Origin of the sequence: Streptomyces sp. NPDC047081 (assembly GCF_040643775.1) — a bacterium.
GTDB lineage: Bacteria > Actinomycetota > Actinomycetes > Streptomycetales > Streptomycetaceae > Streptomyces.
In genome coordinates this window covers 57,672-114,766 of sequence record NZ_JBEYUY010000006.1, presented here as the reverse complement: position 1 = coordinate 114,766, position 57,095 = coordinate 57,672, and the positions used below count along the sequence as shown (strand labels likewise).

General features: G+C 70.3%; 54 protein-coding genes and 1 pseudogene (1 of these 55 only partly in view). 41 read left to right on the top strand and 14 right to left on the bottom strand.

Annotation, left to right across the window (positions count from 1 at the left end; genetic code table 11):
• On the bottom strand, positions 1-251 hold the 5' portion of the coding sequence (locus ABZ848_RS13380) for a choice-of-anchor D domain-containing protein (protein ID WP_360830123.1). 4,171 nt of this gene lie to the left of the window's left edge; only the first 251 of its 4,422 coding nucleotides appear in the window; the start codon lies at positions 249-251; its stop codon lies off the left edge, out of view.
• A 276-nt stretch (positions 252-527) separates the two neighbouring features.
• On the opposite strand from ABZ848_RS13380, the gene ABZ848_RS13375 reads away from it, so the two are divergent.
• The 6 genes from ABZ848_RS13375 (at position 528) to ABZ848_RS13350 (ending at position 8,306) form a co-directional block, all read left to right on the top strand.
• Positions 528-2,129 carry a cellulose synthase catalytic subunit gene (locus tag ABZ848_RS13375; protein WP_360830120.1) on the top strand — a complete coding sequence of 534 codons (1,602 nt, stop codon included), beginning with the start codon at positions 528-530 and terminating at the stop codon, positions 2,127-2,129.
• Positions 2,126-3,175 (top strand): glycosyl hydrolase, encoded by a 1,050-nt coding sequence (locus tag ABZ848_RS13370; protein WP_360830118.1) that lies wholly within the window; start codon positions 2,126-2,128, stop codon positions 3,173-3,175. The genes ABZ848_RS13375 and ABZ848_RS13370 overlap by 4 nt, the downstream gene beginning before the upstream one ends.
• Positions 3,172-5,046, top strand: coding sequence for a glycosyltransferase family 39 protein (locus tag ABZ848_RS13365; RefSeq protein WP_360830115.1), 1,875 nt, complete (start codon positions 3,172-3,174; stop codon positions 5,044-5,046). Before ABZ848_RS13370 ends, ABZ848_RS13365 begins: the two co-directional genes overlap by 4 nt.
• A complete protein-coding gene (locus ABZ848_RS13360) occupies positions 5,043-6,878 on the top strand; it encodes a glycosyltransferase family 39 protein (RefSeq protein ID WP_360830112.1) in 1,836 nt (611 codons plus the stop codon). The genes ABZ848_RS13365 and ABZ848_RS13360 overlap by 4 nt, the downstream gene beginning before the upstream one ends.
• A gap of 70 nt (positions 6,879-6,948) precedes the next feature.
• A complete protein-coding gene (locus ABZ848_RS13355; RefSeq protein WP_360830109.1) occupies positions 6,949-7,704 on the top strand; it encodes a polyprenol monophosphomannose synthase in 756 nt (251 codons plus the stop codon).
• Positions 7,705-7,712: 8 nt separating this feature from the next.
• Positions 7,713-8,306, top strand: a complete 594-nt coding sequence (locus ABZ848_RS13350) for a GtrA family protein (RefSeq protein ID WP_360830106.1) — start codon at positions 7,713-7,715, stop codon at positions 8,304-8,306.
• On the opposite strand, the gene ABZ848_RS13345 is transcribed toward ABZ848_RS13350, so the two are convergent.
• On the bottom strand, positions 8,243-10,234 hold the full coding sequence (locus ABZ848_RS13345) for a glycosyl hydrolase family 28-related protein (RefSeq protein WP_360830103.1): 1,992 nt from the start codon (positions 10,232-10,234) through the stop codon (positions 8,243-8,245). The genes ABZ848_RS13350 and ABZ848_RS13345 overlap by 64 nt on opposite strands.
• 82 nt (positions 10,235-10,316) lie before the next feature.
• Complete coding sequence (locus ABZ848_RS13340) at positions 10,317-11,198, bottom strand: hypothetical protein (protein WP_360830100.1); 882 nt, start codon at positions 11,196-11,198, stop codon at positions 10,317-10,319.
• Between the two features lie 261 nt (positions 11,199-11,459).
• Here ABZ848_RS13340 and rplM point away from each other — a divergent pair, with 261 nt between their 5' ends.
• The 3 genes from rplM (at position 11,460) to glmM (ending at position 13,981) form a co-directional block, all read left to right on the top strand.
• Entirely contained in the window at positions 11,460-11,903 is a 444-nt protein-coding gene (gene rplM / locus ABZ848_RS13335; protein WP_360830097.1) for a 50S ribosomal protein L13, read from the top strand.
• 42 nt (positions 11,904-11,945) lie between these two features.
• Positions 11,946-12,467, top strand: a complete 522-nt coding sequence (rpsI, locus tag ABZ848_RS13330; RefSeq protein WP_242772426.1) for a 30S ribosomal protein S9 — start codon at positions 11,946-11,948, stop codon at positions 12,465-12,467.
• Between the two features lie 155 nt (positions 12,468-12,622).
• Positions 12,623-13,981: a phosphoglucosamine mutase gene (gene glmM / locus ABZ848_RS13325; protein WP_360830092.1), complete on the top strand. Its 1,359-nt coding sequence runs from the start codon at positions 12,623-12,625 to the stop codon at positions 13,979-13,981.
• Here the strand turns inward: glmM and ABZ848_RS13320 are convergent.
• Together ABZ848_RS13320 and coaA are read right to left on the bottom strand one after the other, a co-directional pair.
• Positions 13,978-14,910: a DUF389 domain-containing protein gene (locus tag ABZ848_RS13320; RefSeq protein WP_360830089.1), complete on the bottom strand. Its 933-nt coding sequence runs from the start codon at positions 14,908-14,910 to the stop codon at positions 13,978-13,980. The two genes, glmM and ABZ848_RS13320, sit on opposite strands and share 4 nt — an antisense overlap.
• A 23-nt stretch (positions 14,911-14,933) precedes the next feature.
• Positions 14,934-15,923 carry a type I pantothenate kinase gene (gene coaA / locus ABZ848_RS13315; protein WP_360830086.1) on the bottom strand — a complete coding sequence of 330 codons (990 nt, stop codon included), beginning with the start codon at positions 15,921-15,923 and terminating at the stop codon, positions 14,934-14,936.
• Between the two features lie 155 nt (positions 15,924-16,078).
• On the opposite strand from coaA, the gene glmS reads away from it, so the two are divergent.
• Entirely contained in the window at positions 16,079-17,926 is a 1,848-nt protein-coding gene (gene glmS, locus ABZ848_RS13310; protein WP_360830084.1) for a glutamine--fructose-6-phosphate transaminase (isomerizing), read from the top strand.
• Here the strand turns inward: glmS and ABZ848_RS13305 are convergent.
• Entirely contained in the window at positions 17,887-18,102 is a 216-nt protein-coding gene (locus tag ABZ848_RS13305) for a DUF397 domain-containing protein (protein WP_360830081.1), read from the bottom strand. The genes glmS and ABZ848_RS13305 overlap by 40 nt on opposite strands.
• An 8-nt stretch (positions 18,103-18,110) precedes the next feature.
• A pseudogene (locus tag ABZ848_RS13300) lies at positions 18,111-18,786 on the bottom strand (Scr1 family TA system antitoxin-like transcriptional regulator).
• Positions 18,787-18,903: 117 nt separating this feature from the next.
• Here ABZ848_RS13300 and ABZ848_RS13295 point away from each other — a divergent pair.
• The 5 genes from ABZ848_RS13295 to ABZ848_RS13275 all read left to right on the top strand — a co-directional run bounded on the left by ABZ848_RS13295 (position 18,904) and on the right by ABZ848_RS13275 (position 22,888).
• Complete coding sequence (locus ABZ848_RS13295) at positions 18,904-19,323, top strand: ATP-binding protein (protein ID WP_360830079.1); 420 nt, start codon at positions 18,904-18,906, stop codon at positions 19,321-19,323.
• Positions 19,324-20,035: 712 nt separating this feature from the next.
• The gene (locus tag ABZ848_RS13290) at positions 20,036-20,308 is read left to right on the top strand and encodes a hypothetical protein (RefSeq protein WP_360830076.1); all 273 of its coding nucleotides are present in this window, start codon (positions 20,036-20,038) and stop codon (positions 20,306-20,308) included.
• A 3-nt stretch (positions 20,309-20,311) separates the two neighbouring features.
• Positions 20,312-20,767 carry a hypothetical protein gene (locus tag ABZ848_RS13285; RefSeq protein ID WP_360830073.1) on the top strand — a complete coding sequence of 152 codons (456 nt, stop codon included), beginning with the start codon at positions 20,312-20,314 and terminating at the stop codon, positions 20,765-20,767.
• Positions 20,764-21,135, top strand: a complete 372-nt coding sequence (locus tag ABZ848_RS13280) for a holo-ACP synthase (RefSeq protein ID WP_360830070.1) — start codon at positions 20,764-20,766, stop codon at positions 21,133-21,135. Before ABZ848_RS13285 ends, ABZ848_RS13280 begins: the two co-directional genes overlap by 4 nt.
• 16 nt (positions 21,136-21,151) lie before the next feature.
• Positions 21,152-22,888: an NAD(P)H-hydrate dehydratase gene (locus ABZ848_RS13275; protein ID WP_360830067.1), complete on the top strand. Its 1,737-nt coding sequence runs from the start codon at positions 21,152-21,154 to the stop codon at positions 22,886-22,888.
• Between the two features lie 81 nt (positions 22,889-22,969).
• On the opposite strand, the gene ABZ848_RS13270 is transcribed toward ABZ848_RS13275, so the two are convergent.
• Positions 22,970-23,344, bottom strand: a complete 375-nt coding sequence (locus tag ABZ848_RS13270) for a VOC family protein (RefSeq protein ID WP_360830064.1) — start codon at positions 23,342-23,344, stop codon at positions 22,970-22,972.
• 235 nt (positions 23,345-23,579) lie between these two features.
• Between ABZ848_RS13270 and ABZ848_RS13265 the strand changes: the two genes are divergently transcribed.
• The 5 genes from ABZ848_RS13265 to ABZ848_RS13245 all read left to right on the top strand — a co-directional run bounded on the left by ABZ848_RS13265 (position 23,580) and on the right by ABZ848_RS13245 (position 28,054).
• A complete protein-coding gene (locus tag ABZ848_RS13265; protein ID WP_360830062.1) occupies positions 23,580-24,437 on the top strand; it encodes a L,D-transpeptidase family protein in 858 nt (285 codons plus the stop codon).
• Positions 24,438-24,692: 255 nt separating this feature from the next.
• Positions 24,693-25,862, top strand: coding sequence for an alanine racemase (alr, locus tag ABZ848_RS13260; RefSeq protein ID WP_360830059.1), 1,170 nt, complete (start codon positions 24,693-24,695; stop codon positions 25,860-25,862).
• Positions 25,863-26,002: 140 nt separating this feature from the next.
• Positions 26,003-27,244: an alpha/beta hydrolase gene (locus tag ABZ848_RS13255; protein ID WP_360830056.1), complete on the top strand. Its 1,242-nt coding sequence runs from the start codon at positions 26,003-26,005 to the stop codon at positions 27,242-27,244.
• Positions 27,210-27,722, top strand: a complete 513-nt coding sequence (gene tsaE, locus ABZ848_RS13250) for a tRNA (adenosine(37)-N6)-threonylcarbamoyltransferase complex ATPase subunit type 1 TsaE (RefSeq protein ID WP_360830054.1) — start codon at positions 27,210-27,212, stop codon at positions 27,720-27,722. Before ABZ848_RS13255 ends, tsaE begins: the two co-directional genes overlap by 35 nt.
• Before the next feature lie 161 nt (positions 27,723-27,883).
• Complete coding sequence (locus tag ABZ848_RS13245) at positions 27,884-28,054, top strand: hypothetical protein (RefSeq protein WP_360830051.1); 171 nt, start codon at positions 27,884-27,886, stop codon at positions 28,052-28,054.
• Here ABZ848_RS13245 and ABZ848_RS13240 read toward each other — a convergent pair.
• Positions 28,051-28,602 (bottom strand): hypothetical protein, encoded by a 552-nt coding sequence (locus tag ABZ848_RS13240; RefSeq protein ID WP_360830048.1) that lies wholly within the window; start codon positions 28,600-28,602, stop codon positions 28,051-28,053. The genes ABZ848_RS13245 and ABZ848_RS13240 overlap by 4 nt on opposite strands.
• Positions 28,603-28,716: 114 nt before the next feature.
• Between ABZ848_RS13240 and tsaB the strand changes: the two genes are divergently transcribed.
• From tsaB to ABZ848_RS13205, 7 genes are all read left to right on the top strand, one after another.
• The gene (gene tsaB / locus ABZ848_RS13235; RefSeq protein WP_360830045.1) at positions 28,717-29,373 is read left to right on the top strand and encodes a tRNA (adenosine(37)-N6)-threonylcarbamoyltransferase complex dimerization subunit type 1 TsaB; all 657 of its coding nucleotides are present in this window, start codon (positions 28,717-28,719) and stop codon (positions 29,371-29,373) included.
• Entirely contained in the window at positions 29,370-29,876 is a 507-nt protein-coding gene (gene rimI, locus ABZ848_RS13230; protein ID WP_360830042.1) for a ribosomal protein S18-alanine N-acetyltransferase, read from the top strand. Before tsaB ends, rimI begins: the two co-directional genes overlap by 4 nt.
• Positions 29,869-30,954, top strand: coding sequence for a tRNA (adenosine(37)-N6)-threonylcarbamoyltransferase complex transferase subunit TsaD (gene tsaD, locus ABZ848_RS13225; protein WP_360830039.1), 1,086 nt, complete (start codon positions 29,869-29,871; stop codon positions 30,952-30,954). Before rimI ends, tsaD begins: the two co-directional genes overlap by 8 nt.
• Entirely contained in the window at positions 30,951-31,208 is a 258-nt protein-coding gene (locus ABZ848_RS13220) for a hypothetical protein (protein WP_360830036.1), read from the top strand. Before tsaD ends, ABZ848_RS13220 begins: the two co-directional genes overlap by 4 nt.
• A gap of 238 nt (positions 31,209-31,446) precedes the next feature.
• Positions 31,447-32,208: a hypothetical protein gene (locus ABZ848_RS13215; RefSeq protein WP_360830033.1), complete on the top strand. Its 762-nt coding sequence runs from the start codon at positions 31,447-31,449 to the stop codon at positions 32,206-32,208.
• A gap of 17 nt (positions 32,209-32,225) precedes the next feature.
• The gene (locus ABZ848_RS13210; RefSeq protein ID WP_360830030.1) at positions 32,226-32,510 is read left to right on the top strand and encodes a hypothetical protein; all 285 of its coding nucleotides are present in this window, start codon (positions 32,226-32,228) and stop codon (positions 32,508-32,510) included.
• A gap of 15 nt (positions 32,511-32,525) precedes the next feature.
• Positions 32,526-32,852, top strand: coding sequence for a hypothetical protein (locus tag ABZ848_RS13205; protein ID WP_360830027.1), 327 nt, complete (start codon positions 32,526-32,528; stop codon positions 32,850-32,852).
• Between the two features lie 10 nt (positions 32,853-32,862).
• Here ABZ848_RS13205 and ABZ848_RS13200 read toward each other — a convergent pair whose 3' ends face one another.
• Positions 32,863-33,351, bottom strand: coding sequence for a hypothetical protein (locus ABZ848_RS13200; protein WP_360830024.1), 489 nt, complete (start codon positions 33,349-33,351; stop codon positions 32,863-32,865).
• A gap of 27 nt (positions 33,352-33,378) precedes the next feature.
• A complete protein-coding gene (locus ABZ848_RS13195) occupies positions 33,379-35,682 on the bottom strand; it encodes a glycoside hydrolase family 3 N-terminal domain-containing protein (protein WP_360830021.1) in 2,304 nt (767 codons plus the stop codon).
• 143 nt (positions 35,683-35,825) lie between these two features.
• On the opposite strand from ABZ848_RS13195, the gene ABZ848_RS13190 reads away from it, so the two are divergent.
• The 10 genes from ABZ848_RS13190 to ABZ848_RS13145 all read left to right on the top strand — a co-directional run bounded on the left by ABZ848_RS13190 (position 35,826) and on the right by ABZ848_RS13145 (position 50,171).
• Positions 35,826-36,890, top strand: a complete 1,065-nt coding sequence (locus tag ABZ848_RS13190; protein ID WP_360830018.1) for a LacI family DNA-binding transcriptional regulator — start codon at positions 35,826-35,828, stop codon at positions 36,888-36,890.
• A gap of 88 nt (positions 36,891-36,978) precedes the next feature.
• Entirely contained in the window at positions 36,979-38,316 is a 1,338-nt protein-coding gene (locus tag ABZ848_RS13185) for an endo-1,4-beta-xylanase (protein WP_360830015.1), read from the top strand.
• Positions 38,317-38,410: 94 nt separating this feature from the next.
• On the top strand, positions 38,411-39,484 hold the full coding sequence (locus ABZ848_RS13180) for an LCP family protein (RefSeq protein WP_360830012.1): 1,074 nt from the start codon (positions 38,411-38,413) through the stop codon (positions 39,482-39,484).
• A gap of 78 nt (positions 39,485-39,562) precedes the next feature.
• Positions 39,563-40,966, top strand: coding sequence for an FG-GAP-like repeat-containing protein (locus ABZ848_RS13175; RefSeq protein ID WP_360830009.1), 1,404 nt, complete (start codon positions 39,563-39,565; stop codon positions 40,964-40,966).
• Positions 40,967-41,461: 495 nt separating this feature from the next.
• Positions 41,462-44,419 (top strand): hypothetical protein, encoded by a 2,958-nt coding sequence (locus ABZ848_RS13170; RefSeq protein WP_360830006.1) that lies wholly within the window; start codon positions 41,462-41,464, stop codon positions 44,417-44,419.
• Positions 44,420-44,684: 265 nt separating this feature from the next.
• Positions 44,685-45,536, top strand: a complete 852-nt coding sequence (locus ABZ848_RS13165) for a hypothetical protein (protein ID WP_360830003.1) — start codon at positions 44,685-44,687, stop codon at positions 45,534-45,536.
• A 59-nt stretch (positions 45,537-45,595) separates the two neighbouring features.
• Positions 45,596-46,174: a Uma2 family endonuclease gene (locus tag ABZ848_RS13160; RefSeq protein ID WP_360830935.1), complete on the top strand. Its 579-nt coding sequence runs from the start codon at positions 45,596-45,598 to the stop codon at positions 46,172-46,174.
• A gap of 138 nt (positions 46,175-46,312) precedes the next feature.
• On the top strand, positions 46,313-46,669 hold the full coding sequence (locus ABZ848_RS13155; RefSeq protein WP_360830001.1) for a YciI family protein: 357 nt from the start codon (positions 46,313-46,315) through the stop codon (positions 46,667-46,669).
• A gap of 136 nt (positions 46,670-46,805) precedes the next feature.
• Positions 46,806-48,032, top strand: coding sequence for a sigma-70 family RNA polymerase sigma factor (locus tag ABZ848_RS13150; RefSeq protein WP_360830932.1), 1,227 nt, complete (start codon positions 46,806-46,808; stop codon positions 48,030-48,032).
• Between the two features lie 114 nt (positions 48,033-48,146).
• Positions 48,147-50,171 (top strand): cell wall-binding repeat-containing protein, encoded by a 2,025-nt coding sequence (locus tag ABZ848_RS13145; protein ID WP_360829998.1) that lies wholly within the window; start codon positions 48,147-48,149, stop codon positions 50,169-50,171.
• 10 nt (positions 50,172-50,181) lie between these two features.
• Here ABZ848_RS13145 and ABZ848_RS13140 read toward each other — a convergent pair whose 3' ends face one another.
• Positions 50,182-51,342, bottom strand: coding sequence for a methyltransferase domain-containing protein (locus ABZ848_RS13140; protein WP_360829995.1), 1,161 nt, complete (start codon positions 51,340-51,342; stop codon positions 50,182-50,184).
• Positions 51,343-51,432: 90 nt separating this feature from the next.
• Between ABZ848_RS13140 and ABZ848_RS13135 the strand changes: the two genes are divergently transcribed.
• The 4 genes from ABZ848_RS13135 to groL all read left to right on the top strand — a co-directional run bounded on the left by ABZ848_RS13135 (position 51,433) and on the right by groL (position 55,355).
• A complete protein-coding gene (locus ABZ848_RS13135) occupies positions 51,433-52,365 on the top strand; it encodes a polysaccharide deacetylase family protein (RefSeq protein WP_360829992.1) in 933 nt (310 codons plus the stop codon).
• Positions 52,362-53,087, top strand: coding sequence for a polysaccharide deacetylase family protein (locus ABZ848_RS13130; protein ID WP_360829989.1), 726 nt, complete (start codon positions 52,362-52,364; stop codon positions 53,085-53,087). Before ABZ848_RS13135 ends, ABZ848_RS13130 begins: the two co-directional genes overlap by 4 nt.
• A 214-nt stretch (positions 53,088-53,301) precedes the next feature.
• Entirely contained in the window at positions 53,302-53,610 is a 309-nt protein-coding gene (gene groES / locus ABZ848_RS13125; RefSeq protein WP_055493212.1) for a co-chaperone GroES, read from the top strand.
• Positions 53,611-53,729: 119 nt separating this feature from the next.
• Positions 53,730-55,355 (top strand): chaperonin GroEL, encoded by a 1,626-nt coding sequence (groL, locus tag ABZ848_RS13120; RefSeq protein WP_360829985.1) that lies wholly within the window; start codon positions 53,730-53,732, stop codon positions 55,353-55,355.
• 80 nt (positions 55,356-55,435) lie between these two features.
• Here groL and ABZ848_RS13115 read toward each other — a convergent pair whose 3' ends face one another.
• Both ABZ848_RS13115 and ABZ848_RS13110 read right to left on the bottom strand, forming a co-directional pair.
• Positions 55,436-56,143 (bottom strand): ester cyclase, encoded by a 708-nt coding sequence (locus ABZ848_RS13115; RefSeq protein WP_360829982.1) that lies wholly within the window; start codon positions 56,141-56,143, stop codon positions 55,436-55,438.
• Positions 56,144-56,244: 101 nt separating this feature from the next.
• A complete protein-coding gene (locus ABZ848_RS13110; RefSeq protein ID WP_360829979.1) occupies positions 56,245-57,018 on the bottom strand; it encodes an SDR family oxidoreductase in 774 nt (257 codons plus the stop codon).
• Positions 57,019-57,095: the final 77 nt, after the last annotated feature.

Here is a 57,095-nt window from a genome sequence, read left to right as displayed (position 1 = left end):
TTGGTGGCGAAGAGCTGGCCGAAAGCCGACGACTGGACGACCGCGGGGGAGAGCGAGGACTCGTCCTGGTCCCAGTTGGTGCGCAGGTTGTCGACACCCTGGGTGCTCTGGTCGGCCTGGGCCGAGGAGGCCACCAGACTGACGGTCGTGCCGATCAGTGCGGCGGTGGCCACGGCCACCGTCGCGAGCAGCCATCTGCGCCGCCGGTTGCGGTGGCGGCCACCGCGTGCGGGCATAGTGAACCCGGGCAAATCGGGACCCTCCCCCTGATATCCGCACCCGGAACGGACACAGGCACGGCACAAACGTGAAGACTGAGTGGTTGTTCATACCATCAGTTGGCTGATTTGTGCAGTGGAGCACCTCTGCTACCCCTGTGACACGTGATGAAACCCTCACTTAACAAGGTTGTTGAGTCACAAAGGAAAAACCCAGTTATGCTTTCGCGGTCCGGCTGAAAGTTCGATTTTTAGGGGCAGCCGGCTTCTGGGTGGGTTCACAGGGTCGTCCAGGCCCTGGGGGGGTTCATGAGTAGTGCAGTGAACGCTGCCGCGCGCGCCGACCGCCCTCGCAGGCGCAGGCGAGTGGCCGAAAACCATGGGCTGTTGCCGCAGCCGCCGGACGACTCCGAGAAGTACTCGTACACGCGCCGTCACCTGTGGGTCCTGACGCTGGGCTCGCTGGTCAGCTTCGCCTGTCTCGCGGTGAGCCAGTTCCTGTTCACGGCGTCCAGCCCATGGTTCTGGCTGACCATGCCGCTGCTCGCCTTCGTGGTCGCGGACTACCTGATCTCGCTGTACCTGGACGGGCTCAGCAAGGACTTCGACATCAAGGCGCACAAGCGGCTGGTGCGCGACTGGCGGCCCGCGGTCTACCCCAGCGTGGACGTCTTCCTGCCGGTGTGCGGTGAGCCGCTGGAGGTGCTGCACAACACCTGGGTCAACGTGAACCGGCTCAAGGGCACCTACCGCGGCGTCGTCAAGGTGTACGTGCTGGACGACGCCGACGACCCGGAGGTCGGCGCCATGGCGCGGGACTTCGGCTTCCGCTACGTGGTGCGGGCGAACCGCGGCTGGTTCAAGAAGGCCGGCAACCTCCACCACGCCTTCGGGATCACCGACGGCGACCACATCCTCATCCTCGACGCCGACTTCGCGCCGCGCGCCGACCTGCTCGACGAACTGCTGCCGCACATGGACGCCGACGAGCGGATCGGGATCGTGCAGTCGCCGCAGTTCTTCCGGATCACCGACCGGCAGAACTGGATCGAGCGCGGCGCGGGAGCGGTGCAGGAGCAGTTCTACCGGTCCGTGCAGACCTCCCGCGAGGACAAGGACGGCTCGATCTGCGTCGGCTCGTGCGCGGTGTACCGGCGCGCGGCCCTCGCCCAGATCGGCGGCATCACGCTGATCGAGCACTCCGAGGACATGTACACCGGTTTCGACCTGCGGGCGCTGGGCTGGAAGCTGCGCTACGTGCCCGTCGCGGTCTCGGCCGGTGTGTGCCCGGACACCGCTGGTGCCTTCCACAACCAGCAGTACCGCTGGTGCATGGGCTCGCTGGAGCTGCTCACCAGCAAGCGGTTCTGGGAGCTGGACCTGAAGTTCCAGACCCGCCTGTGCTACATCTCGGGCTTCCTCTACTACCTGCAGACCGCCCTGGCGACCTTCCTCACGCCGATCATCCCGCTGTCGCTGATGATCCTGCGCCCCGATCTCCTGCGGGCCGAGGCGGCGATGTGGGTGCTGCCAAGCGTGGCGTACGTGACGCTGGTTCTGCCCTTCTGGCACCGCGCCCCCTACCGGCTCGAGGCCTGGGCGGTGCGGCTGATGTACGGCTGGTCGCACGTCTTCGCCGTGTGGGACGTGCTGCGCGGCCGTCCCATGGGCTGGAAGCCGACCGGATCACAGGGCGCCAAGAAGAACGGCATGCGCCGCTGGTGGATCGGCATGGTCGGCTGGACCGGCGGCACCGCGGTGCTCTGGGTGGTCATCGCCGCCTATCGGATGCTCACCGAGTACCCGCCGGACTTCGCCCTGATGCTCTCCGCAGGCCTCTTCTACGCGATCGTCGTCGGTCGCGCCCTCGTCCAGCCGCGCGCACGCGCAGTGCAGGAAGCGACCGCATGATTCACCATCCACGCACCGCACGAGCCCTTCGGCCCGTGCGGATGCTCGCCGCCGCGTTGCTCACAAGCGCTCTCCTGGCGGGCTGCACCACGTTCTCCGACAAGGGGCGTGACGACTACGAGCGTGCCCAGGGCGAGCAGCCGGGTGCCGCGAGCCCCGGCGAGGCCTCCGAGTCCGCGAAGCCCGAGCCTCCGTACGACGTACGGCCGCTGCTGCAGCCAGCCAAGAAGTATCTCGGGGTGGCCGCCGACGGCGCCCCGGCCAAGATGAGCTCCGTCCAGGACTTCGCGAAGCGCGGTGGCAAGAAGCCCAACCTGATCGAGTTCTACTCGGCCTGGGGCGACCAGTACGAGACCCAGCTGGTGCAGAAGACCTGGGACTACGGTGCCCTGGCCTTCATAGCCTGGGAGCCCTTTGACGCCACCCTCAAGGACATCGCCTCCGGCAAGGAGGACGACTACATCCGTTCCTACGCGAAGTCCGTCAAGGAGCTGAACCTGCCGGTGGCGATCAGCTTCGCGCACGAGATGAACGGCTTCTGGTACCCCTGGGGCACCAAGAAGGCCACGGCCGCGCAGTTCACCGCCGCGTACAAGCACATCCACGACCTCTTCGACGACGAAGGCGCCACCCAGGTCATCTGGGTGTGGAGCCCGAACGTCGTCAACCCGATGCCCAAGGTGAAGCTCAAGCCGTACTGGCCGGGCGACGACTACGTGGACTGGGTCGGGGTCATCGGCTACTACGCGGCCACCGGACCGTCGACGTACAAGACGCTCTACGGACCGACGATGAGCCAGACCCGGTCCTTCACCAAGAAGCCGTTCATCATCGCGGAGACGGCGGCGCAGGCCGGTGAGCGCAAGCCCGCCGACATCAAGGACCTCTTCGAGGGGACCGCGGAGCGCGCCGACGTCGTCGGGCTGGTCTGGTTCAACTTCGACAAGGAGACCGACTGGCGCATCAACAGCGGGCCGCTGTCCGAGAAGGCCTTCCGGGAACAGGCCGCGGGCACGCGTTTCGGATTCGATGTGACCAAGCCATGACCGACCGGCACACGCCCGTATGGGCGGACGACCCCGGTCTGCGGGGCGAGGCGCACGACCCGTCGTACGGGGGCGAGCGGGTGCGGTGGCCCGGTGCCCAGTCCCAGGACCCGTCGTGGTCGTACGAGCAGCAGTACGCCTACCAGGCGTACCCCGCGGCGCAGCAGGGCGAGGTGACCGACACCGGCAGCTGGCGTTTCGACGGCCGCACCTCCTCCTACACCGACCAGCAGACCTACGACACCTTCGCGCCCTACGACCCGTACGCCACGTACACCGCGGCGGAGCCGGAGCCGGCGGTGGCCCCCGCGCCGGTGGCTCCCGAGCCCGAGCCGGAGCGGCCCGGCTATGTGCTGCCGCCCGTCCCGGAGTCCTCCTGGGCCGTGGACACCGGGCGCAGCCGGCTGCTCGGGCGGCTGGTGCTGCTGTGCGTCCTGCTCATCCAGGCGGGACTGTCGCTGCGGCTGCGCGGCACCGCGTTCGAGGACGAGGCGCTGTACGTCCTCGCGGGTCACTACGAGATCGGCAACATCCTGCACGGCACCCCCGTGCCGGGCGACTTCGAGGGCTACTTCTCCGGCTATCCCAAGCTGTACCCGGTGCTCGCCGCGATGGTCGACAGCGTGGCCGGGCTCGCCGGGGTGCGCATCGTCAGCCTGGTGTTCATGCTCGGCGCGACGAGCCTGCTGTACGCGATGACCCGCCGGATGTTCGACGTCCGGGCGGCGATCGGCGCGGCGGCCCTCTTCTCGGTCATCCAGTCCACCGTGTTCCTCGGCAACTTCGCCACCTTCGACGCGGCGGCGATCTTCTTCCTGGCGCTGTCCGCGTGGATCGTGGTGCGCACCGGCCGTGCGCCGATCGTGGCGGTCGTGCTCGCGGCGCCCCCGGCGGTCCTCGCCTTCGCCACCAAGTACGCGGCGGGCCTGTACCTGCCCACCCTGCTGGTCCTCGCGGTGCTGACCGCCTACCGCCACCGCGGCTTTCGCGCGCTGGCGCGCGGAGTGCTGCTCGGCGGGGCGATGGGCGTCCTGCTGGGAGCCGGGTATCTCTTCGCCGGATCGCTCGGCGGTATCAGCCAGACCACCACCAACCGCGCCAAGGGGGCCGACACCGCGGCGCAGCTCCTGGAGCACAGCGCCCAGTGGGGTGGGCTGATGTTCCTCACGGCGGTGGGCGGCTCGATCGCCTACGCGATCCGTCCGCACATGGGGGAGATGCCCTGGCTCGAACAGGTGGGCCCCGGCCGGTTCCGCCGGATCGCGCTCGGCGTGCTGCTCACCGGCGCTGCGCTGCTCGCCCCGGCCTACCAGATCCATCTGCACACCGAGGTCTCGCTCTTCAAGCACGTGGGCTTCGGCCTGCTGTTCGCCGGCCCGATGGCGGGCCTGGGCATCTCACGCCTCGTCGGCCCGCACTTCCGGCACCCGCAGCTCGGGATCATGCTGTACGTCCTGACGCTCGTGTTCGGCATGGTGCAGGCGCAGCAGAACTACAGCTTCCCGGACTCCCGCGAGATGACGGCCGTCCTGCGCCCCATGGTCGACCGCAAGGGCAGCTATCTGGCCGAGGAGCACGAGGTCCCCGCCTACTACCTGCGGGACGTCACGGGCTACGGGCAGTGGCAGAGCACGTTCGGCATGGACTACACGGACAAGAAGGGCAAGCGGTACTCGGGCCCCGAGGCCTACGCCGCCGCCGTCAAGGACGCGAAGTTCGACGTCATCGTGTTGCGCGGGACGGTCACGCCCGACGTCGACACGGCCGTGACGGACGCGCTGCGCGGCAACCCTCACTACCGCCTGGCCGCCGTCACGCGATTCACCACCAGCAAGGGCGACGGCGCGTACCGGATTTGGGTGAAGAGATGAGTTTCGACGCCTCCGCCCGGTACGACGGCGGGTATGCCGACGGTTCCCCGGGACACGACCTGTATCCGGACCAGGACGCCTATGGCGGACAGTGGGCGGGGGCCGGCCAGGACGGCTACACCGTTCCGAGGCAGGGCGGCTCTGCGGGGCCGGGGACCTACGCGGAGTCCGGGCAGTACTCCGGGCCGGAGCTGTACGCGGGCGCCGACGGGTACGCCGGCGCCGGGACGGCCCCCGCGCCGGTGACCGTCACGGAGCCCGAGGTTCCGCAGGCAGCCGTGGCCGAGAGCGGCGAGGAGACGTCGGCGGACGCGAAGGGCGGGCGCATCGCGGCCGTCGTAACGTTCCTGCTGCCCACCGCACTGGCCTTCGCCCTGATCCTGCGCCACTTCGGGGACCGCGAGCTGTGGCGGGACGAACACGCCACCTGGTGGGCGGCCAGCCTGTCGTTGCGCGACCTCAGCATGCTGATCCGCACCGTCGACGTGGTGTTCACGCCGTACTACGTGTTCATGCACGGCTGGGTCGCGTTGGCCGGTGACTCCCCGAGCGCGCTGCGGGTCCCGGGCGCGGTGGCCATGGCGGCGTCGGCCGGACTGCTCGCCCTGCTCGGCAGGCGGCTGTTCACGACGCAGGTGGGTGTCCTCGCGGGGCTGGCCCTGGCCGTCCTGCCGCTGACCACGCGGTACGGGCAGGAGATCCGGCCGTACCCCTTCGCGGTCGCCGTGGTGCTCCTGTCGACGCTGCTGCTCGCGCGGGCGCTGGACCAGCCGTCGTTCAAGGTGTGGGTCGCCTACATGCTGTCGGTGCCGCTGATCGGCTGGAGTCATCTGGCCTCGCTCGCGGTGCTCGGCGCCCACCTGGTGATGGTCGTGCAGAAGCGGCGGGCGGGCGACAAGATCGTCGGCTGGGCCTACACCGCGGCACTGATCCTCGGCATGTGCTTCGTCATGCCGATGGCCGTGTCGGGCTCGGGGCAGAGCGCCCAGATCGCGTGGAACAACCCCGGCTTCCAGGACCTGGTGAACTTCCCCGAGAACCTCTTCGGTTCCTGGGCGGTGGCCGTGCCCGTGATGGCGCTGGGCCTGGTCGGGCTCTGCTTCGCGGGCCGGGCGGCGCTGCCGCTGGCCGTGTGGATCGTGCTGCCGCCGGTGGCGACCTATCTGACCGCGGCCCAGCTGCACCTCTTCCTGCCGCGCTATCTGCTGTTCACCGCGCCTGCGTGGGTCCTGCTCACGGCCGTCGCCGTGGGACGCCTGGCCGGTCCGGTGGCCGGGGCCGCGGCCGGCTCCGGCGGCGCGGTGCGGCGCGGGTTCGGCTGGGTGCTGGCGGCCGCCGCGGTCGCGGGACTGGCCTTCCAGTCGCTGCCCGGTATCCGCGATGCCCGGCACAACGCGCCGGGCGAGCCGGACTTCCGCGGTGCCGCGCAGGTCATCGAGGCCCAGCAGCGCAAGGGCGACGGCATCGTCTTCAGCGGCGTGCTGCAGGAACGCCGGGCCATGGCCTACGAACTGCGCGAGGACGCCGGTCGGCCACGGGACGTGCTGATGTACCGCACGCCGCAGGAGCGGGGGTCGTTCGACGCGGCCGAGTGTCCGCGGCCGGCGAGCTGCCTGGCGAAGAGCGAGCGGCTCTGGCTGGTGGCCACGACCCCCGACGGACAGCCGTTCAGCGGGATGCCGAAAGCCACGGCGACCGCGATCCAGAAGGACTTCCGGATCGTGAAGACCCGGAAGCTCGACTACCTCCGGTTGGTGCTCCTCCAAAGGACACGGGCGGCGACGGACGGAACGTCCGACGACGACGCCGCCAGTCGCAAGGTGCACCTCTGAGCCGGATTCTCCGGACCGCCGGAAGAGCCTCTTCCGGCGGCAGCAAGTCACATTTGGGGAGGGAAAGAAAATGACGTACGACCTGGGGGGTGCTCGCGTCACCGTGGTGATGCCCACCTACAACGAGGCGGCGAACCTGCCGCGGATGGCGGAGGCCGTGCTGTCGCTCGGGCTGCCCGGGCTCCACCTGAAGATCGTCGACGACTCCAGCCCGGACGGTACCGGGCGGATCGCCGAGGAGCTCGCCGAGAAGTTCAACTGGGACGGGCAGTACCGCATGAGCGTGCTGCACCGTACCGAGAAGGACGGGCTCGGGCGGGCCTACGTCGCCGGGATGAGCGCCGCGCTCGACGAGGGGGCCGAGTACGTCGTGCAGATGGACGCCGACGGCAGCCACCCGGTGGAAGCGGTCCCACGGATGCTCGGCACGGCCGTCGCGTCCGGCGTGGGGCTGGTCGTGGGCAGCCGGTACGTCGAAGGCGGCTCGCTGGACGAGGAGTGGGGCAGGCACCGCGTCCTGCTGTCCCGGTTCGCCAACCGGTACGCCCGGACCGTGCTCGGCACCAAGATCCGGGACATCACCGCCGGTTTCAACCTGTGGTCGGCGGCGACGCTGCGTGACATCGATCTCGCCACGCTCGACAGCGCCGGCTACAGCTTCCAGGTCGAGCTGAAGTTCAAGGCCGTCCGCGCCGGGCACAGTGCCGTCGAGATCCCGATCCGCTTCGAGGAGCGGACCGAGGGCGTGTCCAAGATGAACCTCTCGACCCAGATCGAGTCGGCGGTGATGCCGGTGCGACTGCGGCTGCGGAACCGACGGGGCTGAGCGCGGCGATGGGCGGACGGCACGCGCTTCCCTCACGGACGGGGAAGCTGTACGGCGAGATCGCGAAGTTCGGCCTGGTGGGGGCCTCCGGATTCGTGGTCAACCTCGCGGTCTTCAACCTCATCCGGAGCGTCACCGACCTGCAGCCCGTGAGGGCGAGCGTCGTGGCGACCGCCGTCGCGATCATGACCAACTACCTGGGCCTGCGGTACTTCACCTACCGGGACCGCGACCAGGAGGACCGGCACAGCCGGAGGCGAGAGCTGACCCTCTTCCTCTTCTTCAGCGCGGTCGGCCTGGTCATCGAGAACGGGGTCCTCTACCTGGCCACCTACAGCCTCGGCTGGGAGGGCGCGCTCGCCAACAACGTCAGCAAGTTCTTCGGCATCGGCATCGCGACCCTGTTCCGCTTCTGGTCGTACCGGACGTGGGTCTTCAGCGCGGCCAGCTCGGGCGAGCCCGGTCCGGAACCGTCGCCTTCTGGTCCCTGGCGGGCAGGTCCGACGGAACCGCTCGCGGTCTTCGACGCTCCACGCTCCTACGCCGGTTCGACGATCAGCCAGGCCACGGTGGAGGTGTCGCCGGCGGCTCCCTTGACGTAGAACTTGCCTGTCGTGCGGCTCGACACGAAGGCGATGCCTGCCGGGGTGCCACCGGGTTCCTGCACGGTGAGGAAGATGCGGCTGGTGGCGGTGACGGCGGTGGTCGCCACCTCGACCGGGGTGGCGCCCTGGAGGGTCACGACGCCCATCTTGGCGTTGGTGCCCTCCGCGATCCTGAGCCCCTTGCCGGGGGTGGCCGCCACGATGTCCGCCTTCTTGGTGCCGATCTGGGCGGCGCCCACACGGCCCCAGTCGGTGTCCCGGCCGGTGGAGCCGCCGGTGCCGAACTCCTGGGTGCCGTCGACGCCGACGGCGAAGCGGTTCACGGAGTCGCCCGCGACCTGGGACTGGAAGGCCCGCGCGGACGTGTCGGGGCCCGTGACGGCGTAGCCCTGCCCGGCGGCCTGCGTCTGGACCAGGTTCACGCCCGGGCTGGCCGAGGCGTTGACCACCATGCCGGGGGTGGTGAGCGTCACCCGGCCCGAGGCGCGGCCGACGGTGAGCGGGGTGTCGAGGGCGGTGCCGTTGTCGGCGTACCGGACCAGGGCGAAGTCGGAGCCCTGGTTGGAGCCCGACTCCGCGGCGGCCGTGGCCCGCAGCGCCCAGCGGACGTTCGCGCCCCGGCTCCAGAACTCCACGTCCCGGACCGTGCCGGCCGCTCCGGACAGCCGGTGCACATCGGACTTGTCCCAGACGATGCCCGCGTCGGTGTGCGTGCCGGCGACGACACCGCTGTGCCGGACCACGACCGCGCCCTCGTCGTGGAAGGGGCCCGCGGCGCCGACGTACTCACCGCCGACGACCGAGACGACGCTCGCGGAGTTCAGTGCGGACGTGGTGATTCCGTACGACGGGGAGTAGTCGCCGGTGTTGTCGTCGTCGCGGCCCGTCGAGGTGGAGCAGCCGGTCAGGACCACGCCCTCGGCGGCGCTGCCGGTGATGCTGAAGCCCGAGTAACCGGTGCCCGACTTCCCGTCCCGCTTGGCCAGGCAGCCCAGGAACTGGACGAACCGGCCGCCCGCGGAGGTGGAGACGTGGAAGCCGTCCTGGCCGTTGCGGTCGGTGTTGCAGCCGACCAGGACGAGTGAGTAGTTGATGCCGGTGATGGCGTAGCCGTGCTGGGCGTTCCACTCGGCGCGGCAGTCGACCATGGTCACGGCGTTCGGGTTGAGGATGTCGTAGCCATTGCCGCTGTTGCCCTGGGCGTAGCACTGGAACAGGTCGGCGTCGACCAGGCCTCCACCGGTGCCCGCCGAGTCACCCCAGGTGAAGCCGTGGCCGTTGTTGTCCACGCTGTGCACCTGGTTGAACTGCAGACCGGCCGCGTTCTGGGCGTTGACACCGTGCCCGGTGAAACGCCAGATCGTCACCTTGTCCATCCCGAGGTCCTTGACGCCGGGATGGATGCGGACGCCGTCGATCGCCGCCCCCGTGGAGTCCTTCTGGTCGCGTCCGTCGAGGGCGAGCCCGTACAGGCGGGGACCGCCGCGGTAGGCGGAGTCGGTATAGGTGCCGTTGACCGGGGCCGGGTCGATGACGATCAGGGCCTCGCCGGTGAAGTTGCCGATGCCGGGGCGTATGAAGGAGTCCGCCATGTTCGTGCGCACCGGGAAGTGCGGGTTCCAGTCGCCGCGCAGTGTCACGCCCAGGGTCAGCTTCAGGGGGCCGGCGAGGCGGTACTTGCCCGGCGGAAAGTACACGGTGCCGCCCTGGCCCGCCGCGTCGATCGCCTTCTGGATCGCGGGCCGGTCGTCGGTCGAGTCGTCGCCGAGGGCGCCGAATGCCGCGTCCATGACATTGAGCCAGCCGGTCCCGGCAGCGGCGGCGGCCGCGTCGCCCGCGGTGGCCACGGTGGCGGCGAGCGCGGTACCGCCGATCCCCGCGGCGGTCGCGAGCAGGTGACGTCTGGATCTGTGCTGCTCGGGCATGGACGTGTCCCCCCCAGGAACCGTGTCGACGGTCGATGACCGGATGATCAGGGGGGAGCGTCTCACACGCCCGAGCGCACGGTTACTGCTCCGCGGCCGCCGACGCCTGAACCCTGCCCCGCCGGTCGATCTGGTTGAACGTGAACAGCTGCAGGTTGTTGCCGGTCGTGAAGACGGTCGAGGACTTGTCCGTGACGTCCTTGCCGTTCTCGAAGCCGACCGTCGTGAAGTAGGCGTAGCGGCCGTAGGAGTTCGCCGTGGTGAGGCAGGTCGCGGCGTTGCAGAAGTCCTTCACGCCCTTGCCGGCCAGCGCCCTGACGAAGCCCTTCTTGTCGGCCTCGGTCCTGGCCTTGGCCGCCTGGGCCTGGGTGTCGAAGACCGCGACGCCGATCGTCGCCGCGACACCGCCCTGGCTGTACGTGGCGCGCAGCAGGCGGGTGCAGCCATTGGCGGTGAGGACCTTGGGGAGGGTGCCCTGGGCGACCGAGGCGCAGTTCTTCGTGTCGGACGTGGCACCCTTCTTGTAGGTGACCGAGTCCTGGGTCAGCTGGGCGCCCGGGAAGAAGGTGTCCACGCTGAGCGGGGCGGTGTCCTTGGCCTTGCTGGCGATGAACTCCTTCGGGTCCAGCGGCGGCGGGGCGCTGGTCGGCGCGAAGGAGGGCGCCGTCGCCGTGGAGCCGGGGACGGAGCCGCTCGCCGGCAGGTTCGACGGGCTGCCCGAGGCGTCGTTGTTCCCGTTCGCCGAGACGACGGCCATGGCGACGGCGGTGCCTATCGCGATCGTCGCCACCACGCCGCCGCCTATGAACAGCAGCCGGCGCCTCTTGTTGCGCGTCTCGGACGCCTCGGCCAGCGCGGCCCAGTCCGGGGTCTGACCGTCGCCGCCGCTGGTCCACGGCTGCTGGGATTGCGGTTTCCAGGGATCCCACTGGGACTGAGGTCCCCCCTGCTGCCCAAAGCTCATGGGGCGCATCTTAGACGGGGGGCGGATGGTGCGGCCGAGGGTCGCCGTTTTGACCCGTCCGGGGGCCTCCCGGTATTCTGCCTAGTCGTTGTGTATTGGCCTGCTCGTTCTCAGACGAGAGGCCCGTACCTAGGTTCCCTGGAGCAGTTACCAGTGGGCGGCATACGGGCAGTGTCCCGGCCATTGTCGTCCCCAGCTGCACGATCGCTTCAGTGATGCCATGTGTCACCATCCATCCACTGAAGAAGAAAAGGCTGCGAAGTGCGTACGTACAGCCCTAAGCCCGGCGATGTGACTCGCCAGTGGCACGTCATCGACGCGCAGGACATCGTCCTGGGCCGTCTCGCCACCACCGCCGCGTCCCTTCTGCGGGGCAAGCACAAGCCGATCTACGCCCCCCACGTCGACACCGGCGACTTCGTCATCATCATCAACGCCGACAAGGTCCACCTGTCCGGCAACAAGCGGACCCAGAAGATGGCCTACCGCCACTCCGGCTACCCGGGCGGTCTGCGCTCGGTCCGCTACGACGAGCTCCTCGACAAGAACCCCGAGAAGGCCATCGAGAAGGCCGTCAAGGGCATGCTCCCCAAGAACACCCTGGGCCGTCAGATGCTCACCAAGCTGAAGGTCTACTCGGGCGACCAGCACCCGCACGCTGCTCAGCAGCCGGTGCCGTTCGAGATCACCCAGGTCGCGCAGTAAGTCCGGCCACCCCCTAAGACTGAAGAGAATCTGAGGAGAATCGTGGCCGAGACCACCGTCGAGACGCCCGTCGAGGGCGAAGAGATCGTCGACATCGACAGCTACACCACCGAGTCCGAGGTCCCCGTCGAGGGCGAGTACACCTCGGAGTCGCTCGCGTCCCGCTTCGGCGACCCGCAGCCGGCCGCCGGCCTGGGCCGTCGCAAGAACGCCATTGCCCGCGTCCGGATCGTCCCGGGCACCGGCAAGTGGAAGATCAACGGTCGCACCCTCGAGGACTACTTCCCGAACAAGGTGCACCAGCAGGAAGTCAACGAGCCCTTCAAGGTGCTCGAGCTCGAAGGCCGTTACGACGTCATCGCCCGCATCGCGGGTGGCGGTGTCTCCGGTCAGGCCGGTGCGCTCCGTCTCGGTGTCGCCCGCGCGCTGAACGAGGCCGACGTCGACAACAACCGCGGCCCGCTCAAGAAGGCCGGCTTCCTCCGCCGCGACGACCGTGCGGTCGAGCGCAAGAAGGCCGGTCTGAAGAAGGCCCGCAAGGCCCCGCAGTACAGCAAGCGTTAATACGCAGCTGCCTGTACGTCCGAACGCCCCGGCGGCACGCCACAGTGCCGTCGGGGCGTTCGTTTATCACGGCCTTGGGCGTATAACGGCACAAGGCGCTCAAAGGCTCGTGTGATCGGCTGACCGCCGTGACTCATGCTTCTTCAGGAGGACAAGTGGGACGACTCTTCGGCACGGACGGCGTGCGCGGCGTCGCCAACGCGGACCTGACGGCCGAGATGGCGCTCGGTCTGTCGGTCGCGGCGGCGCATGTGCTGGCCGAGGCGGGCACGTTCGAGGGCCACCGGGCGACGGCGGTCGTCGGACGTGATCCCCGTGCGTCCGGGGAGTTCCTGGAGGCGGCCGTGGTCGCGGGCCTCGCGAGCGCAGGCGTCGACGTCCTGCGCGTCGGCGTGCTGCCGACCCCGGCCGTGGCGTATCTCACCGGCGCGCTCGGCGCCGACCTGGGCGTCATGCTCTCCGCGAGCCACAACGCCATGCCCGACAACGGCGTCAAGTTCTTCGCCCGCGGCGGCCACAAACTGGCCGACGAGCTGGAGGACAGGATCGAGGCGGTGTACGAGTCCCACCGCCACGGCGAGCCGTGGGAGCGGCCGACCGGGGCGGGCGTGGGGCGCGTGCGGTCGTACGACGAGGGGTTCGACCAGTACGTCGCCCACCTCATCGCCGTACTCCCGAACCGGCTGGACGGGCTGAAGATCGTTCTCGACGAGGCGCACGGGGCCGCGGCGCGGGTCTCGCCGGAGGCGTTCTCGCGGGCCGGCGCCGAGGTGATCACGATCGGGGCCGAGCCGGACGGGCTCAACATCAACGACGGGTGCGGGTCGACGCATCTCGACAAGCTGAAGGCGGCCGTGGTCGAGCACGGGGCCGCGCTCGGGATCGCGCACGACGGTGACGCGGACCGGTGCCTCGCCGTGGACCACACCGGCGCCGAGGTCGACGGTGACCAGATTCTTGCCGTGCTGGCGCTGGCGATGCGGGAGCGGTCGGTGCTGCGGTCGGACACCGTGGTCGCGACCGTCATGTCCAACCTGGGCTTCAAACTGGCCCTGGAGCGCGAGGGACTGACGCTCATTCAGACCGCGGTCGGCGACCGCTATGTGCTGGAGGAGATGAAGGAGCACGGGTACGCGCTCGGCGGCGAGCAGTCCGGGCACGTGATCATCCTGGACCACGCCACGACCGGCGACGGGACGCTGACGGGGCTGATGCTGGCCGCGCGGGTCGCACAGACCGGGCGGACGCTGCGGGACCTCGCCGGTGTCATGGAGCGGCTGCCGCAGGTGCTGATCAACGTGCCCGACGTGGACAGGTCCCGGGTGAGGACCTCCGCGGAGCTCGCCGCCGCCGTCGCCGAGGCCGAGCGCGAACTCGGCTCCACCGGCCGGGTGTTGCTGCGGCCCTCCGGAACCGAGCCGCTGGTACGGGTCATGGTCGAGGCCGCGGATATCGACCAGGCCCGGACCGTGGCCGGCCGCCTGGCCGACGTCGTGAAGTCGGCGCTCGGCTAGGAGACCGCCCTGCGCTGCCTGGCCCAGAGGTACTTCTGGGCCAGCAGCGTGAGCGTGCCCGCCAGGACGATGCCCAGCAGGTTCAGCAGGAGCTGCTCCGTGGAGCCCCAGGCCTGCCGGTACTCGCTGTAGGCGAAGGCCACCGCCGCGTTCGCCGCTGCCGGGACCGTGGTCACCGAGATCGCCACGCCCACCAGGAGGCCCGACTTCGCGGACGTGAGCGAGAGGGTGCCGGCGATGCCCGCCAGGACCGCGACCACGAACGAGAACGCGTCCGGGCGGTAGATGAAGTTGGTGTTGGGGCGCTCGGCCTCCAGCCGGACCCTGGTGAAGAGGTTCACCGCGTCCATGAAGTACGTGAAGCCGACCGTCGCCAGCATCGCCACCGCGAAGCCCACCAGCAGGGCGGTCAGGGAGCGCAGGGCGAGGCGCGGGTGGCGCTGGACCACCGCCGTGCAGATACCGGCCAGCGGACCGAACTCCGGGCCCACCGCCATCGCGCCGACGATCAGGATCGCGTTGTCGAGGACCACACCGCAGGCCGCGATCATCGTGGCGATCGTGATGAAGGCGACGTAGGTGACGGAGAGCGTCGACTCCTCGTGCGTCGCGTCGGCGAGGTGCTCCCACAGGACCGCGTCCGCACCCTCGCCGGGCGCCTCGGCCTCCGCCTTGTCCGCCCGCTTGGACAGCGACAGGTCGATGTTCTCGACGGCGATCGAGCCGGTCCGGTCCAGCTCCAACTCCCGCAGCGCGCCGATGAGTTCGTCACCGGCCTCGCGCGCCACGTCACAAGTTACGACGTCCCCGGCGGGGTTGCGGGCGGCGCCGGGCAGCACGACGAGGTGGGCGGTGCCGACCGTCTTCTCGATCAGGCGGACCACGTCGTCGGTCCGGTCGGCCGGGGTGATCAGGCGCAGGTGCAGCATGACGCCCTTTTTAACAGGCGGCTTCAGAGCTTGCGCAGGCGCAGCCGCTGGACCTTGTGGTCCGGGCCCTTGCGGACGACCAGGGTGGCCCGGCCGCGGGTGGGGGCGATGTTCTCCACCAGGTTGGGCTTGTTGATGTTGCGCCACTGGGTGCGGGCGTAGTCGAGGGCCTCGTCCTCGGAGACCTGGGTCCACTTGCGGAAGTACGAGGACGGGTCCTGGAACGCCGTCTGGCGCAGCTTCTTGAAGCGGTTGAGGTACCAGCTCTCCACGTCGTCCGCGCTGGCGTCGACGTACACGCTGAAGTCGAAGTAGTCGGCGAGGCCGACGCGGGTGCGGCCGTCCTTGCCGGGGAGGGCGGGCTGCAGGACGTTCAGGCCCTCGACGATCAGGATGTCCGGGCGGCGGACGACGAGCTTCTCGCCGGGGACGATGTCGTAGATGAGGTGGGAGTAGACGGGCGCCGTCACCTCGTCCTTGCCGGCCTTGATGTCGGCGACGAAACGGGTCAGGGCCCGGCGGTCGTACGACTCCGGGAAGCCCTTGCGGGACATCAGGCCGCGGGCCTGGAGCTCCTTGGTGGGGAGGAGGAAGCCGTCGGTGGTGACCCGCTCCACGCGCGGGTGCTCGGGCCAGCGGGAGAGGAGCGCCTGGAGGAGGCGGGCGACCGTCGACTTTCCGCAGGCCACCGAGCCGGCGATGCCTATCACGAACGGGGTGCCGGACTGGGAGCCCTGTTCGCCGAGGAAGGTGTTCAGCGCGCCTCTGAGGCCGTCGGTGGCGCCGACGTACAGATTGAGGAGGCGGGAGAGCGGGAGGTAGATGTCCCGCACCTCGTCGAGGTCGATGACGTCGCCGAGGCCGCGCAGTTTCTCGACCTCCTCGGCGGTGAGCGGGAGCGGAGTCTTGTCGCGCAGCGCGCTCCACTCCGTACGGGTGAGGTCGACGTAGGGAGTCGCCTCCGGCCTGTGCCGGTGGGCGCTCCGGGGCATCGAGGAGACCGGAGAGATCACAGTCCATTGTTAACGGAGTTTGAACGGGACGGCGGGTGGGGTGCGTCACGCCTTTCCTGTGGAAGCCCACGAGGGGTTCGTATGGGCGTGGGAATTTCCGATTTCGGGCACGCTGAGGCTCTTTTCGACGGCCGTCGGCCCGTACGCTGCCGCTCATGTGCGGAATCGTGGGATACGTGGGGTCGCAGTCGGCGCTCGATGTCGTGATGGCCGGACTGAAGCGACTGGAGTACCGGGGGTACGACTCGGCCGGAGTGGCCGTTCTGGCGGACGGGGGACTGGCCGGCGCGAAACGGGCCGGGAAGCTCGTCAATCTGGAGAAGGAGCTGTCGGAGCGGCCGCTGCCGACCGGGAGCACGGGCATCGGGCACACCCGGTGGGCCACGCACGGCGGACCGACGGACGCGAACGCGCATCCGCACCTGGACAACGCGGGGCGGGTGGCCGTCGTCCACAACGGGATCATCGAGAACTTCGCGGTGCTGCGCGCCGAGCTGGCGGAGCGGGGGCACGACCTGGCCTCGGAGACGGACACCGAGGTGGTCGCGCATCTGCTCGCCGAGGAGTTCTCGTCGTGCGCGGACCTCGCCGAGGCGATGCGGCTGGTGTGCCGGCGCCTTGAGGGCGCGTTCACGCTGGTCGCCGTACACGCCGACGAGCCGGACGTGGTGGTGGGGGCGCGGCGGAACTCGCCGCTGGTGGTGGGCGTTGGAGAGGGTGAGGCCTTCCTCGCCTCGGACGTCGCCGCGTTCATCGCCCACACGCGGTCGGCGGTCGAGCTGGGGCAGGACCAGGTCGTCGAGCTGCGGCGCGACGGGGTGACGGTGACCGGCTTCGACGGGAGTCCCGCCGAGGTGCGCTCGTACCACGTGGACTGGGACGCGTCCGCGGCGGAAAAGGGGGGCTATGACTACTTCATGCTCAAGGAGATCGCCGAGCAGCCCAAGGCGGTCGCCGATACGCTGCTCGGCCGGATCGACGCGGGCGGCTCGCTGACGCTGGACGAGGTGCGGATCCCTCCGGGGGTGCTGCGGGAGGTCGACAAGGTCGTCGTCGTGGCGTGCGGTACGGCCTTCCACGCCGGGTTGATCGCCAAGTACGCCATCGAGCACTGGACGCGGATCCCGTGCGAGGTGGAGCTGGCGAGCGAGTTCCGGTACCGGGATCCGATTCTGGGGCCGCAGTCGCTGGTGATCGCCATCTCGCAGTCCGGGGAGACCATGGACACGCTGATGGCACTGCGGCACGCCCGGGAGCAGGGGGCCAAGGTCCTCGCCATCTGCAACACCAACGGGGCGACGATTCCCCGGGAGTCGGACGCCGTGCTGTACACGCACGCGGGCCCGGAGGTGGCGGTCGCGTCCACGAAGGCCTTCCTGACACAGCTCGTCGCCTGCTACCTGGTCGCGCTGTATCTGGGCCAGGTGCGGGGCACCAAGTGGGGCGACGAGATCTCCGCCGTCATCCGGGACCTGTCGCAGATCTCCTGCGAGGTCGAGCGGGTGCTGGAGACGATGGAGCCGGTACGGGAGCTGGCGCGGACGCTGGCCGACAAGGACACGGTGCTGTTCCTGGGGCGGCACGTGGGCTACCCGGTCGCGCTGGAGGGGGCGTTGAAGCTCAAGGAGCTCGCCTACATGCACGCCGAGGGCTTCGCGGCGGGCGAGCTGAAGCACGGGCCGATCGCGCTGATCGAGGAGGACCTGCCAGTGGTGGTGGTCGTTCCCTCGCCTCGGGGTCGGTCCGTCCTCCACGACAAGATCGTGTCCAACATCCAGGAGATCCGGGCGCGGGGTGCGCGGACGATCGTGATCGCGGAGGAGGGCGACGAGGCGGTCGTGCCGTATGCCGACCATCTGATCCGGATCCCGGCGACTCCGACGCTGCTTCAGCCGCTGGTGGCGACGGTGCCGCTGCAGGTGTTCGCGTGCGAGCTGGCGACGGCTCGGGGGAACGGGGTGGATCAGCCGCGGAATCTGGCGAAGTCGGTGACGGTGGAGTAGGGGTCTCGCTCGAGGGATTCCACGAAGGTGACGAAGGCCCCGGTCGGGAAGGTGAGGGTGGCCCTGGCCGGGGTCTTTGTGTCACGGACGGCGACGTGGGTGGGGGAGTCGGCTATCTCCACGCAGGCATTGCCGTCGCCCTCGCCGGAGTAGGACGACTTACGCCAGTTGCCCATGGGGTGCCTCACAGCTCCTTCGTCAGCCGGTGGATGAAGTCGCGCGATCGGTCCGGTCCGAGCGATACGGCTTCCAGTTTGCGGAAGCGCGTTCGATACGTGCTGAGTTGGGCTTCGGAATCAAGCAAGACGGAGCCATGAGGCGCGTCGCGCACCAACGTGTCCAGCTTGGGTACATCCCCGCCGACATACGTCATCGTGCCGGAAGCTCTGGCGAAGCCCTCCAGGTCGAAGGGAAGCGCGGCCTCGTGGAGCACGACCTCATGGGGGAACGCCGCCTCGCCCTGGCGTGTCAGCCGGTGCCGGACACTCAACTCGAGTTCTTGACTGGTGAGTTCGGGGATCCGGCCCGAGAAGACCGCGCGGGCGTAGTCCTCGGTCTGCAGCAACCCCGGGACGTACAGGATCGCGACCTCGTGCATGAATGTGGCGTGGTGGTCCAGTTCGGCGAGGTCCAGGAACGCCGTGGGAAGCAACCCTCGGAACTCCTCCCACCAGCCGGTTTCCTGCTTGGTGGCCATGACGACCAGTGCGTCGACGAATTCCTGGTCCGTGCAGTCGTAATGGGATGCGAGGCGGCGAACACGTTGCCTCGGTCGTGGTGAGCCCTGCCCCCTGACGAAGCCTGCGTAGCTCAACTCCCAGGCGCATCTGACGCGCAGTTGGTTCGCGCCTCAGGACCATCAGCCGCTCCTTGGTTCAACGTGCCCGCACGTGCTGCGGGAGTGCGCCGCTCCGCCCTGCCGTGACGGATGCGGCAACGCCACCGCCGAACCCCCACCGCCGAAACGGAGTTGCCGCATGCCCGAAAACGAGCCGAACGAACAGTGGGAGTACGCCCCGTACATCCCGAACGACCCTCGCTCCGGCACCGTCTGCCGCCGCACCCTCTGGCTGATCCTCACCATGCACGGCCTGATCCGCCTCGTGGACACCGCCGAGCTGCTCGCGACCGAGCTGGTTTCCAACGCCGTACGCCACACCGATGGCCCCGCTGCCCTGCGCGTTCGCTGGTCGGCCGGCGTGCTGCGGATCGGGGTGTGGGACGCGGACCCCGAACCGCCGGATCCGCCAAGGGAGTTGGGTCAGCCCGCTGATGCGGAGGAAGGGCGGGGGCTGGCTCTGGTCCGGGCCTGTGCCGATCTGTGGGGCTGGCAGCCGTTGTCCCGGCACGGGAATCGGGGCAAGTACGTGTGGTTCGAGCCGGCCTCGGCGGCGTGAACGTTTCCCCGCCGCTCGAAAGGGTGAACGCATCGCGGTCGCCCGCGCAATCCATCCATTGATCCACTTAGGTTGCGCACATGGTCACATCAGCTCACGAGGGCATGCACCGCATCTTCCAGGAGCGGCCCGAGATTCTGGCTCCCGTGTTCGGGGTGCTGGGCGTTCCGTTCGCCGCGAAGGCGACCGTGGACGCCGTCACCACGGATGTGACGGAGGCCCGGCCGCTGGAACGTCGCGTGGACACGGTGCTGCGCATCGGCCCGTCCGACGGCGAGAGCTTTCTGCTCGCTGTCGAGGCGCAGTCGGGCAAGGTTGAAGGCAAAGAGTGGAGTTGGGCGTATTACATCGGGTACCTCCAAGCGAAGTACAAGCTGCCCGTGCTGCTTCTCGTCGTCTGTCAGGACAGGGCCACTGCCAAGTGGGCAGCCGGACCCTTCGACTGCGGCACGCGCGGCTGGACGGCTCTGCGGACATATCCGCTGGTTGCCGGGCCGGACAACCTGCCGGTGATCACCGACGCCCGGACCGTGGCGAAGAACCTCCCGCTGGCAGCGCTCTCCGCACTGGCACACGCCCGTAGCCGTGACGGCCCATCGGTACAGCCCTTCAGGAACTCCTGGATACCGACCCCGCCACCGCCAAGTACTTCTTCGACTTCCTCGAAGTCACCCTGGGCAAGACTCCAGCCGGAGAGAAATGGAAGGCAATCATGTCGACGTTCGTCAGCTACTTCCCCGGTCGGGGGACGGTCCGTGAGACGGCCTACCTGGAGGGCAAGGCCGAAGAATGCGGCTTGATGATCCTCCGTGCGTTGGAGAAGCGCGGCATCGCCGTCCCCGAGGAGACGCGGGAGCGTGTCACCTCGTGCACCGATCTCGACACCTTGACCGCCTGGTTCGACCGTTCCCTGACGGCCGCGACGGCCGAGGACCTGTTCGTCGAGGACGCGGGGCTTCCGGGGGCCGGTTCTGGAGAGGCCTGAGCATTGGCCGAGCAGCAAGAGGAGCAGCAGGACGACTCGCCGGAGTTGTTCAACCTCCTCCGGTTCGCTGCCGCCTGCCTCGCGCTGGGCATTTTCCCGGACAAGGTGGACGAAGCGGCTCAGGGTTACTTGTCAGGGCTGCACGGCCTCAGACGGCAGGGGGTTCTTCGCCTTGAAGACCTGACTCAGGTGTACTCAAGAGATCCAGAGCATGTCGAGCGCTGGGCCGCCGGCTTTGCCGCGGGGTATCTCTCGGCGTGGGCCATGGCGGTGCTGCGTGTCCTGGACAGGCGCGATGTCGCCGTTGACAACCACGTTCTCCGGGCTCTCGACCTGTGCCCCGACGCGGATCTGCTCACCCGCTTCCTGGACCTGGCCGTCACCGCGGCGCGCAAGTCCGATTCGGTCGTCGGAGAGGCGGGCCGCGGGGCCCAGGCGGATCGTAGAGTGCCCGGATGAGCATCATCGGCGTCGGTATCGACGTGGCCGAGATCGGGCGGTTCGAGGCGTCGCTGAAGCGGACGCCGGGGATGGCGGAACGGCTGTTCGTCGAGCGGGAGTTGTTGCTGCCCAGTGGGGAGCGGCGGGGGGTTGCCTCGCTCGCCGCGCGGTTCGCCGCCAAGGAGGCTCTCGCCAAGGCGCTCGGGGCGCCCGCCGGGCTGCACTGGACCGATGCCGAGGTGTATGTCGAGGACAGTGGGCAGCCTCGGTTGCGGGTCAAGGGGACCGTGGCCGCTCGGGCCGCCGAGCTCGGTGTGCGGTCGTGGCACGTGTCCCTCAGCCATGACGCCGGGGTGGCCTCGGCGGTGGTGATCGCCGAAGGCTGAGGGCAGACTCGGTCGCATGCGTACTGCCTACGGCGTTGAGACGGTAAGGGCCGCCGAGCGCGAGCTCGTGGCGCGGCTTCCCGAAGGGGCGTTGATGCAGCGGGCCGCCGCGGGGCTGGCCGCCGCCTGCGCGGATCTGCTCGGGCGGGTCTACGGCAGCCGGGTCGTGCTGCTGGTCGGCAGCGGCGACAACGGAGGCGACGCCCTGTACGCCGGCGCGCGGCTCGCCCGGCGGGGGGCGGGGGTGGTGGCCGTGCTGCTGGCGCCCGAGCGGGTGCACGCGGGGGGACTGGCGGCGCTGCGGCGGGCCGGGGGTAGGACCCTTGAAGCGGGGTCGGCTGGGCAAGCGGGGTCGGCTGGGCAAGCGGGGTCGGCTGGGCAAGCGGGGTCGGCTGGGCAAGCGGGGTCGGCTGGGCAAGCGGGGCAGGCAGGACAGCCAAGCCAGGCAGGGCAGCCAGGCTCGGCAGGGCAGCCAGGCTCGGCAGGTCCGGCAGCCCCGCAAGGACCGGCAGCTCCGCAAGCACCGACAGCTCCGGAAGGACCGGCAGCCCCGGCAAGGCAGAGCGTTGCCGTTGCTCCTGCTGGTGACAGCGCCGCAGCCGCCGCCGGTATCACCCCCATCGAAGAAGCCATCCTCCGCGCCGACCTTGTCATCGACGGCATCGTCGGCATCGGCGGCAAGGGTGGACTCCGGCCCGCAGCAGCCGAGTTGGCCGCCCTCCTCGCCGAATCCCGTGTCCCCGTCGTCGCCGTCGATCTGCCCAGCGGTGTCGACGCCGACTCCGGTGAAGTGCCCGGCGCAGCCGTCCGCGCCGACCTCACCGTCACCTTCGGGACCCATAAGCCGGGGCTGCTCATCGATCCCGCGCGGGAGTACGCCGGCTCGGTGCGGTTCGTCGACATCGGGCTGGGTGTCGTACTGCCCGACGAGCCGGAACTGGAGGCCCTGCAGCATGCCGACGTGGCCCGGCTGCTGCCGATGCCCGGTGCCGAGAGCGACAAGTATCGGCGAGGTGTCGTCGGGATCGCCGCTGGCTCCGCGCGATATCCCGGCGCTGCTGTGCTTGCCGTGTCGGGGGCCTTGAGGGGCGGGGCCGGAGCCGTTCGGTACGTCGGGCCCGCCGGCGGCGCCGTCATCTCGCGGTTTCCCGAGACCCTCGTGTCGGATCAGGGGCCCGCGAAGGCCGGGCGCGTGCAGGCCTGGGTCGTCGGGCCGGGGGCCGGGGACGACGCCGGGACCGTCGCCGAGGTGCTGGAGGCCGACGTACCCGTGCTGATCGACGCGGACGGGCTGCGGCTCGCCGAGCGGGATGTCGTACGACGTCGTGGCGCGCCGACCCTCATGACCCCGCACGCCGGGGAAGCCGCCGCGCTGCTGGGGGTGTCCAGGGACGAGGTCGAGGGGGCCCGGCTCAAGTGGGTGCGTGAGCTCGCCGCGCGGTACGGGGCGACCGTCCTCCTCAAGGGCTCGACCACGCTCGTCGCCGACCCGGGCGGCGGAGCCGTACGCGTCAACGCGACCGGGACACCCTGGCTCGCCACCGCCGGCAGCGGAGACGTGCTGTCGGGGCTCACCGGGTCCCTGCTCGCGGCCGGGCTGTCCGCCCTGGACGCGGGGAGCGTGGGTGCCTATCTGCACGGGCTGGCCGGAAGGTTCGCCGCCGACGGTGCTCCGGCCGGCGCGCACGACGTCGCGGAGGCGATTCCGGGGGCCTGGCGGGATGTGCGGGACACACGGGACCTCCGAGACTGACCCTCTGATCCCCGAATGTCCCCTACCGGGCCGGGCCCCACTGCAAGGCCCCTACCGCACGCTCCTATCGCGCGGCCCCGACTACGCCTGCTGCGTCACGCAAAGAATGTTCCCCTCGCTGTCCTTGAACCACGCCGCCCGCATCCCGTCGTCCTCCGCGACCCCGTTCACCGTCTTGAGGCCGGGCTGGTCGTAGTCCTCGAACGTGACGCCGCGGCCGCGCAGGTCCGTCATCTCCGTGTTGAGGTCGGTCACCAGCCAGGTGGCCAGTGTGTGGGCGGCCTTGCCTCCGCTCGGGGTCGAGTAGAGGGAGAACTGGACGCCGCCCGACTCGAAGACCGCGAAGTCGCTGCCGTCGAGGACGAGCTTGAGGCCGAGTGTGTCGCCGTAGAAGTGTTTGGCCCTGTCGAGGTCGCTTGCGGGGATCACGGCGTTCAGGGGTGTTTCTGCCAACATGTCCGCCACCTCCTGATTCCAGCCTAGGCTCGCTCCTCAATAAGGGTGACTCGGCGGCCTGAATAAGGGTGACCCGGCCGCGCGCCGCCCCGGCATCCCCATACCCGCACGTTTCTCTGATCGCATGATCAGCAGACGTATCAGTAGATGTGTCACCGGACGAATCACCGGGCGTACCACAGGACGTGTCACCGGACGTGTCACCCGACATGCCGCCTGTCGCGGTGCCGCCGTCGTGCTCGCCGCCCTCACCGTCCTCCCCCTCGGCACCGAGGCACTCGCCGCCCCCGCGCCCCCGATCCCCGCCCCTGGCCCGGAGGCCGAGCTCGTTCCCGGTGTCGCGCCCGGGCCCGCTCAGCCCTGGCAGATCGACACGCCCGACCAGGTGCTCGCGCCGAAGGTGTACGCGCCCAGTGCCGCAGAGGATGCCGTCGAGCCGCGGGACGCGGCGGTGGGGACGTACGACCTCGTCGAGTACGTGCCGCTCGGGGACGCCGTCGGGAAGGTCGCGTGCAGCAAGCGGACCGGGCCCTATCAGCGCGGTGTCGAGCGGTGGCTGAAGCTGAAGGTGGACGGGAAGCAGTCGGCGGCGGACTGCCGGGCCATCCGGAAGTTCCAGGTGAAGTACAGGATCAAGCCCGCCATCGGGTTCGCCGGGCCCGTCACCTGGGCCACCATGCAGCTCATCGGGGCCAGGAAGAATCCCAACGCGGCCGGGAAGTGCCCCGTGCGTTCGTATCGCGTCGTCTGTGTCGATCTCAGCCGGCAGCTGACCTGGGTGCAGAAGGGGAAGAAGGTCGTCTTCGGGCCCGTGCCGATGCGGAGCGGGCGGGCTGGGCACCGGACCCGGCCCGGGTGGCACAAGGTCTACTGGCGGCACAAGAACCACTGGTCGACGCTGTACAACTCGCCCATGCCGTATGCCCAGTTCTTCGACGGCGGGCAGGCCTTTCATGCCGTCTACGGGAGCATCTACACCACCGTGGGGTCGTGGGGGTGCGTCAACCTGCGGTTCGGGGACGCGAAGAAGCTGTGGGGGGTGCTGAAGAAGGGCGACCGGGTGTACGTGTGGGGTCGGCGGCCGGGTGCCTGAGCGGTCCTGGGGAAGTCGGCTGCCCCGCGGCGGAGCCGCAAGACGATGCAGCGGCAACGCCGCCAGGGGCGCGGGGCTGTGTCGATGTGCGGCTACCGCCGCGATGAGGGTCCCCCCGCGCGAGCGAAGCCGAGCGTGGGGGAGCGACCAGCCACGACGGCGCCGCGGTCGACCGACAACATCTCGCTGCTCTTCCAGCGGAGCGCTTAGGCGTCCGGCAGGAGTGTCCGACCCCTCTGAGACACTGGGGGCGTCATGAGTGAGACTGCTGCTGCCCCTGCCGCGTCCCTGCGGGCCCGTGCCGAGATCGATCTGGCCGCCCTGCGGGGCAATGTGCGTGCCCTGCGCGCCCTCGCGCCGGGTGCGCAGCTCATGGCTGTCGTGAAATCGGATGCTTACGGGCATGGGGCGGTGGCCTGTGCTCGGGCCGCCGTCGAGGCGGGGGCCGGCTGGCTCGGGACCGCCACGCCCGAGGAGGCGCTCGCGCTGCGGGCGGCCGGGCTGCGGGGGCGGCTCATGTGCTGGCTCTGGACGCCGGGCGGGCCCTGGCGGGAGGCCGTCGAGGCCGACATCGACGTGTCGGTGAGCGACATGTGGGCGCTGGCGGAGGTCACCGCGGCGGCCCGCGAGGCCGGCCTTGTCGCGCGCGTGCAGCTCAAAGGTGACACCGGGCTCGGGCGCAACGGCTGTCAGCCGGGCGCCGACTGGGCCGAGCTCGTCGGCGCGGCCGTCGAGGCCGAGCGCGCGGGACTCCTGCGCGTCACCGGGCTCTGGTCGCACTTCGCCTGCGCCGACGAACCCGGGCATCCCTCGATCGACCACCAGCTCGGCCTCTTCCGGGAGATGGTCGCGTACGCCGAGCAGCGGGGCGTCCGCCCCGAGGTGCGGCACATCGCCAACTCGCCCGCCACCCTCACCCGGCCCGACACCCACTTCGACCTCGTACGGACCGGGATCGCGCTCTACGGCATCTCGCCGAGCCCCGAGGTCGGCACCCCCGCCGACTTCGGACTGCGGCCCGTGATGACGCTCGCGGCGAACATCGCCCTGGTGAAGCACGTTCCGGGCGGTCACGGCGTGAGTTACGGGCACAAGTACGTCACCCCCGGCGAGACGACCCTCGGCCTGGTCCCGGTCGGTTACGCCGACGGCATCCCGCGGCACGCCTCCGGCACCGGACCCGTCCTGGTCGGCGGCAAGTGGCGGACCGTCGCGGGGCGGGTCGCGATGGACCAGTTCGTCGTCGACCTCGGCGGGGACGAGCCGGAAGCCGGCGCCGAGGCGGTCCTGTTCGGGCCCGGCGACCGGGGCGAGCCCACCGCCGAGGACTGGGCGCAGGCCGCGGGCACCATCGCGTACGAGATCGTCACGCGCATCGGAACGCGCGTTCCCCGCGTCTACGTGAATGAGGAACAAAGCGGGTAAGCGGCACAAGGGGCCGTCGGCACCGACCGGCTGCGGTACAGCACCGGCGATGCGAGCAACACGTGTAACAACAGGCAACATCAGTAACACCTGCATCACCCGACCCAGCGAACGAGAGTCCGGCGAAGAAGGAGCGGTACGTGAGCGAGAGCAGTGCGGAGGCCGTCGCAGCCGTCGCCTCCGCCACGGGGGCGGCCGGGAACTGGCGCAGGGCGACCGGTATCGCGGGCGCCGCGATAGGCGTGGTGGCGGCCGGGGCCGCGGCCGGCGTCGCCATCGAGCGGCTCACCGTCGGCCGCGGGATGAGGAAGAAGGCACGGCTCGCGCTCGACTCGACGGGACCGTACGGCTCACTGCGCGGCACACCCGGCAAGGCGTACGCCGACGACGGCACGGAGCTGTACTACGAGGTCGACGACGTCGACCCGGCCGCCGTACCGCCGCTCAGCCCGCGCCGCCGGCGCCTGTTCGGACGTAAGGCACCCGCTCCCGTCACCGTCGTCTTCAGCCACGGCTACTGCCTCAACCAGGACTCCTGGCACTTCCAGCGCGCGGCCCTGCGGGGTGTGGTGCGGACCGTGCACTGGGACCAGCGCAGCCACGGTCGGTCCGGGCGGGGCGTGCGGCAGGTGCAGGACGGGGTGCCGGTCGACATCGACCAGCTGGGGCGCGATCTGAAGGCCGTGATCGACGCGGCCGTGCCGGACGGGCCGATCGTGCTCGTCGGGCACTCCATGGGCGGCATGACCGTGATGGCGCTGGCCGACCAGTACCCCGAGCTGATCCGCGACCGGGTCGTCGCGGTCGCCCTCGTCGGTACGTCCTCCGGGAAGCTCGGCGAGGTCAACTTCGGGTTGCCCGTCGCGGGTGTGAATGCCGTACGGCGGGTGCTGCCGGGCGTGCTGAAGGCGCTGGGGCAGCAGGCCGCGCTGGTGGAGAAGGGGCGGCGGGCGACCGCCGACCTGTTCGCCGGGATCATCAAGCGGTACTCGTTCGCCTCGCGGGACGTCGACCCGGCCATCGCGCGGTTCGCCGAGCGGATGATCGAGGGGACGCCGATCGACGTGGTCGCCGAGTTCTACCCGGCGTTCACCGACCACGACAAGACCGAGGCGCTCGCGCACTTCGCGGACCTGCCGGTGCTCGTGCTGGCCGGGATCGGCGACCTCGTCACGCCCAGCGAGCACAGCGAGGCCATCGCCGACCTGCTGCCGGACGCCGAGCTGGTGCTGGTTCCGGACGCCGGGCACCTGGTGATGCTGGAACACCCGGAAGTGGTGACCGACCGGCTCGCCGACCTCCTCACCCGTGCGGGTGCCGTGCCGGCAGGGGCTACCGTGGGTGGCTATGGAAGCACCAGCAGCACCGCACAACCCGGTTGAGACCCAGCTGACCGTCACGTCTCCCGAGCAGATGCTCGACCTGGGCCGTCGGCTCGCCAAGCTGTTGCGCGCCGGTGACCTCGTGATGCTCAACGGCGAGCTCGGCGCGGGCAAGACGACGCTGACCCGCGGGCTCGGCGAGGGGCTGGGGGTCCGGGGCGCGGTCACCTCGCCGACCTTCGTGATCGCCCGGGTGCATCCCTCCCTGGGTGACGGTCCGCCGCTCGTACACGTCGACGCGTACCGGCTGGGCGGCGGCCTGGACGAGATGGAGGACCTCGACCTGGACGTCTCGCTGTCCGACTCGGTGATCGTCGTCGAGTGGGGCGAGGGCAAGGTCGAGGAGCTGACCGACGACCGGCTGAACGTCGTCATCCACCGGGCCGTCGGCGACACGACGGACGAGGTGCGGCACGTGACCGTGACGGGGCTCGGGGAGCGCTGGGCGACGGTGGACCTGAGCGTGCTGTCCGCCTGACGCCCCCAGGCCCGGGCCTGACGTACGGACATTTCCGTGAACGTTTCCGACAAGACGTCGGCAAGATATTGCATTCGGCGTCTTGCGCGTGGTCACATGGTACCCAGCTCGTAGTTAGGTCTACCTAACTACGCCCGCCCCCGGGTCCTCAGGAGGCGTCCATGCCGGCCACCGAGAGCAACGAGCAGAAGCCGTACGCCGTCGTCGCGGGCGTGTCCATGCGCGAGCTGCTGGCGTCGTGCGCCGCGGCCAGCGCGATTTCGACCCCGCCCCGGCTCCCCGACCCCGAGGTGCCACGGCGACCGGTGCAGCAGGGCAGGGAAGCGGCCTAGCGGATCACGACCACGTTCGCGCCGATCGTCGCGAACGCCCACATCGCGTCGCCGTCCTCGCGGGACTCGCGGACGCCGCCCGTGCGGACGCCCGGGTCGGGGGCCGACTTGGCCTTCTTCACCGCCGCGCTGAAGCCGACCGCGACGCCGTCCACGTTCGCGAAGCGGACCACGTGCTCGATGGGGGTGCCGTCGGTGCCGGTGATCGTGTTCGAGCGGGACGTGACCGGATAGGCGCCCGGGAGCGGGTCGACGCTGCCGGGGGTGACGGTGAAGGTGCGGGTGACCTTGTTGCGGGCGTCGACCAGCCAGACGCGGTCGTCGTCCAGCGAGTACACGACCCGCTCGCCGGTGCCGGAGTTCCCCGGCAGGGCGGTGGGGTTCCTCTTGTCGCGCGGTGCCTTGACGGCGGCCGCCGGGGAGGCGCTCGCGTGCGGCTTGCCCAGGTCCGCGGGGACGGTCGCGGAGGCCTGGTAGCCGAGGACCCCGACCGTCACGAGCGCCGCCGTGGTGAGCCCGAACACGAATCCGGAGCTGCCGTTCGCCACCGTCGCCCACCTGACCCATCGCCTCGTACGCCGTGCATCCCGGCGACCGTAGCAGCACAGACGGGTACCAGCCGGGCGGCAATGCCGCGGCCCGAAGCGCCGTAGGCTGTTTGCGTGCTCTTGCTCGCTCTGGATACCGCCACCCCGGCCGTCACCGTCGCCCTGCACGACGGCACGGACGTCATCGCCTCGTCGAGTCAGGTGGACGCGCGCCGGCACGGGGAGCTGCTGCTGCCGGCCGTCGACCGGGTGCTCGCCGAGGCCGGACTGAGGCTCGACGCCGTCACCGGCATCGTCGTAGGGATCGGGCCCGGTCCGTACACGGGCCTGCGCGTCGGGCTGATGACCGCCGACACCTTCGGGCTCGCCCTCGGCGTGCCCGTGCACGGCGTCTGCACCCTCGACGGCCTCGCCTTCGCGGCCGACATCGGCCAGGGCCCCTTCGTCGTGGCGACCGACGCCCGACGCAAGGAGGTCTACTGGGCGCGGTACGCCGACTCCCGGACCCGGCTGACCGACCCGGCCGTCGACCGGCCCGCCGACATCGCCGAGCAGGTCAAGGGTCTGCCGGCCGTCGGCGCGGGCGCGCTGCTGTACCCGGACACCTTCCCGGACGCCCACGAGCCCGAGCACGTGTCGGCCGCGGCCCTCGCGGGCCTCGCCGCCGAGAAGCTCGCCGCGGGCGAGGAGCTGCCGGCGCCCCGGCCGCTCTACCTGCGCCGGCCCGACGCCCAGGTCCCCAAGAACTACAAGGTGGTCACCCCCAAGTGACCACACCCGTGACCCCTCGGCTGCGCGAGATGCGCTGGTGGGACATCGATCCCGTGCTGGAGCTGGAGAAGGACCTCTTCCCCGAGGACGCCTGGTCCCGGGGCATGTTCTGGTCCGAGCTGGCCCACGCGCGCGGCGCCGAGGCGACGCGACGGTACCTCGTCGCCGAGGACGGCGGCCGGATCGTCGGCTACGCGGGCCTCGCCGCCTCCGGGGACCTGGCCGACATCCAGACCATCGCCGTCGCCCGCGACCACTGGGGCACCGGCCTCGGCGGCCTGCTGCTGACCGAGCTGCTGCGGGCCGCCACCGCCTTCGAGTGCGCCGAAGTGATGCTGGAGTGCCGGATCGACAACATCCGCGCCCAGAAGCTCTACGAGCGCTTCGGCTTCGAGGGCATCGGTTTCAGACGCGGCTACTACCAGCCGGGCAACGTGGACGCCCTGGTCATGCGGCTGACAGACCCATCAACCTCCGTACAAGGAACCGAGATCCATGGCTGACGAACCCCTGGTCCTGGGGATCGAGACCTCCTGCGACGAGACCGGCGTCGGCATCGTGCGCGGCACCACGCTGCTGGCCGACGCCGTCGCCTCCAGCGTCGACGAGCACGCCCGCTTCGGCGGCGTCGTGCCGGAGGTCGCCTCCCGCGCCCACCTGGAGGCGATGGTCCCGACGATCGACCGCGCGCTGAAGGAGGCGGGCGTCAGTGCGAAGGACCTGGACGGCATCGCGGTCACGGCGGGCCCCGGTCTCGCCGGCGCGCTCCTGGTCGGCGTGTCCGCGGCGAAGGCGTACGCCTACGCGCTCGGCAAGCCCCTCTACGGCGTCAACCACCTCGCCTCCCACATCTGCGTCGACCAGCTGGAGCACGGCGCCCTGCCCGAGCCGACGATGGCGCTGCTCGTCTCCGGCGGGCACTCGTCCCTGCTGCTGTCCACGGACATCACTTCGGACGTACGGCCCCTGGGCGCGACCATCGACGACGCGGCGGGCGAGGCCTTCGACAAGATCGCGCGCGTGCTCAACCTCGGCTTCCCCGGCGGTCCGGTCATCGACCGGTACGCCAAGGAGGGCGACCCGTCGGCCATCGCCTTCCCGCGCGGCCTGACCGGGCCGCGCGACCCCGCGTACGACTTCTCCTTCTCCGGTCTGAAGACGTCCGTGGCCCGCTGGATCGAGGCGAAGCGGGCGGCGGGGGAGGAGGTGCCGGTGCGTGATGTGGCGGCCTCGTTCCAGGAGGCGGTCGTGGACGTGCTGACCCGCAAGGCCGTACGGGCGTGCAAGGACGAGGGCGTCGAGCACCTGATGATCGGCGGCGGCGTGGCCGCCAACTCGCGGCTGCGGGCGCTGGCGCAGGAGCGCTGCGAGAAGGCGGGCATCCAACTCCGGGTACCGAGGCCCAAGTTGTGCACGGACAACGGGGCGATGGTGGCCGCGCTGGGTGCGGAGATGGTGGCCCGCGGCCGCGCCGCCTCCAGTTGGGACCTGTCGGCGGACTCCTCCCTGCCGGTGACCGACCCGCATGTCCCGGGTCACGACCACGTCCACGAGGTCAGCAAGGAGAACCTCTACTCGTGACGGTCGCCCTCATGTGGGAGGCACGGGCGGCGGAAGGCCGGGGCGAGGACCTGCTGACCTGGGCACGGGCACAGCAGTTGACGCCCGAGCCCCTGCGCCGGGAGACCTTCCGCGCACCCCAGGACCGGGTCCTGGTCATCACCTGGTGGGACGCGCCGTACGACGCCGAGCTGCCCGAACTCCCCGAGCCGGACGGGGAGTTGGTCATGCGGGCGGTGCATCGGTGGCGGTTCGAGTCAGTGGCGGCCGACTGACTCCGTCCGCCCGTTACGGACATGAGCGGCATATGTCGTATGCCTATCTACCCTGTTACATATCTCACTTGCGTAAAGCCGGACGACTTCTCCCATCTGCCCACGGTCCGGACCAATACATTCCTCATTCTCGGTATGCGCCTTCTGGCCGATTCCGTCCCATGACGGCTCGAATGTGCTGTCGGCCGACGCATGCCAACTGGGGGAAAGGGCTGGGGGGCCAATGCAGGTGGGAGAAATGGCGGTCGAGGCTGTCCGGATTCTGACGCATGCCATGTCGTCGGCGGCCGCGGGCGCGGGGGAAGTGGCGCAGGGGGTGGCGACCCGACTGCTGTCGGATCTGGTCGCGGACCGGCTGCGCGGCAGGGGGAACGGGCGGGAGTGGGAGGACTTCACCCGCGACCCGGCCAACAGCTCCCTCGTCGAGTACCTGTTGCGACAGGAGGCCGAGGAGGACGGCGACTTCAGGCTCGCGCTCGCCGGGGCGGTGCGCGACGCGAAGGCCGAGCGGCCGGCCGGGGTGAGCGTCAGGTCGATCAGCATCGGCGGCGACGGCGACGCGCGGATCGGGGACCGGCGGGACACGTACGGCGACCACAACCGGGTGGTGAACGGGGACGGTTCGATCTACGAGGGGGACGTCACCCAGCACCGGGACGGCGACACGTACGAGGGGGACGTCAACCAGGAGAACCCTCTTGGGCGGTACGTGCTGATGGCCGTGGGCGTCGTGGTGCTGCTCCTCCTCGTGTTCAAGGGCATCCCGGCCGTCATCGGCGGCGGCAGCGGGGGCGACGGGCTCTCCGCGTCCTCGACCTGCAAGGAGTTCCTGAACGCGGACCAGGGGACCGAGTCCCAGGCGCTCGTCGACATCGCCACGTCCAAGGGGCTCGGCGGCTTCGGCAGCCCACTCGCGCTGCCGGCCATCCGCTACGAGTGCAGCTACCACCCGAGCGAGTCGCTGGGTGCGGTGATCGAGCAGTACAAGGGTCAGTTCTGAAAGTGGGGGGATCAGTCATGCATTGGGGTGTCTACGAAGTCTTCTCCGTGATCTCGGGGGCCGTGCTTCTGGTGTGCGGGCTCATGTTGCCGAAGGTCGCGGTGAAGGACAGGGCCTGGTCGGTGATCGGCGGCGCGTTCCTGCTGGTCTACGGCGTCTATGTCGCCAAGCAGACCTCAGGCACGTACTACTTCCCGGTCGGCGTCTTCATCATCCCGGCGGGAGCGGTGCTCTACCTGCTGGCCGCCGCCTTCGGCACGACGGGGTCCAGACCGGCCGACGGCCGGGACGACGGCGAGTAGGGGAGGGGGAACGTCATGAGTGACTCCGTGCACGGTTCCCCCGACGCCCGCCCCGAGCCGGGCGGGGTGCCGCCGGTGCCCTCGGTGCCGCCCATGCCGGTCGGGCCGCCCGTGCCGGACCGGGCGCCCGGGCCTCCGCTCGGGGCGCGGGAGAGCTTGTCGCGTGCGGTGTTCGGCGGGTTCTGGTGTCTGGTCGCGGTGGCCGGTGTCGTCGCCGGGATGAAGGGGCTGAGGGACGGTGACTTCGGTGGCTTTCTGTTGAGCGCGCTGGTCGCCGCGGCCAGCGGCTGCTACGCCCGTTACATCTTCCGGGGTGGCCGGTTCCGGATTCTCTTCTGGTAAGGGGTGCCGGTCACTTGGTGGTGGGGGAGTACGTCAGGCGCCACGGTTCCTGGTGGTGGTACCCCCGCCACACCCGCCGGCCGGTCCTGCGCTCGAACCAGACGGCCGCCGCTGCCCTGGCCAGCCAGTCCATGGGCAGCAGGAAGGCGATCAGCGAGTCGTCCGGCCAGAAGTACGTGAGCAGGACCGGAGCCAGGAAGAGGAGCACGTAGGGCGGGGAAAGGAGTACGTGGAACGGGGCGGGGCGGGGGAGCCGGGCGTCGCTCGGCAGGGGGACCGCGCCCCGCAGGTCCCGTATCCCGCTGACCCACCTGATCCCCGAGACGTGCAGCAGCGTCAGCACCGCGAGGCATCCGGCCGTGTAGGCGATCACCTTGAGCACGGTGTCGCCGCCCACGGGCACGCTCCCCCGCACCACCACCGCGGCCGTCCACCCGATCAGAGCGCCGGCCAGCCACGTCACCCCGGCCGCCAACTCGTGGTACACGTACCTGTGCATCGGACCCCGCGTCCCCCGGGCCGGGGATCACACCGGCCCCGACACCTCCGTCCCGCACAACAGCCGCCGGTCCGTGCCGAGCACCCTCGTCGGTCCCACGAGGTTCAGCCGGGCGGTGTGCCGTACGTCCGTGCTCGATTTCGCCAACCGTAGTTCCAGCGCGCCGGGTTCGACCACCCGCGCACCTGAACGGTCGGTGAACGCCGACAGGTCCGCGTGGAAGGCGAAGGTGACCCGGGCCGCCTCGCCGGGCGCCAACTCCAGCCGCCGGTAACCGATCAGCCGTACGTCCGGACGCGTCACGCTCGCCACCGGGTCGTGCAGATACAGCTGTACGACCTCCGCGCCCGGCCGGCCGCCGGTGTTGCGGACCGTGACCGAGACGTCGTACGAGCCGTCCGTGCCGATCTCCGCCCCCGTGGAGTCCGACTCCCAGCTGAAGGTCGTGTACGAGCGCCCGTGTCCGAAGGGGTACAGCGGAGTCGGGTCGAGGTTGCTGACCTCGCCCGCGAGGCCCAGAGGCGGTTGGAGGTACGTCCACGGCTGGCCGCCCGGCACCTGCGGGACGCTCACCGGGAGCCGCCCCGACGGGTTCACGCGGCCGGACAGGACGCCCGCGACCGCCGGGCCGCCCTCCTCGCCCGGGAAGAACGCCTGTACTACGGCGGCGAGTTGGCCGTGCCAGCGGCCCAGTGCGTACGGCCGGCCGGTGAGGAGGACCAGGACCACCGGGACGCCGGTGGCGACCAGGGCGTCCAGCAAGTCGCCCTGCACGCCCGGAAGGTGAAGGTCCGTCACATCGCAGCCCTCTCCCGAGGTGCCCCGCCCGAACAGGCCCGCCCGGTCGCCGAGGACCGCCACGCACACGTCCGCCTCGGCCGCCCGCGCCACCGCCTCCTCGAAGCCGGCCGGGTCCGGGTCGTCGACCCCGCAGCCCTCGGCGAACGTCACCTTGGCGTCCGGGAGTTCGGCGCGCAGGGCCTCGATGACCGTCGGGATCTCGATGCCCATCGGGATCTCGGGGTGGTGGGTGAGGACGTGGGAGGGGAAGGAGTAGCAGCCCAGCATGGCGAGGGCGTCGGCGGCGCGTGGGCCGACGACCGCGATCCGGGTGTCGGGGGCCAGCGGGAGCAGGCCGTCGGGGTTGTCGAGGAGGACCACCGACTCCTCGGCGAGACGGCGGGCGATGGCGCGGTTCGACGCCGAGTCGAGGTCGATGGGGGCGGTCGGCTCCGGGGTCCAGTCCTCGTCCAGGAGGCCCAGTTCGCACTTCTGGAGCAGCACCCGGCGGGCCGCCCGGTCGATCAGGGACTCGGGGATCTCGCCCGCCCGTACCGCCTCGACGAGCGGTGTGCCGTAGCACTTCAGGGTGGGCAGCTCGACGTCCAGGCCGGCCGCGAGCGCCGCGTGCGCCGCCTCCGCCTCCGTGCCGGCCACCCGGTGCTGGCTCTGCAGGAAGCCGATGCCGAAGTAGTCGGAGACCACCGTGCCGGTGAAGTCCCACTCCTCGCGCAGGAGTTGGGTCAGCAGGCCGGGGTCGGCCGAGGCCGGGACGCCGTCCGTGTCCGTGTACGCGGCCATCACTGAGCGCGCCCCGGCCTCGCGCAGCGCCAGCTCGAAGGGCGGCAGCACGATGTCCGCGAACTCCCGCACGCCGGCCCGCACCGGTGCCTGGTTGCGGGCGCCCGCCGAGGAGGCGTACCCCGCGAAGTGCTTGAGCGTGGCGACGATCCCGGCCGACTCCAGGCCCCGTACATACGCGGTGGCGACCGTGCCGACCAGGTACGGGTCCTCGCCGATGGTCTCCTCGACGCGGCCCCAGCGCGGATCCCGTACGACGTCCAAGACCGGGGCGAGCCCCTGGTGCACGCCGACCGAGCGCAGGTCGCGGCCGATGGCGCGGGCCATCTCCTCGACCAGCCCGGGGTCGAAGCTCGCGCCCCAGGCGAGCGGTACCGGGTAGGCGGTGGCCCGCCAGGTGGTGAAGCCGGCCAGGCACTCCTCGTGCGCGAGCGCGGGTATGCCGAAGCGGCCCGCGGCGGCGATACGGCGCTGGGCGCGGGCCAGTGCCTGCGCGCCCAGCGCCGGGTCCACCGGGGCCGTGCCGAAGGGGCGGGTGAGCTGACCCAGGCCGTGGGTGATCAGCTCGTCCCAGTCGTAGTCGGAGGACATCTCGCGCTGCAGCGGGGCGACCCCGTCGCCGTCGGTGTCGGCGCCCACCCAGACGCCGTAGAGCTGGGCGGTCTTCTCCTCGAGGGTCATCCGGGAGAGGAGGTCGTCGACGCGGGAGTCGGCGGGCAGGGCGGGGTCACGCCAAGGGGCGGTGGTCATGAAACTCCTGCTCTTGTCGAGTGGGGTGCGGCCCTCTCACGAATGCTGACTGCGAATGTTTCGTTGTAAGTATCGAATGTTCCGGGAACCTAGGCCGGGCGCAAGGGTTCGTCAAGAGGTCGCGCAGGGATACGATCGCCGCCATGACGCCCCCCGAGCCCGTTGAAACACGGACGACAACCGCGACGACAGGCCGGTCGACACAGACCGCCACCCTCGCCGAGATCGCCCGTGAGGCCGGCGTGTCCGCGCCGACTGTTTCGAAGGTCCTCAACGGCCGTGCGGACGTGGCCCCGGCCACCCGCACCCGGGTCGAGGAACTGCTGCGTGCGCACGGCTACCGGCGCCGACGAGCCGAGGCCAGCCGCTCGCCCCTGCTCGACCTGGTCTTCCACGAGCTGGAGAGCGCCTGGGCGATGGAGGTGATCCGGGGCGTGGAGAACGTGGCCCGGGACACCGGCCTGAGCGTGGTGCTGAGCGAGAGCGCCGGGCGGCTGACCCCCGGCCGCACCTGGGCCGACCAGGTCGCCGCGCGCCGCCCGCACGGTGTGATCCTCGTCCTGTCCGGCCTCGACGAGTCCCAGCGGGCGCTGCTGACCAGCCGCTCCATCCCGTTCGTGGTGATGGACCCGGCGGGCGACCCGGGCGTCGACGTGCCCTCGATCGGCGCGACCAACTGGCAGGGAGGCCTCGCCGCCACCCGGCACCTGGTGGAACTCGGCCACACCCGCATCGGCGCGATCACGGGTCCGTCCCACATGATGTGCAGCCGCGCGCGTGTGGACGGCTACCGGGCCGCCCTCGAAACCGCCGGGCTCCCGGTCGACCCGTCGCTCATCGCCACCGGCGACTTCCACCACGAGACCGGCTACCGCCAGGGTCTGGAACTGCTGCGCCGCCCGGACCGGCCGACCGCCGTCTTCGCCCTCAACGACCTTCAGGCGCTCGGTCTTTACGAGGCCGCGCGCGAGCTGGGGCTGCGGATTCCGGAGGACCTGAGTGTGGTCGGCTTCGACGACCTGCCGGTGGCGCGCTGGGTGGGGCCGCCGTTGACGACCGTACGGCAGCCGCTGACGGAGATGGCCGAGGCCGCGGCGAAGCTGGTGCTGGACCTGGGGCGGGAGGACCAGGCGCCGGTGGCGACGCGGGTGGAGCTGGCGACGAGTCTGGTGGTGCGTTCGAGCACGGCGGCGGCTCCTGCCGTTTAGCGGGTCTGTATTGACGGCTGTTGTGGGTCGCCCCACACTGCTCCGAAGCCAATCGGTTGTTCAGCCGAAACTTTCGGAGGTACCCGCAATGCGATCTCTGAGAACGGGCTTATCCCTGGCGGCACTCGTCACCAGCGTCGCCGTGCTGTTCACGGCGCCCGCGGCGCACGCCGCCGACACCCCCCTCCGCGACCTCGCCGCCGCCAAGGGCAAGGTCATCGGTACGGCGGTCACCGGGTCCAAGCTGACCGGCAGCTACGGGGACATCGCCGGCGCCCAGTTCAACTCGCTCACCCCCGGCAACGCCATGAAGTGGGGCTCGGTCGAGCCGGCCCAGGGCAGTTTCAACTGGACCGAGGCCGACCAGATCGTCGCCTTCGCGCAGGCCCACAACCAGCAGGTGCGCGGCCACACCCTGGTCTGGCACAGCCAGAACCCCAGCTGGCTGACGAACGGCAGCTGGACCTCCGCCCAGCTCGGCAGCCTCCTCCAGAACCACATCAGCACCGAGGTCGGCCGCTACAAGGGCAGGATCGCCGCCTGGGACGTCGTCAACGAACCCTTCAACGAGGACGGCACCTACCGCTCCACCCTCTGGTACAACGGCCTCGGCGCGGACTACATCGCCAACGCCCTGACCTGGGCGCGGGCCGCCGACCCGGACGCCAGGCTGTACATCAACGACTACAACGTCGAGGGCGTCAACGCGAAGTCGACCGCCCTGTACAACCTGGTGAAGGACCTCAAGAGCCGCGGAATCCCGATCGACGGAGTCGGCCTCCAGGCCCACCTGATCCTCGGCCAGGTCCCCGCCACGCTCCAGCAGAACATCCAGCGCTTCGCCGACCTCGGCGTGGACGTGGCGATCACCGAACTGGACGTACGCATGGCGCTGCCGTCGGACAGCACGAAGCTCGCCCAGCAGGCCGCCGACTACAAGTCGGTGCTCGCCGCGTGCGTCGCGGTGACCCGGTGCGCGGGCGTCACCGTCTGGGGCTTCACCGACTCCGACTCCTGGGTGCCGAGCACCTTCCCGGGGTACGGGGCCGCGACGCCGTACGACGAGAACTACGCGCCGAAACCGGCGTACTACGCGATCGCCCAGGCGCTCGGCGGCACCCAGTCGACGGACGGCTGCTCGGCGACGTACAGCGTGACGAGTCAGTGGGCCACCGGCTTCACGGGACAGGTGACGATCGCCTGCTCGGGGACGGCCGCCCTGTCCTCCTGGCGGGCGGGCTGGACCTTCGGGGCCGGGCAGCAGATCACGCAGGCGTGGAACGCGACGTGCACGCAGAGCGGCTCGGCGGTGAGCTGCGCGAACGCGTCGTACAACGGGACGGTGCCGAGCGGCGGCTCGGTGACCTTCGGCTTCAACGGATCGTGGAGCGGCAGCAACCCCGTACCGACCGTGACCCTCACCTGACGGGCCGCTGAGAAGCGTGAGATTTTCCGAAGAAAACCGTCGCTCGCGGTCGTCGCTAACAATCTCCTAATAATTCGGACTTACGTTCCTGCCCGTGACGGGACACCTTGAGGGACACGAGGAGAGCGGCGACGCGGGCAGACCCAGGGGCCGGCGGTCGACCGTACTGAAGATCGCCGGCTTCACCCTGGCGGGCCTGCTGGTGCTGGCCGCGGGCGCGGCGGGACTGGCGTACTGGCACCTCGACAGCAACATCAAGAGCGTCGACATCGACCAGGCGCTCGGCGACGACCGCCCGGCGAAGGGTGTGACGACCCCGTCGGCATCCGCGTCCGCGTCCGCCTCGGCGACGCCGCTGCCCACCGGTTCGCTGAACATCCTGGTCCTGGGCTCGGACTCGCGCAGCGGCAAGGAGAACAAGGCGCTGGGCGGGGGGAGCAGTTCCGGGGCGCGTTCCGACACGGCGATGGTGGTGCACATCGACGCGGGGCGTAAGAAGGCCACGATCGTCAGCATCCCGCGCGACACGCTGGTCACGCGGCCGTCCTGCCCGCTGAAGTCCGGCGGCTCCACGGCGGTGGCGTACAACGCGATGTTCAACAGCGCCTATTCGGTGGGCGGGCCGGTGTGCGCGGTGAAGACGGTCGAGTCGATCACCAACGTCCGCATGGACCACTACATCGAGATCGACTTCTCGGGCTTCGCGAAGCTCGTGAACGCGCTGGGCGGGGTCACGGTCACGACCGACGAGGACATCGACGACGACGACAGCCACCTGCACCTCAAGGCGGGCACCCATCACCTCAACGGCAAGCAGGCCCTCGCTCTCGCCCGCACGAGGCACGGCATAGGCGACGGCAGCGACCTGGGCCGCATAGGCCTCCAACAGAAGCTGGTGAAGGCCCTGTTGAAGCAGATGGCCTCGACGAACCTGCTCACCGACCCGGCGAAGCTGTACGAGGTCGCCCAGGCGGTCACCAGCAGCCTCACCACCGACACCGGCCTGGACTCGATCAGCGAGCTGGTGGGCCTGGGCCGAAGCCTGGAGAGCCTCTCCGCCGACTCGGTGAAAACGGTGACGATGCCGGTGGTCACGGCCCCGTCGGACCACAACCGGGTGGTGGCGAAGGAGCCGGCGGCGAGCGAGCTGTGGGAGTCGCTGCGCTGAGGTGACGCCGGTCGGTTACAACCCCGTTCCCCGGTGACGCGTCTTCCTTGATGTCACCGTTAACGAGGGGGTCCCCCGGTGTTTTCCCTTACTCTGCCCGCCCGTTGGTCGATCCCGGTGGTCGCGGGCCTGATCGGGCTGGGGGTGACTCCGCCGGAGTCGATGACCCAGGCGGAGGCGGCGGCGCCGGCGTCCGTCCGGGAGGACTTCAACGGTGACGGTTACGGGGATCTCGTGGTCGGCGCCCCCGGGGCCACCGTCGCCGGGCACGCCAAGGCGGGATACGTGACGGTGATGTACGGCGGCCCGCACGGTCTGTCGGTCACCCGACGGACCGTCATAACCCGTTCCACGGACGGGATCCCGGGCAGCGCGGCGAGCGGTGAGGGGTTCGGGGCGCAGGTGTCCCGGGGGGACCTGGACGGTGACGGTTACGCGGATCTGGTCGTCGGGAACCGGGCCGGTGAGACCGACGCGGTGATCGTCTGGGGTGGACGTGGGGGCCTGACCGGCTCCGGTGCGAAATCCGTGCCCGCCACCAGCACCCAGACCGGCGACTTCAACGGCGACCACAAGCCCGACCTGGCCCTCTTCCGCACCCGCCCCTCCGCCGGCGACGACCCGAACGGCAGCACGGCGACCGTGTGGAACGGCCCGTTCGCGCGGACCGGCGGGCACGGCGCGGAGACCGCCCTCGACGCCGACCACCTCAAGTACTACGACATCGAGGGCGGCACCACGGGTGACGTGAACGGCGACGGCCGTGACGACCTGGCGCTCACCGTCTACTGCGGCGACGGCAGCTACTGCACCCGCTTCTACACCGGCTCGGCTTCGGGCCCGACCCCGGCGCCGGACGACAGCCTCCCGAACGGCGACGGCGGCATCGCCCTGGGCGACCTGAACGGTGACGGATACGCCGACGTGGCCGTGGGCGGCACGGACTTCTCGCAGGTCACCGTGGTGTACGGGTCGGCTGCGGGCCCGCGCCCCCGCGCCACCTGGGTGACGTTCTCGGCGGACACCCCCGGCGTCCCCGGCACCGCCTCCGACGTCGACCGCTTCGGCGCCTCCGTCTCCGCCGCCGACATCACCGGCGACGGCATCGACGACCTCGCCGTCGGCGTCCCGGGCACCGAGATCGGTTACGACGACAACGCGGGCGCGGTGGACGTCCTGCGCGGCACGAAGACGGGCCTGACGGGCAAGGGCGCCCAGTCCTTCACCCAGAACACCCCCGCCGTCCCGGGCACGGCCGAACTCGCCGACGCCTTCGGCTCCGCGGTCCAACTCCTCGACATCAACGGCAACGGATACGCCGACCTGGCCGCAGCGGCGGTGGGGGAGGACGGCGGGAACGGGGCGGTGTGGGAGCTGCGGGGACGGCCGACGGGGGTGGTGACGGACGCGGCGCTGCTGGTCGGGCCCAAGGCGATCGGGGCGCCGTATGCGAAGGCGGGGTTCGGGTTCGAGGTGAAATGACGGGAGCATGCGGAGTTCTGAGTGCGCCTGTTGAGCACCGATGCGACCTGAGGCGCTACCCCCGAGGGGCGGTCCAGAGGGGCCCTGGGTGCCCATAATGGTGCTGTGCTTCGGGGGCCGTTACGACGGGCGCGTGTGCGTCGGCGCCTCGTCCGCGTCGGCCTTCTCGCCGCCGCCGGTGCGGGGTCGGTCGGTCTTGCTGTGTGGATGCTGGTCAGCGACGCGTCTGATCACGTGGCCACGGTGGGTGGTCTGTTCGTCGGGATCGCTTCGCTCTTCCTGGCCCTCTTCGACTTCCTGCGGGAGGAGCCGGCCTCTCCCGATCCCGCCGGGTACGCGGACGACCTGGCACACACAGTCAGGGCGCAGTGGCTGGAGGAGGCGGAGACCCGTCGGCTGCGCGACCCTCGCGTGTTGCCGATCGCCTGGGCGTCGACCGGCAGAGAGGTCGCCGACGAGCCACGGACGGAGGCAGCGGGCGGACGGGTGCTGAGGGTGCGCCTCGACGGCCGTCTGGACGGGCGCTTCGACCGCTCCATCGAGCAACTCGCCCATGGGTACAGCAGATTGGAGCACGGTCGGCTCGTCGCCATCGGGGAGCCTGGCGCCGGCAAGACGGTATTGGCGATACTGCTGACCCTGGGCCTGCTGGGAGCCCGAGAACAGGGCGGCCGCGTTCCGGTTCTGCTCCCCGTCTCCTCCTGGGACCCGCTGCGCGAGCGGCTCGACGACTGGATCGTGCGTACCCTCGCCGTCCCGTACTACGGCGGCGACCCGGAGATCCCGCGCATCCTGCTCTCCCACGGACTGCTGCTGCCGGTGCTCGACGGTCTGGACGAGATCCCGGAATCCGCCCGTCGCGGTGCGATCCGCGGCATCAACCAGGCGATCGGCGCGGACCGCCCTGCTGTCGTCACGTGCCGTGCCGTCGAGTACGAGGAACTGATCCGGGGCGGCGCGCCTCGCCTGCGGCAGGCGCCAGTGGTGGAGGTGCTGCCGGTCTCGCCGGACGACGTCATCGGTTATCTCCGTGAGGCGGCATGGCCCGCGGGCGTCGACTGGAGCGGCGTCTTCGAACGGTTGCGGAATGAGCGGCCCGGACCGTTGGCCGAGGCCCTGTCGACGCCACTGATGGTGACCACGGCCCGGCTGGTGTATCAGCGCGGAGGTCGGGAGCCCGCGGAGCTGTTGGACGAGGACCGGTTCGACTGCCGGTACGCAGTGGAGGATCACCTGACGCATCAGGTGGTGGAGGCGGTGTACGCAGGAGGGGAGGAGAGAGAGCGCGGTCGGTGGAGTCCTGAGCAGGCGCGGCGGTGGCTGACGTTCCTGGCGAGCCATCTGCATGAGCATCGGGAGCGTGATCTGGCGTGGTGGCTGCTCGGGGGACGGTTGTTGCCCGTGTGGGTGGGACCGGTCATCACGCTCGTCGTGGGGTTGTTGCTCGCGGGGGTGGCCGTCCTCTGGGTCTGGGCCACCGCAGGTTTCGCAGCGGATCCGCCGTTCGGCTATATCGTGGCATGGGCGCTGGGGTCCGCAGGCCTCTTCGCGCTGGTCGCTTCGATCCTCTGGTATGCGGCGGGCAGTCCGCTGCCCGGAAGGCTCTCGTGGTCGCCGAGCGGATCCGCGGGGAGGCTGCGACGAGGGTTCCGCAGTGGAGCGGTGCTGAGTGCGGCGTTCGTCGTCCCCATCGCGAGCGGAGTCACCCTCGTCGTCGTGGTGGGGACCACGCTCGGGCCGGGGACGCTGCAGGGCGCCGAAGACCTGGCCAAGCTGCTCACCGTGTGTGCCGCGCTGAGCTTCGTCACCGGACTCGCCCTCGCCGCACATGGATGGCTCAACGCGCCCCCCTCCCGCGCTGCCCAGGTCAGCGCCGCCAACTCCGTTGCGCAAGACCGTCGTTCGGCCCTGGCTGGTGCGCTGGTGGCTGGCGTGGTCTTCGGTATAACCGCGATGTACGGACTGTGGGCGGGGCTGTCGGCAGGAGGTCTCCTCTTTCGCTGGTGCACTGGTTGGCCGGGCTGGCCCGGCGACGCCGAGACAGGTGCCTACCTCCGGGCGGAGTGGGCGCGATCGGATCATGCCTACCACGCGGGAGGCTACGGCCCAGGGCCGTCGATGCTGTTGCCGGGAACCGTGTTCGCGATCTTCGTCTTTCTGACCCGTGCCTGGCCGCGTTTCGTGCTGGCCCGATGGTGGCTGGCCGCACGGGGCCGGCTGCCGTGGCGGTTGCTGGACTTCCTCGAGGACGTCCGGCAGCGGGAGATCCTGCGTCAGTCCAGCGGCACCTACCAGTTCCGGCACATACGGCTCCAAGAGGCGCTCGCCGGGCAGCCGGTCGGCGAAAACAGGCCTTCGCGCACCCCGGGGTGGACGGAGCCGGAGGGTATCCGCCGAAGGGTCGTGCTGACGGCAGGGCTGACGGCGGCCCTCGCCGGTGCGGGCGCGGGCGTCGCCCACCAACAGGACGAGAGCAGGACGGTGTTCGCGGATCCGAGCGGACAGGCCGTGACCGCCGTGGCATTCCGGCCTGGTATTCGCCAGAACCAGTTGGTCTGGGCAACAAGTGACGGCAGGGTCTGGTGGGGCAGTGTGCTGTCGGGGTCACGGCTGGTCGGCGTTTCCGATCAGCGGGTTCTCCCCGAAGGGAAATACCGTCATTCGACCGTTCGCGCGCTGGCCTTCGACCCCGACGGCAGCGTCCTGGCCGTCGCACGCGGTAAGAAGGTGGAACTCTGGGACGTCGGACAACGGGAGCCCGTCTTCCGGGGCCGTTGGAAGACGGGAGCGGTGCATTTCCTCGCCTTCCACCCCCAAGGCCGCTACCTGGCCGGCACGTATTACGACGACGACTTTTCCGACCCTTCGACGGGCTACATCGTGGGCCGTGTCGGCGACCACGGGCTGCCTGAGACGCTGAAACGCATCGGCTCCACGGACCCCAACCTGGGGGCGGTGTCCTTCCTGAGCCAGGATGAACTGCTCGTCCGTGACGAGGAGATGGGCGTCAGCGCCTACCGGGCACCCGAGTTCAGGAAATCGAACCGCCAGCTCCTGGCGACCGGGCAGCTCTCTGCGGACAGCGATCACCCGGACGGCGTGCTCGCCGGCCCGCGCGGCGACTGCCTCTACGTCACGGGTTCCAGGAACGGGCTGTGGCAGCTCGGGGCCGGGAACGAGTGGCACGAGGAGGCCGGAGAAATGCCCTTCTCCTCCGCTGCCGCGTTCCACCCGAGCCAGGCTGTCCTTGCCTTCGCCCCTACAGGCGACGTCTACGGATCTCGAGCCGACGGCACCATCCAGGTGTGGTCCACGGACGCGATCCCGTCCTACGTCAGAACCCTGCACGGTCACATGGACGAGGTCACCGCCATGGACTTCAGCCCTGACGGCAGTCTCCTGGTGACCGCCGGCGTGGACGGGACCGTCCGCCTCTGGACCGGCGTGGCCTGACCGCACCGGCCCGCTGTAAATCTCTTGCGGACCTCGGCACTTGAGCTTCGGGGCCCGGGATTCGAGATCCTTTTGCAAGGAATGGATGGGTGGCTCAACCCGCCCGCCCTCCCAAGTCGCCTTCTGGCCAGGCGAGATGACTTTTCGTGATCGGGTCGCGTCATAGCGTGTCGAGCGTGTAGCGTGCGCCACGAAAGCGTCGACCCCCGTGGGTGCTCCAACACCACGCGGGGGTCTCACCACGAGACCGAATGCGACTCGATCCATGGCTGCCGCCCAGCTTAGTGCTGCCCCGCGCCCGTCCGCGCACCCGAAGGCCAATCCCGGCTACGGAAAGAAGTCCGCCCCCGGCCAAGAGCCGCGCACCGGACGGGACTTCGACCACCTCCCCGCCCGTGAGGCGTCGATCGCCATGTACCTCGACCGGCTCGACGACGAGGCGGACATCTCCATCAAGACGCTGGCCAAGCACCTCCCGTACGGCCAGTGCGCCATCGGTACCGCCCTCAACAACCTCTCCGCGGCGGGCCATCTGCGCCGCGTCCGCCGCCCGGTCACCCTCGACGGCAAACCCCGCTGGGTCTGGCACACCTTCTTCTCCCGCACCGCGCGCGACGACGCGTGGTGGGACGCCTTGCTCGCCGGGGAGGCTCCGGTCACCAGGCCGTCGCCGCAAGCGGTGCGTTCGGCCGCGTACGGCGTGCTCGCCCGGCTCGGCCGGATCGACCCCCGGCTGACGCTCTCGGCGGGGGAGTGCGGCGCGCTGGAGGGCAGCGCGGCGGAATGGTTCGAGCGGGGCGCGAGCGAGGCGCAGCTCGTGCACGCCGTGTCGGCGGGGCTTCCGAAGGAGGTGGCGCACGCGTACGGATTCGTACGCGCCCGGCTCGTCGCGAAGCTGCCGCCCGAGCCACTGCCGCAGCCTCCGGGCACGCGGTACGAGGTCGTCTGTACCGCCTGCGGCGAGCCGGGGGAGGGTGCCCGACTGCGCGGAGGCCTGTGCGAGGGCTGCCGTGGCGGACGGCCGGTCCTCGCCGCCGAGCAGGTCCACGCCCATGCGGGGCGACTGCGCACGGCTCTGCGCGCCCGGCCTCGTACACAGAAAGGAGTGGACGCATGACGACCTTGCAGCACAGCCCGCCGGAAACCGGGGCAGGATGGAGGGGAGGAGGCGACGCCATGACCCCCAGGACATCCGACCGGCCCCAGATGCTCGTCGAGGAATTCGAGGAGCTCGCACGTCACGCGCCGGAGTCCGCGCGCCTGGAGTTCCTGAACGGGAAGATCGGGGTCAAGCCCATGCCGGACGGCAACCACGGCGAGATCGTCGCCTGGCTTCTCAAGCGGTGCATGCAGCATCGTCCTGAGTTGTTCCTCTATCCGGAACAAGGGCTCAAGGTCGAGGCGTACCGCAAGGGGCGAGCCAAGCCGGACGGTGCTCTGGCCCCCGAGGAGTACTTCGTGGGCGAGGGTGAGTGGGCCAACCCCGCAGGCGTCCTCATGGTCGTTGAGGTCACCTCCCACGACCGCGACGCGGACCGGCGTGACAGGATCGAGAAGCCGGACGGCTATGCGGCCGCCGGCATCCCCGTCTACCTCCTCGTCGACCGAGATCTGGACAGCGTGACTGTCCATGCCGATCCCGAAGGCGGCGTTTACCGCTCTGTCACCACCCGGGCCTTTGGAGCGGAGATCGAGTTGCCGGACCCGGTGGGGTTCACACTGGACACGGGGAAGCTCAAGGACTTCGTCGACTGACCTGGCCTGCGGAAACGTCCGTCCGGAAATTCTTCGAAGAAAAACCGGTGAGTCTGTCGATCCGGGCCGGTCCTGATCGACGCAAGGGTGAAGGGCCGGAACCCGGCCTGCCGAACCAGAACTCACCGAGGAGTCACCATGCCCCGCTACCTCTCCCTCGTCCGGATCGACGAGAGCACCATGCCCGCCGAAGGTCCCAGCCCCGAGCTGATGCAGCGCATGGGCGAGTTGATCGAGGAGGTCACCAAGGCCGGTGTCATGCTCGACACCGCCGGGCTCACCCCGTCCGCGCAGGGCACCCGCGTGACCTGGCAGGGCGGCGAGATCTCCGTCACCGACGGCCCCTTCACCGAGTCCAAGGAGGTCATCGGCGGTTACGCGATCATGCAGTGCAAGGACCGGGCCGAGGCCCTGGAGTGGGCGACCCGTTTCCTCAAGGTGCACGAGGACCACTGGACCGTGACCTGTGAGGTCCGGGAGATCGCGGAGGGCTGACATTCCTTGGCCTGAAGCCGTCCGGGGTGTTGCATGGTGGGCTGTGGAACAGCAGCCCACCGCCACCCATGCCCAGCACGCCCATCGCGCCGAGCAGGCCGAGCGCGCCACGCACGCCACGCACACCACCCACGCCATCGAAACCGTCTTCCGCATAGAGTCCCCCCGCATCATCGCCGCCGTCACCCGCCTCGTCCGTGACATCGGCATCGCCGAGGAGCTCGCCCAGGACGCCCTGGTCGCCGCCCTGGAGCAGTGGCCGCGCGACGGTGTCCCCGACAACCCGGGCGCCTGGCTCATGGCCACCGCCCGCCGCCGTGCCGTCGACCTGATCCGGCGCCGGGAGAACTACGCCCGCAAGCTGGAGGAGATCGGCCGGGACCTGGAGACCACCGCACCGCCCGAGGAGCCCGCCGACCCGGACGACATCGACGACGACCTGCTCCGGCTCGTCTTCACGGCCTGCCACCCCGTGCTGTCCGCCGAGGCCCGCATCGCCCTCACCCTCCGCCTCCTCGGCGGCCTCACCACCACCGAGATCGCCCGCGCGTTCCTTGTCCCCGAGCCGACCGTCGCCCAGCGCATCGTCCGCGCGAAACGGACGCTGGCCACCAGGAACATCGCCTTCGAGGTGCCGTACGGGCCGGAGCGCGAGGCCCGCCTCGGTTCCGTACTGGACGTCATCTACCTGATCTTCAACGAGGGTTACGCCGCCACCGCGGGCGACGACTGGCTGCGCCCCGCGCTCTGCGAGGACGCCCTGCGCCTCGCCCGTGTCCTCAGTTCCCTCATGCCGAAGGAGCCGGAGGTCCACGCCCTGACCTCCCTCCTGGAGTTCCAGGCGGCCCGCACCGCCGCCCGCACCGGCCCGAACGGCGAGCCCGTCCTCCTCAAGGACCAGAACCGCCGCCGCTGGAACCGCATGCTGATCGCCCGCGGCATCCAGGCCCTCCACCGCGCCGACGCCACCGCCACCGGCGCGCCCGGGCCGTACGCCCTCCAGGCCGCCATCGCCGCCTGCCACGCGCACGCGTACACCTACGAGGAGACCGACTGGGCGAGCATCGCCACGCTCTACGGCCTGCTCGCCGCCCGCACGCCCTCGCCCGTCGTCGAGCTCAACCGCGCCGTCGCCGTGTCGATGGCCGACGGCCCGGAACCGGCGCTGGAGATCGTCGACGCCCTCACCGGCGAACCCGCCCTGCGGGAGTACCACCTGCTGCCGAGCGTGCGCGGGGACCTGCTGCGACGGCTCGGGCGGACCGCCGAGGCCCGCGAGGAGTTCGTACGGGCGGCGGGGCTCGCGCGCAACGAACGCGAGCGGGAGCTGCTGCTCGCGCGGGCCGAGGAGTCCGGTTCGTAACCTGATCGCGGGCAACTGTTCATCCGTAAATCCGTTCCCCATGCGTCTCGTTGGTCACTACAGTTACCCAGCCCCCTGTGCGGGGCCTGTGCAGATCCATGGGGGGTCGACAACTTGAGACTGTTCACGCGCCGCCGTGCCGCGGCGCTCTCCACCGCGGCCGTGCTGGCCGCCATGGGCACCCTGGCGATCGCGCCGGGTGCCGTCGCCGACGACGCCGGGCCCTGGCCGGGCACCGAGGGCAGGATCCTCGTGGACGGACCGCGGCTGATCGACGCGGCCACCGGTACGGCCACCGACCCGGCCGTCGGCTCCGGCCAGTACGGCGCCTGGGCGCCGGACGGCAGCCGCTTCGCGACCGTCCTGGACCAGACGATCACCAGCGTGCGCGCCACCGGCTCCACGAAGATCACCCTGCCCAAGGCCCAGGGCATGCGCTCCGGCGGCGCCGGCTACACGGACCTGGCCTTCGGCTGGAGGGGCCGCTACGTCGTCTTCTCCGTCGGCGGCCAGCTCGCCTACGGCCCCTCGGACGGCTCCTGGGCCCCCGAGCCGCTGCTGTCGAGCACCCTGGGCCCGTCGAGCGCCTGCGACAGCGACCCGAGCGTGAGCGGCGCCGGCCTCGTCGCCTTCGAGCGTCGCAGCGGCGGCTGCAGCGCCACCCCGGGCGTCTACGTCTACGAGCCGTCCACGCAGACCGTCAAGCGCGTGCTCACCGACGCCGCGCAGCCCGCCTACTCGCCGGACGACAGCAGGCTGGCCTTCGTCCGCGGCGGCAAGATCTTCACGGCGAACGCCGACGGCACGGACGTCAAGCAGATCACCACCGACGCGCGTACGTACGCCAACCCGTCCTGGTCGCCCACCGGCACCCGGATCCTCGCCGACGTCGAGACCGCGACGGGCGGCGGCGGTTACGTCCACTCCACCGAGTACGTCGACCTGGCCACCGGCGAGTTCACCGCCGTACCCACCGACTGGCAGGGCAGCAACCCCAGTTGGCAGCCGCTGCGGAAGAACACCACCGCCCGGGTCTGGGGCGCCGACAGCTATGCCACCGACATCGCCTCCTCCCGCTTCAGCTGGAACACGGTCGGCCAGAGCGAGCCGGGCCTGCTGAACGCCAAGGCGGCCGTGCTGGTCAACCGGGACGACGCGGTGTACTCGCTGACCGCGCCCGCGCTGGCCGGCAAGAAGCAGGGCCCGGTGCTGATGACGCCGAAGACGGCCCTGTCGACGGCGGTGAAGAACGAGCTGAAGCGCACCTTGAAGAAGGGCGCGACCGTCTGGATGCTCGGCGGCACCTCCACCCTCACGACCAACGTCTCCACGCAGCTGAAGGCGCTCGGCTACGTCCCCAAGCGGCTGTCCGGCACGGACCGTTACGACACCTCGGTCAAGGTGGCCAAGGCCGTCACGACCGCCCCGGAGTACGTGTTCCTGGCCAGCGGCACCGACTACAAGGCGGCGCTCCCGGCGGCCTCGGCGGCGGGCGCGGAGGGCACCGGCAGCACGGGCGGCCTCGTCCTCACCGCCGGCAAGAAGCTGACCGCGTCGGTGAAGTCGTACCTCAACACCCTCAACCCGGCCAAGACCATGGTCATCCCGGTCGGCTCGGACGCGAAGTACGCGCTGACGCACACCAACTTCTCCCACTGGCCGTCGACGTACTACTACTACCCGGTCACGGCGACCACCAGCGAAGGCCTCTCGGTGGCCCTCGCCAAGTTCTGGTGGACCACCCCGGGCCAGATCGCCCTCGCCTACACCGGCGCCTGGCGCGACGGCATCTCAGCGGGCGCGGCGATGAACATCTACGGCCCGCTCGTCTGGACCTCCCGGCCCGCCCTGTCCAGCGAGGTCAAGAGCTACCTGCTGCGCGAGTCCGCGGGCACCCAGGCCGCCGTCGCCTTCGGTCCGACGGCCTCGGTCACCGCGGGCGCGCTGAACACGGCAGGCGCGTCGATGAGCGCGAGCGGAAGCCAGTTCGTGTACGAGCCGTTCTACAACGGCGTCGAGTCGTCCACGAGCACGTTCGCCCAGCGCACGGCGGGCACCGAGTCCGCCGCCACCACCAAGTCCGGCCGGGCGACGGCCGATCCGCACCTGGGCCCGCTGAAGACGGTCCAGCACCAGTAGCGGCTAGCGGCTACGCCGGGGCGCCGATCAGCATCGTCGGCGCCCCGGCGACCCGCGTCAGGAACACGGTCGCCGAGTTCGGCCCGCTCGGCTTGACCTTCTTCCGCAGCTCCTCCGGCTCCACCGCCGACCCCCGCTTCTTCACGGTCAGGATCCCGACCTCCCGCTCCCGCAGCAGCGCCTTCAACCTCTTCAGGTTGAAGGGGAGTTGGTCGGTGATCTCGTAGGCGGTGGCGTACGGGGTTGGGCGCAGCTCGTCGGCCGTCACATAGGCGATGGTCCCGTCGATCAGGCCGCCGTCGAGGTCTTCGGCGACCTCGGCGACGAGGTGGGCGCGGATGACGGCGCCGTCGGGCTCGTACAAGTACCGCCCCACGGGCCGGACTTGGGGGTCGGGCAGGCCCCTGCCGAGGAGGGTGCGCGGGCCCGGCAGCAGCGTTGCCCGTACCGCCCCCGGCTCCGTCCCGAACCACAGCACCGCCTCCTTCACGTCCCCGCCGTCAGAGATCCACTCGGCCTCGGCGTCGTCCGGCACGGCCTCGTGCGGGATGCCGGGGGCGACCTTGAGCGCGGCGTGCGGGGCCCCGCGGGCCGCCTCGACCGCCCAGGAGAGCGGCGGCGAGTAGGCCTCGGGGTCGAAGATGCGGCCCCGCCCGCCCCGCCGGGCCGGGTCAACGAACACGGCGTCGTAGCCCGCCGTGTCCACCTCCATGACGTCCGCCTCGCGCACCTCGACGAGATCGGCGAGCCCCAGCGCGTCCGCGTTCGCCCGCGCCGCGGCGGCCGTCAGCGGATCCCGGTCCACGGCGAGGACCCTGATCCCGGCCCGCGCCAGCGCGATGGCGTCGCCCCCGATCCCGCAGCACAGGTCGGCGACGGAGGTGACCCCCAGCCCCTTCAGACGTTCCGCGCGGTACGAGGCGACACTCGCGCGCGTCGACTGCTCCACCCCGTTCGGCGTGAAGAACATCCGCCCGGCATCCTCCGCGCCGAACTTCGCCGCCGCCCGCTGCCGCAGCCGCGCCTGCCCGAGCGCCGCCGACACCAGCTCCGCGGGGTGCTCGCGGCGCAGCCTGGTGGCGACGGCGAGTTCGTCGGCGGGGGCCGTGCCGCGTACCTCGTCGAGGAGGGCGCGGCCTTCGGGGGTGAGGAGGGGGGCGAGGTCGTTCACCGGCTCATTGTGGGCCAGTCGGTGGATGGTGTGCCTCCGGTCGCGGTGTCGGCCCGGGGTCGGGGCGGGCGCCTGCAAAGATCCGGCACCATGCGAGTAGTCGTACAAAATGACAAAAATCGGTCGTCGCGTCGGGTCGGGATCCGCGGCGTCATCGCCGTGCTCGCCGTCGCCGCCATCGCGTCCGGCTGCGCACAGAGCGCCGAGCCCAAGGCGGTGCCTCCTGCCCCCGGTCAGCCGCGGCTGAAGGCCCCCGAGGCGCGTGCCCTCGACTCGTACGCCACCAGGCTGCGCGCCGCCATGACCGCGCGGGCGGCGGCCGCGAAGCGCTGGGGGCTGAAGCAGGTGCCGCTGACGGCTCCGCCCGCCCCGGTCGAGAAGCCGCACATCACCGCCCGCAAGGGCTTCGAGGTCGACGACCAGGAGGAACTCGGCCTCCCGCCGGTCTTCACCACGGTCCCCACCAAGGAGCGGATCGTCTTCCTCACCATCGACGACGGCGCCGAGAAGGACCGGGCGTTCCTGCGGATGATGAGCGAGCTGAAGATCCCGTACACCGCCTTCCTCAGCAACTTCCTGGTCAAGGACGACTACCCGTACTTCCGCAAGATGCAGTCCGAGGGCGTGACGCTGAACAACCACACCCTCACGCACCCCTTCCTGCCCGGACTGTCGTACGAGGAGCAGAGGCACGAGATCTGCGGCATGCAGAAGGTGATGAAGAAGGAGTTCGGGAAGGCCCCCACCGTCTTCAGGCCGCCCTTCGGGAACTACAACCGCGACACCCTGCGCGCCGCCAAGTCGTGCGGCATCAAGTACGCGCCGATCTGGGACGAGGAGGTCTTCGTCGACCACTGGGAGTACCGCGAGTGGGACCGGGACCTGCACCCCGGCGACATCGTGCTCACCCACTTCCGCGGGCGCGACGAGTGGAAGGGCACGATGGTCGACGACATGCGCCGCTTCCTGAACCGGGTCACCGCCGACGGGTACGCGGTGGCCCGCCTGGAGGACTACCTGTGAGGCGGCCGGCGCTCGCGGCCGGTGCGCTGGCCCTCGCGGTCCTCCTCACCGGCTGCGCCCAGTCCGTCGACCCCATCGAACGGCTGGGCAAGAAGGCGGCCCAAAGGGTACGGGCCCACGGACCCTCCGCCCCGCAGCTCCCGCCGGTCGTCTCCCGCGTCCGCACCCGCGACAGGGTCGTCTTCCTCACCTACGACGACGGCGCCGAACGCGACCCCCGCTTCGTCGCCCTGGTCCGCGAACGGCGGCTCCCCGTCAGCGTGTTCCTCACCGACGACGTCGTAGGACCGGGGTACGGCCACTTCGCCCGCCTCCAGTCCGTCGGCGCCACCCTCCAGAACCACACCCTCGACCACTCCGCCCTGCCCGGCCTGCCCTACGCCGGCCAGCGCGCCGAGATCTGCGGCCAGCGCGACAAGCTGCGCTCCCGCTTCGGCATCCGCCCGGACCTCTTCCGCCCGCCCTACGGCACGTACGACACCACGACCCTGCGGGCGGCGGCCGACTGCGGGGTCTCGGCGCTGGTGCTGTGGCGGGCGTGGGTCACGGGGAGCGGGCAGCTGGCGTACACGCACGGCGAGGACCGGCTGCGGCCCGGGGACATCGTGGCCGTGGACCCGGACGGGGGGACGGGGACGACGCTGGAGCAGCGGACGGCGCGGCTGCTGCGGGAGGTGCGGGGGCGGGGGCTGCGGGTGGGGCGACTGGAGGACTATCTCTGACCTCTCACAGGGACGCGCTCCGACTTCTCACAGGGACGCGATTGGCACTCCGCTTGACCGAGTGCTAATCGCAGTCATAGTCTCGGGTCTGGCACTCCCCCCTGGAGAGTGCCAACTACGCGACGGGCAGGTCCGGCACCCGCGACGACGGATCCACCTGGTCGCCACCTCAGACAGTTAACCCCGTGAGATCTCCGAAGGGGGAGGTCGGATCGTGACGACCGCCAGCTCCAAGGTTGCCATCAAGCCGCTCGAGGACCGCATCGTGGTCCAGCCGCTGGACGCCGAGCAGACCACGGCCTCTGGCCTGGTCATTCCGGACACCGCCAAGGAGAAGCCCCAGGAGGGCGTCGTCCTGGCCGTGGGCCCGGGCCGCTTCGAGAACGGCGAGCGCCTGCCGCTCGACGTCAAGACCGGCGACATCGTGCTGTACAGCAAGTACGGCGGCACCGAGGTGAAGTACAACGGCGAGGAGTACCTCGTCCTCTCGGCTCGCGACGTGCTCGCGATCATCGAGAAGTAATTCACCTCAAGCACTTTCTGCTTGTGAGCTGCGCCCCGGGTTCCCGCGTCCTTATGAAGCCGGGCCTCCGGGGCGCAGTTCGTTTCACCCACGTTTTCCGAGAGGGCTGAACCGCTCCCATGGCGAAGATCCTGAAGTTCGACGAGGACGCCCGTCGCGCCCTCGAGCGCGGCGTCAACAAGCTGGCCGACACGGTCAAGGTGACGATCGGCCCCAAGGGCCGCAACGTCGTCATCGACAAGAAGTTCGGCGCGCCCACCATCACCAACGACGGCGTCACCATCGCCCGTGAGGTCGAGGTCGAGGACCCGTACGAGAACCTCGGCGCCCAGCTGGTGAAGGAGGTGGCGACCAAGACCAACGACATCGCGGGTGACGGCACCACCACCGCCACCGTGCTCGCCCAGGCGCTCGTGCGCGAGGGCCTGAAGAACGTCGCCGCGGGTGCCTCCCCGGCGCTGCTGAAGAAGGGCATCGACGCGGCCGTGGCCGCGGTCTCCGAGGACCTCCTCGCGACCGCCCGCCCGATCGACGAGAAGTCCGACATCGCCGCCGTGGCCGCGCTGTCCGCCCAGGACCAGCAGGTCGGCGAGCTCATCGCCGAGGCGATGGACAAGGTCGGCAAGGACGGTGTCATCACCGTCGAGGAGTCCAACACCTTCGGTCTGGAGCTGGACTTCACCGAGGGCATGGCCTTCGACAAGGGCTACCTGTCCCCGTACTTCGTCACCGACCAGGAGCGTATGGAGGCCGTCCTCGACGACCCGTACATCCTGATCAACCAGGGCAAGATCGCCTCGATCGCCGACCTGCTGCCGCTCCTTGAGAAGGTCATCCAGGCCGGTGCCTCCAAGCCGCTGCTGATCATCGCCGAGGACGTCGAGGGCGAGGCCCTCTCGACCCTCGTCGTGAACAAGATCCGCGGCACCTTCAACGCGGTCGCGGTCAAGGCCCCCGGCTTCGGCGACCGCCGCAAGGCGATGCTGCAGGACATGGCGGTCCTCACCGGCGCCACGGTCATCTCCGAGGAGGTCGGCCTCAAGCTCGACCAGGTCGGCCTGGACGTGCTGGGCTCCGCCCGCCGCGTGACGATCACCAAGGACGACACCACGATCGTCGACGGCGCCGGCGACTCCGCCGACGTCGTGGGCCGCGTCGCCCAGATCAAGGCCGAGATCGAGAACACGGACTCCGACTGGGACCGCGAGAAGCTCCAGGAGCGCCTCGCGAAGCTGGCCGGCGGCGTGTGCGTGATCAAGGTCGGCGCCGCCACCGAGGTGGAGCTGAAGGAGAAGAAGCACCGTCTGGAGGACGCCATCTCCGCGACCCGCGCCGCGGTCGAGGAGGGCATCGTCTCCGGTGGTGGCTCCGCGCTCGTCCACGCCGCGAAGGTGCTGGAGGGCGGCCTCGGCAAGACCGGCGACGAGGCCACCGGTGTCGCGGTCGTCCGCCGCGCGGTCGTCGAGCCGCTGCGCTGGATCGCCGAGAACGCCGGCCTGGAGGGTTACGTCATCACCTCCAAGGTCGCCGAGCTCGACAAGGGCCAGGGCTTCAACGCCGCCACCGGCGAGTACGGCGACCTGGTCAAGGCCGGCGTCATCGACCCGGTGAAGGTCACCCGCTCCGCCCTGGAGAACGCCGCGTCCATCGCGTCCCTCCTCCTGACGACCGAGACCCTGGTCGTCGAGAAGAAGGAAGAGGAGGAGCCGGCGGCGGCCGGCCACTCCCACGGCCACGCGCACTGACGTAAGTCACTGACGCAGTAGGAAGGCCCGGCACCCTGCAGACAGGGGGCGCCGGGCCTTCGCTCTTTTTGGCTGCCGTCCTACTGCTCAAGCCCCTCAAGGGCGCCCAACTGGGCCATCAGCCCCAGTCGGTCGTACTCCCACCAGGCCTCGACGATCTTCCCGTGCTCGCCGAAGCGGTGAGTGGTGACGCCGGTCATGGACACCTTCTTCCCACTGGCGGGAATCCCCATGAACTCACCGGTCTGAGTCGCGTTCCAGGTCCACCGGGTACACACCCGGTCCTCCTGGGCGATCTGATCCTGGATGTCGAACTCGAACTCGAATCCACTGCGCCACATCCCGATCTCGCGCCGCAGGGCATCCATCCCGATGGTGTCCTGCTCGTTCGAGGGATCGTGGTCGTGGTAGTTCTCGGCGACCAGGTCGTCCAGCGCCGGCAGCTCGCCGGAGACGGCGATGGTCTCGAAGAACCGCCGCGCGTTCTGCGCGTACAGCTGCTCGTCCCGCACGACGTCCAGATCCGTGAAGGTCGGCATCTCGTCACAGAGCGCGACCATCTCCCGGAATATCTTGTCCGTCTCGGGAAGATTGGAGTTCCGCATGGCCTCCTCGTACGACGGAAACTCCACGATCTCGATGAAGTGCGACGCGTCGGACCGGTCCTTCCCGATCACGTTGTGCGTCGCGGTCCGCTTCCCCTTGGTCTGCTCGACCCACGTGTCCATCAGCCGATTCATGTCGTCGAACCGACTGGTCCTGCAGTCGATGATCTGAACGAAGGTCATGGCGCCACCTCCGGTCCGCCTGGGTCCGGCTGGGTCCGGCTGTACGCCACCATTTTCCCACCGAGGGGCCGCGGGGGCGCGCCACGCGGTCCCCATCCCGCTTACTGAGGCCCGTACTTCCGCCCGGTCCGAGACGTAATCCCACCCAACAACCCCCTGGGCGCCACCTTCACGATCCCCATCAACGCCTTGTACCGCGGATCCGGAATCGACAGCGACTTCCCCCGCGCCAGATCGCTCAGCGCCGCCGCCACCAATTTGTCCGCGTCGAGCCACATCCAGCCCGGGATGTTGTCCGTGCCCATTCCGGCGCGCTGGTGGAATTCCGTGCGGACGAAGCCGGGGCAGAGGGCCATCAGGCGTACGCCGGTGCCCGCCAGGTCCTTCGCCGCGCCCTGCGTGAACTGGACGACCCAGGCCTTCGACGCGCCGTACGTGCCGCGTGGCACGAAGGCGGCGACGGACGCCACGTTCACGACCCCGCCCCGGCCCCGCTCCCGCATCGCCTCCGTCGCCGCCGACGTCAGCCGCAGTACCGCCTCGCAGTGGACCTTGAGCATCTTCAGCTCGTCGGCCATGGAGACGTCGAGATAGCGGCCCTTGTTGCCGAAGCCCGCGTTGTTGATCAGCAGGTCGACCGGGTTCTTGCGGTCGGACAGACGGGCGGCCACCGTCTCGATGCCGGTGTCCGTCGCGAGGTCGGCCGTGAGGACCTCCGCCTCGATGCCGTGCCGGTCGTGCAGTTCGGTCGCCTGGTCGCGCAGTCGCTTCGTGTCGCGGGCGACGAGCACCAGGTTGTGCCCGTCGGCAGCCAGCCGCCGTGCGAACGCGGCGCCGATGCCCGCGGTCGATCCCGTAATCAGAGCCGTTGTCATGGCCCAAGGGTAGTTACCCGGATTGTGGGAATCCGATCTCTGCACACGGCCCGACGGTGGTGAAGCAACTGGGGAGA

Coding starts and splice junctions, on each gene's coding strand:
- ABZ848_RS13375 (WP_360830120.1), top strand. CDS start 528: ATGAGTAGTGCAGTGAACGCTGCCGCGCGCGCCGACCGCCCTCGCAGG.
- ABZ848_RS13370 (WP_360830118.1), top strand. CDS start 2,126: ATGATTCACCATCCACGCACCGCACGAGCCCTTCGGCCCGTGCGGATG.
- ABZ848_RS13365 (WP_360830115.1), top strand. CDS start 3,172: ATGACCGACCGGCACACGCCCGTATGGGCGGACGACCCCGGTCTGCGG.
- ABZ848_RS13360 (WP_360830112.1), top strand. CDS start 5,043: ATGAGTTTCGACGCCTCCGCCCGGTACGACGGCGGGTATGCCGACGGT.
- ABZ848_RS13355 (WP_360830109.1), top strand. CDS start 6,949: ATGACGTACGACCTGGGGGGTGCTCGCGTCACCGTGGTGATGCCCACC.
- ABZ848_RS13350 (WP_360830106.1), top strand. CDS start 7,713: ATGGGCGGACGGCACGCGCTTCCCTCACGGACGGGGAAGCTGTACGGC.
- ABZ848_RS13345 (WP_360830103.1), bottom strand. CDS start 10,234: ATGCCCGAGCAGCACAGATCCAGACGTCACCTGCTCGCGACCGCCGCG.
- ABZ848_RS13340 (WP_360830100.1), bottom strand. CDS start 11,198: ATGAGCTTTGGGCAGCAGGGGGGACCTCAGTCCCAGTGGGATCCCTGG.
- ABZ848_RS13320 (WP_360830089.1), bottom strand. CDS start 14,910: ATGCTGCACCTGCGCCTGATCACCCCGGCCGACCGGACCGACGACGTG.
- glmS (WP_360830084.1), top strand. CDS start 16,079: ATGTGCGGAATCGTGGGATACGTGGGGTCGCAGTCGGCGCTCGATGTC.
- ABZ848_RS13305 (WP_360830081.1), bottom strand. CDS start 18,102: ATGGGCAACTGGCGTAAGTCGTCCTACTCCGGCGAGGGCGACGGCAAT.
- ABZ848_RS13295 (WP_360830079.1), top strand. CDS start 18,904: ATGCCCGAAAACGAGCCGAACGAACAGTGGGAGTACGCCCCGTACATC.
- ABZ848_RS13290 (WP_360830076.1), top strand. CDS start 20,036: ATGTCGACGTTCGTCAGCTACTTCCCCGGTCGGGGGACGGTCCGTGAG.
- ABZ848_RS13280 (WP_360830070.1), top strand. CDS start 20,764: ATGAGCATCATCGGCGTCGGTATCGACGTGGCCGAGATCGGGCGGTTC.
- ABZ848_RS13275 (WP_360830067.1), top strand. CDS start 21,152: ATGCGTACTGCCTACGGCGTTGAGACGGTAAGGGCCGCCGAGCGCGAG.
- ABZ848_RS13270 (WP_360830064.1), bottom strand. CDS start 23,344: ATGTTGGCAGAAACACCCCTGAACGCCGTGATCCCCGCAAGCGACCTC.
- alr (WP_360830059.1), top strand. CDS start 24,693: ATGAGTGAGACTGCTGCTGCCCCTGCCGCGTCCCTGCGGGCCCGTGCC.
- tsaE (WP_360830054.1), top strand. CDS start 27,210: ATGGAAGCACCAGCAGCACCGCACAACCCGGTTGAGACCCAGCTGACC.
- ABZ848_RS13245 (WP_360830051.1), top strand. CDS start 27,884: ATGCCGGCCACCGAGAGCAACGAGCAGAAGCCGTACGCCGTCGTCGCG.
- tsaD (WP_360830039.1), top strand. CDS start 29,869: ATGGCTGACGAACCCCTGGTCCTGGGGATCGAGACCTCCTGCGACGAG.
- ABZ848_RS13215 (WP_360830033.1), top strand. CDS start 31,447: ATGGCGGTCGAGGCTGTCCGGATTCTGACGCATGCCATGTCGTCGGCG.
- ABZ848_RS13210 (WP_360830030.1), top strand. CDS start 32,226: ATGCATTGGGGTGTCTACGAAGTCTTCTCCGTGATCTCGGGGGCCGTG.
- ABZ848_RS13205 (WP_360830027.1), top strand. CDS start 32,526: ATGAGTGACTCCGTGCACGGTTCCCCCGACGCCCGCCCCGAGCCGGGC.
- ABZ848_RS13200 (WP_360830024.1), bottom strand. CDS start 33,351: ATGCACAGGTACGTGTACCACGAGTTGGCGGCCGGGGTGACGTGGCTG.
- ABZ848_RS13195 (WP_360830021.1), bottom strand. CDS start 35,682: ATGACCACCGCCCCTTGGCGTGACCCCGCCCTGCCCGCCGACTCCCGC.
- ABZ848_RS13190 (WP_360830018.1), top strand. CDS start 35,826: ATGACGCCCCCCGAGCCCGTTGAAACACGGACGACAACCGCGACGACA.
- ABZ848_RS13185 (WP_360830015.1), top strand. CDS start 36,979: ATGCGATCTCTGAGAACGGGCTTATCCCTGGCGGCACTCGTCACCAGC.
- ABZ848_RS13165 (WP_360830003.1), top strand. CDS start 44,685: ATGGCTGCCGCCCAGCTTAGTGCTGCCCCGCGCCCGTCCGCGCACCCG.
- ABZ848_RS13160 (WP_360830935.1), top strand. CDS start 45,596: ATGACCCCCAGGACATCCGACCGGCCCCAGATGCTCGTCGAGGAATTC.
- ABZ848_RS13155 (WP_360830001.1), top strand. CDS start 46,313: ATGCCCCGCTACCTCTCCCTCGTCCGGATCGACGAGAGCACCATGCCC.
- ABZ848_RS13135 (WP_360829992.1), top strand. CDS start 51,433: ATGCGAGTAGTCGTACAAAATGACAAAAATCGGTCGTCGCGTCGGGTC.
- groL (WP_360829985.1), top strand. CDS start 53,730: ATGGCGAAGATCCTGAAGTTCGACGAGGACGCCCGTCGCGCCCTCGAG.
- ABZ848_RS13115 (WP_360829982.1), bottom strand. CDS start 56,143: ATGACCTTCGTTCAGATCATCGACTGCAGGACCAGTCGGTTCGACGAC.
- ABZ848_RS13110 (WP_360829979.1), bottom strand. CDS start 57,018: ATGACAACGGCTCTGATTACGGGATCGACCGCGGGCATCGGCGCCGCG.